We start from the raw sequence: 57,671 nt of genomic DNA, 5'->3' as shown, positions 1-57,671 counted from the left end.
TTGGTACAATAGTTTGCTTCTAATATTGGTTCTGGTGGAGTACGAACAATAACTTCAACAGTATCTGAGCCTGGACAATCAACGCTTTCATACTTGTATATGGCGGTGAATGTGGTTGCACCATTTACCTGAACATTTTTTGGATTTTGTTCGTAGGAAAATATCTCATCCGGCTTGTCTGATCGTATCCATGTTACTGTTGGTTGCTCAGTTCCTTCTCCAGTAATGCTCACATTGCCAATTGCCCAAAATCCTTCTCTTCTAGACCAGCCACTGCCATTATCATATAGAAACTGAATCTTTACATTAGGTTCATCTGTAGGAATCTCTATAAATTGTCCATTATCAGTAAGACCTGGAACCATGCTCATCCTCGAACCAATGTCACTCGTGTAAACTTCTTTTGTTTTCCAGGTATTTCCTCCATCTGTAGAAATTTGGACTTCTCCTGTATCATATTCATTGCGCCGTGAACTTCCACCATCTTTATATGCGTGAGTAAAATTTAAAACAACTTTAGAATAACCCATTGTGTTAAAGCTGGGACTAACCAAAGCAATGTCGTCAAAGTCCCCAGAATGTTCTTCACTGTTTACCACAAAAAATGGTGAATTTTCATTTGAGAAATCAAATTCTGCTTCACAAGTTGACCACCAGCCACAACCATATTCATATTTGCCATTTTCTCCTTTTCTCCATCTGTTTCCAGTGGAGGGATCTTTTGACCATTTATCACGATGTGATTGGTTACTGAAATTCCAGTTTGCAATTATTGGCGGGAGGTTTTCCTCAGTTGCTACTTCTGCATTAGAATATAAGTCCACATAACTCTCACCAGGACAGATTTCAATAATTTTAGAGTTTTTATTTTCTGAAGCACCGTGGAGGACAATAGAAGCGTCAACATCTGGTGCTCTTTTAACCAAAACCCGTACTTCATAAGGAGTTGGGTTATCACACTGGTTGGAACTCAAATAAATTTTATAAATCCCACTTATGTCTTCAGCTGTAGAGTTTAATAATTTTTCTTTTATAGTTCCCGTGCCGCTATTAGCTGAATTCTCGCCTATTGGCTCACGTTCCCATCTGAAAGAGGTATTCGGTGTATCACTTGATGGATGAAATTCAAATATATCACCACCACAAATTGTAAAACTATATTCTAGGGCCTCAGAATCTGTAGAAGGATTGCTCAGCCGGGGTACTGGATTGACCGTTGTTTTTACTGTTTGGGTATTGAGGCATCCTTCAGGTGAAGAAATGTTTACCTCATAAGTGACTTCAACTGGTTGATTTGAAGTGTTTCTCAAGGTTTCACCTATATTACCGGAGCCATTCCCTGTAGAATTACTGGAAATATCAGGGTGTGGTAAACGATTCCAGGTTATTTCAGTATCAGGATCATTTGTTTTGAGTTCATATTCAAATGCAGTATTCGAACAGGCGTCTGGTGCGTTCAGAGATACTATTAATTCCGGTGTTTGATTTACAATAATTTCTTTTTCAATTGAACAGCCAGTAGTTGAGGTAGCAATAATGTTATAGACACCCGGATCTGCTTCTTTTGGATTTTGGACTTGACTTCCGTTTTTAAAATAGGCTAAACTTAAACCTGTTGAGGAGTTAGGGGTAAATTCTAATAGTGTTAGATCTGTAGGTGAACAAAGGGAATCAGCATTAATAAATTCGAAATAAGGTGTAGGATTCACAGTAACAGTCACGCTAATAGGCGTACCAGTACATCCATTGGCTTCAGGCACAATTCGGTACTTTACAAGCTGTGGCTGGGAGCTGCTGTTGGAAAGCGTTTGAACAATCTTGTTACCAGAGCCTGCAGCAGCCCCTGTAATCTCATTGCCTGCTTCAGCAATAGTCCAGGTGAAGGAAGTGCCGCTGCCGCTTAAATTTAAAGAAGTACTCTCCCCCGAGCATATTTGCTGGCTCGCCGGACTCACGGAAACCGTTGGGGTGGGATTCACCGTTACATCATAATTCACCGGTGCTCCCGTGCACCCATTCACTACCGGTGTAATGGTGACAGTGGCCGTTCCCGTCTTAGCAGTAAAAGCAGGAATCTCGGTAACATTTGATCTGTTCGATAGCCCAATGGCCGAACCGCCTGAAATATTAAATTTTGTCCCTGCTACCGTAGAGCCAAGAGGCAGGATATCTGTTGTTTGTCCGTTACAATACGTCTGGTTCTCAGGAAAAACATTTACTTCCGGCCTGGGTTTTACCGTTATGGTAAAAGTTTCCACTTTCCCGGTACAATTATTTGCTGAAGGAGTAAGGCTAATGGTAGCAACCTGGGTCACATGAGTGCCATTAGTGGTGGCGACAAATGCAGCAATATCTCCATTTCCGGCCGGGTTAAGACCAATGTTAGAATTATCATTGGTCCAGGCTACTTCACTTCCTGTTACCGACACGTTTGAAAGATCAATCTTACTAATCGTTTCTCCTTCACATACCACAATATCATTAGGTTTTGTGACAGATGGAGTAGGATTGATCGTTATGGAAAAATTTGTTGCCTCCCCTTCGCAGGCATTCCCGAAAGGAATAACCTCAAATACGGCGGTAACAGATTCATTAGTGTTGTTTTTAGCCGTAAAAGCGGGGATATTTCCGGTTCCACTGGAAGCCAGTCCAATATCAAGACTGCTTCCGGAAGCACTTTTATAAGACCAGGAATAAGATTTGTTTGCTAAAGTGTTACCGGTAAATGTAATTGCAGGAAGAGATTCAGTATTACAAAATTCATTGCCGTCAATTGCCGGCACATCAACAGTGGGTTCAGGTATGTTGACGGTTTGATCTTTAGTGCTGAAATTTCCTTTTTCATCGGTAAAGGTCCATGTAACAAGGTACTGCCCCGGAGCATCAAATACCATTTCAGGCGTTTCTCCCTGAATTTCTCCTGAACAATTATCCTGAGCTACAGGAATAGGAATAGCCTCGCCGCAACTCCAGTCTTCCAGTGTGGTGATATTGGGAGGGGTTGGAGCTTCCTTATCTTCAACAAGAACTTTCATTGATGCTGAAGTGGTGTTGCCTGCAGCATCGGTAAGCGTGTATTTTATCGAGGTGGTTCCAATATTGAAGGTCCTGTTTCCCACCTGATTTGTTCCTGAAGCCTTAGTCGCGCCGGTCATTTCCCAGCTCAAGGTTTCCCCCGAACAGTTGTCGCTAAAACTCACATTTGGAACAGCGATAGATGCAGTACACTGCCCTGTGTCTGTATTCTCAAAAATGTCATTTCCGAGGGTAATTTTTGGAGCTTCATCATCAGTAACCGTAATGTCGACAGACCCAGAAGTTTTTAATCCTGCTGCATCGGTGACGGTGTAACTAATGGTGGTTTTTCCAATGTTGAAGGTTTTGGTACCCACCTGGCCATTTCCATTTCCTGAAGTCACACCGCTCATGGTCCAACTTAATTCTTCCCCCGGACAGTTATCGCTAAAACTCACATTCGGAATGTCGATGGAAGCAGTACACTTTCCTGTATCTGTATTCTCAAAAATGTCATTTCCGAGGGTAATTTTTGGAGCTTCATCATCAGTAACCGTTATATCGACAGATCCAGAAGTTTTTAATCCGGCTGCATCGGTGACGGTGTAGTTAATGGTGGTTTTTCCAATGTTGAAGGTTTTGGTACCCACCTGGCCGTTTCCATTTCCTGAAGTCACACCGCTCATGGTCCAACTTAATTCTTCCCCCGAACAGTTGTCGCTAAAATTCACAGTTGGAACAGCGATGGAAGCGGTACATTTCCCTGCATCTGTAGTGTCAGAAATGTCATTTCCGAGGGTAATTTTTGGTGCTTCAGCGTCTGTAACCGTTATATCGACAGATCCAGAAGTTTTTAATCCGACTGCATCGGTGACGGTGTAATTAATGGTGGTTTTTCCAATGTTGAAGGTTTTGGTGCCCACCTGTCCGTTTCCATTTCCTGAAGTCACACCGCTCATGATCCAACTTAATTCTTCCCCCGAACAGTTGTCGCTAAAATTCACAGTTGGAACAGCGATGGAAGCGGTACATTTCCCTGCATCTGTAGTGTCAGAAATGTCATTTCCGAGGGTAATTTTTGGTGCTTCAGCGTCTGTAACCGTTATATCGACAGATCCAGAAGTTTTTAATCCGACTGCATCGGTGACGGTGTAATTAATGGTGGTTTTTCCAATGTTGAAGGTTTTGGTGCCCACCTGTCCGTTTCCATTTCCTGAAGTCACACCGCTCATGATCCAGCTTAATTCTTCTCCCGAACAGTTATCGCTATAATTTACAGTTGGAACAGCGATAGTGGCAGTACACTTTCCTGTATCTGTATTCTCAAAAATGTCATTTCCGAGGGTAATTTTTGGAGCTTCAGTGTCTGTAACGGTGACAGTCATGGAGTCTTCAGCAGTAGTATTATTATCCCCATGCGCTTTAAAGACAATAGTTGTTGTTCCCTTTTGAAAGTTGTAGGTGCCTAACTGTCCCGTGCCAGATGCCGTTGTGGCTCCAGTCATAGACCATGAAAGGCTGTTTCCGGTATAAGTTACATTTGGGATACCAATGGAAGCTGAACATTTTTCCGAATTGGTATTTTTATCAATGTTTGCCGGCGCGCTAACTGTAGGGTCTTCGGAGGTATTGAAGCTTAATGCAAAAATTCCTTTGGGAGATTCGTACCAGGGAGTGCCAAAGTTTTCAGTTGGTTGAGGGTAAGTATAAGATCTGAGATTTGGGATGGACATGAAGGAGCCGGGGACAGGGGAGCCGACCAGTAAAAATAAGACCAGAATCTTTACAGGAGTAAAAAATTTCTCCATACCAAACCATTAGAAATCAGGTGGTAAAAGTAGGAAAAAAAATCAAGTCTTAAATTTTTACTTTATTTTAATAGATTAAAAGCTTCAAACATAGACCAAGTGTATGTGCTTGGGGTAAAATTAGTAAGTACATATTAAATCAGGGTTTTCAAATTCTACTCCAGAACTACTTTTTTTGTCACAATTCCGCGTTCTGTATGCAGCTTCAAAACATATACTCCCGAACTGAATCGCTCTACCGGTAATTCCTCTTTTGTTGTTAATGGTATATTATAATAAATATGTACCTGTTGTCCTGAAAGGTTGTTCAGGTAAATTCGATCCACCCTGATCAATTCGGGATTTTTGATCACAATTTTCCTGGTGCCATTTACATACAGCACTTCAAAAGGACCATCTTCTACTACAGTCACAGGATCTTCAGGTGCTGTTATTGGGGTATTGTCTTTAAAAACAAGTTTAAAACGCTCTGTAAAAACGCCTTCATCAACATCTGTGATATAAGGTTCCTCTCTAAGATTGTGTACTATTCCTTTGAGGCTGTCTTTCAGGAATATTGCTTTATCATCTGCAATATTATCCAACTCATCTATACTAATCTTTACACTGCCTTTTTCTTTAATCTTGAGTCCTAACTGAAGTTCCCTTTCCCGATCAAAATCCCTCACGCCCTGTATTACAAACTCACTGTTGTTAAAATACCAGTACATGTCTTCAGCATTATTTTCTATGAGCGGGGCATCATATCCCAAATCGAAATTGTCGCTGGCGTTAGGATCGGCGGTGGCTAAAATCTGACGGTGATATCCTTTTGGAGATTTGAACTGCAGCCAAATACGTTCTTGTTCTTCCGTTGATGAAGTTGCCTCCTCTTTTCCGAAGATATCTTTCTTTTCCTGTGAATGAAAAACTGACTTGTTGATGTCGTTTTCAGTTATAAAAAATCTCTGGCTGTTTTTAAAGGTCACCTGTCCTCCATGAATGGTGATATTTGAAGCTTCTGCAATCTTAGGGTCTAAACCGGTATTGACAAAAAATCCCTGGCCTACAGGAATGAATTGTTGAGGAATGCGACCGCCTTTATCTTCCGTAGCATTTATGCGATCATCTATAGCCACAGCAATTACCCCGCCCGAGAGATTATAAGTGGCATAACCGCCAATATATTCTTCGAGGTAATGGGTTTTATTTGCAAAATGGGACCAAAAATAAATGGTGCCGTTAAAGATATTTGAAGCGTTTCGGCCATTGGGCACGTCCCGCATGTTATCGCGTATAAATTCCCTGGTGTCTATAGCTGAGGGATAGGGGTTGCCAAGAAGGTAGTTCTCTCCTGTGCCTGTAGCACTCATGGCCTCCATTAAAATTGTGCCGTTGTTAGGAAGCCCTCTAAAAGTATAGTTTTGGGAACCGAGAATTGCTGCTGCCCCCGAAGTCCCTTTCATACTGTAGCCTTCTCCCACCTGCAAAGTTCCCGTGCTACCAATATGTTCCCATCTGAAATAATTATTTGCCGTGCCGTGGAATTTGTGCAGCCAGTAAGCACTTATTTTGCGCGGACTTGTAAAACCTGCATCGGCGTGATGATATGTATTGCCGAAATTGATATTGACAGGAGTAGGAGTGGTGCCGTCCATCATTACCGCTCCCACAGAATAATCGGCATTAAGGCTACCGGGGCTCACCGGCGAAGACCAGTAATTATAATTATAACTGCTGGCGGTGCCTTGTTGGTCCCGGTCCAGGTAACCCGTTAGCTGCCGGTCTATCCCACTGGTTTGATCTACTACACTTCCATTTGGTTGAATGAGCTGTGACTCTCCATTGAGGTCAATGATGCCGTTAAGTAGAAGGTAGTGGGAGATAAAAAGCCTGTTTCCGCTGCCGCCGCTGGTCCAGCCCGGTGGATTTACGCCTTCCATATCCAGAATATTGGCTTCTGATATTAATCCCAGCAGGGAGATATTCCTGTTGCCCGAAGTTATAGAATGAGAGGTTCTCACGATGTTCCAATCTACAGCCCCTGAATTTGGAAGCTCCCAAACATTTGGGCGTAGCCAGGTTGCCTGATTCTCCCAAACGCCGTCGCTGCCCGAAAAATATGGGAGGGGAGCTGTGTTCTCCTGGTTGGTTTCCATATTGACCAGTCGGCCGGGAGATGGAGTTACAGCCCTGTCGGGAGTGAATCCGTTAGTTGGTTTGTCTTCTTCAAGGTAGGCTACAGGGCTGTTCGCCAGGGGTTCGGGTGCGGCAGAGATCAGCCGATAGTAACCGGCAAGATCGGAATAGTCAAGGCCTCCCGGAACATCCATAGGAATCTGTTCCCCCATTTGTGCTCCGTTTGCAATGAGCCGCTGGTTCATCAGGAAACGGATCTGATCAACACTGAGCGCCTTGTTCCACAATCTCAGTTCTTCTATCCAGCCTGAAAAATGATTTGCAGGTTTTCCATTGATCAATTCGGCACCTATAAGTGTTTGGGAACCTGAACCACTGCCCAGGGATAAATCACTTTTTTCGATACCGTCTATATACAGTTTCCCGTTAGAAACAGCAAGGTGGTACCACCGGGAATTAGGGGTGACATTTGCCGGAGTGGTAACACGAAAATTTGGCCCCGATATTATTGTTCCGCCGGCTAGTTCGGGCCTTATCCAGGCTTCAATACTATTTACGCCTGCATAAGCATCTTCTATAACAATCAAGTCGTTTTCTCCATCAAAATCCAGAGCTGTACAGGGTTTAAAAATTACTTCAAGAGGTTGGGGTGCAGGAGGGCAAATTTGATTTTCTATGATATTTCCGTCAGGATCTTTTTCCCCGGGCAGCAGTTCCCAGCTTACATTAAAGGAGTTGAAATCATGGGCACTAAAAATAATATTCGGGTTGAACATGGGGTCGCTGGTATCGGCAGGTTCAATATTGGCTATTGAAAATTTGCCATTTCCTGAGATATTCCATTTACCTACATAGCCATCAGGAGTAGGATAGCTCTGGCTTTCTCCCGAGATGGCTCCAGTAGCTGTAGCCGTTAACCTAACCTGCATATTTCCGCAGCTGCCATAATCAGCTGTGACAGCGGTGGTCCACTTATCGTATACAAATACCCTTATCTCTTCAGAATGTACAGCAGTTTCACATGATCCATTGGAGTATTCAAGAGTTGTGGTGATATCTGAAACATTCCAGCCTATTTGTTTAGGGAACCAGGTTTCAGTATAATTTGTTCCTATTATTTCGGGTACCTCACCGGTATGATCCTGCCATACCATACCAACATTTGCAGGGCCGTCAGGAATACTAATACCGTCTACAGCCCATACATCGCCCTCTCTAAGGCCCCTGTAATTAAAACGTATTTGTAGATTGCTAAGCCCCATATAATCACCCAGGTCAATTTCGATCTTATTCTCGGGGCGGGAATTTTTGTCGCCACCCCCAAAATCATTGGTATGGCCGCTTTTTGCGGGTCCTGTTTTCACATAGAGCTGCTCCCATGTGTTACCACCGTCTCGTGTGATCTTTACGATAATGGCTGCGGCCTCTGTAAGATTGTATGCCTGGTCAAATCTAAGTATAGCTTCATCCATTGCTGTAATGCTAAACACCGGAGTAATTAACTGAGAGCCGGTAAAAGCACCCGAAACTACTGCAATTCCTTTATTGCCATCATTTCCAATACCGGAGTCATACCGCACCAGTGACAGGTCATTTGGCGAATTGATGTTCGCCGTCCAAAGATCTACGGGATTGGTGCGAAGCCAGTTGTTGGCCCTCCCATTGTCTGCGCTGGAATTAAAATCTCCTTCGCTGCCATTACTATTGATGATGGTCCAGCCATGGTTGGTAATAGACGAATTGTCGAAATTACCGCCTTCTCCTATTTCTGTGCCCGATTCATAACCGCTACCTGCAGTAAGCACTACCGGATCGTCAATACAAATCACCGCCTTGTCGGCAGTTACCGGAGTAGGCTCAATATCCGAAGAAATAACACTTAAAATTGCTGTTTTTGAAGCTACAGGAGAGGTCGCAGTACAGGAGCCACTGCTTATTTGAACCTGGAATACCGTAGTTTCAGTCAATCCAAGGCTTTCAATTGTGGCCCCGGGAAGGGTAGTGCCGGTAAAATTTGTTCCATCAGAATTTAATACGGTCTCACTGCTTCCCGAAAATGTTTTGTATTGCCATGCCATAATCTGACCTTCATAATTTGATAGCACGAGATCGGCAATGAGGCCGGTATTTCTTTCTGAAATTTCACAGGTGCTAAACAGTCTGCCAAAAACCTCAGTGCCTTTTACAAAAGACAGCTCTCCGCCCTCAGGTTGCACGTCTATTCGCAACTCAACGCTAGTGGAAACCTCCGGGCAGGCCCCGCTGGCCATGATGGTGTAGGTAACCGTGTGCACACTTGCAGGATCATTGGGAAGGTTTGCGGTACTTGCGGCAAGGTCTATGACTCCGGCAGAATCTATTACAAGTCCCGCAGAACCGGTGAATGTTCCGCCCGGGTCTCCACTTATTACAGGAGCAGGGGTAGTGCCTGAACTTTGACAAAATGCAAAAGCAGGATAGCTGAAACCTGCATCGGGTAACTTTTGTATAGTTACAGCAAATTCAGCACTAACAGGGTTACAGGCGTCATTAGGGTTATCAACAGTGTTAACCACCACGTATGAGCCCGGCTGGGAAGCAGCAAGATCGATCTCCCCGGTGGCAGGGTTTGCAAAAATGAGTCCGCCGTTATTGTTTTTTTCTGAAAAAGTTCCCGCCACTGCACCTGTTGGAAATTGCACAAGAGGATTAGGATCGTTGGAACAATATTGATTGCTATTGTATGAAAAATCGGGCACTGGCTTATCATCAATAGATATTTCAAAAGTAGATGTAACAGCAGCACAGCCATCTTCCATTGTTCCTGAATAATCTACAGTTCTGGTAACCATATGGGCTCCCGAAGCACTTGCATCTACATCAATTTCTCCTGTAGATGCGTCTTTAAACACCAGGCCCGTAGTGTTGCTGAAAAAGTCAGTATCGGTATACAAAAGCCCGGTTTCATTGATCTTCAGGGAAGGGTTTGCAGCCCTTGTGTCACGGCAAACAGCAGGCTGAGTATAGCTGAAATCGGCTGCCGGAAGATCTCCAATAATCAGCTCGACTGTTTCAGAAACGGCTGTACAAATACCATTTTCTGGGATTTCAAAAGTGACAAAATATCTGCCCGGTGTACTTCCGGAAGGATCTATTTCCCCGGAAGTAAGATTTAAATCGAGCACATTCCCCGTATCTCCGGAATAGGAAAAAAGCCCTTCAGAAATTGTGGCATTTGAGATATTCAGCACGGGTGCCTGTGCGGTGTTGACAGAGACGCAAAACTCTGATTGTGCATACCCGAAGGAGTTGATCACCGGAAGTTCATTTATGGTAATTAGCACCTCATCAAATGCAGAAGTACATCCGCCATTGCCCATGGCCGTAAGGGTAAGGGTGATTTCCCCGGTTTCACCGGTGCCGGGAAGGTAATTGGGGGTCATAGCATTCACATTGTCAAAGGTTCCCGTGCCGGTGGTGCTCCATTCCAGTGACGCATAATTGCTTGCAACGGCATCATTTCCAACAGCGATAGCAGTGTTGGTAGAACAGGCTTCTATAGCGCTGCCGGCATCAACAAATGGGGCAGCGTTCACGGTGACCGAAGCTATTTCTGAAAACCCCTCCTCACAGGCGTATCCATCGGCCCCGGTGATAAGCACATCATACTGCCCGGCATCAGAGGCCTGGGCATTTGGAATTACCAGGCTTGCCAAATTTGCTCCTTCCAGAGCTACGCCATCCTTTCTCCATTGGTAACCTGGCGCCCCGCCCGAAGCTGTTGCTGAAACTGAAAGATTAATTTCTGCTCCCGCACAAACTTCCTGAGGCTGAGGTTGTGTGGTCACCACAATATTTTCATCTACGGTCACCGTAACAGTTTCCGAAGAAACAGCATCACAGTGAGCAGCTCCGCTTACCATGACGTAATAGTTGCCGTGGTCTTCGTTTACCGAGGCTGTTTTAATTTCATAGATCGCTGCGTTAGCCCCGTTAACGGGATTCCCGTCTTTATACCACTGGTAAGTCAAACTGGCCCCTGAGGCCGCTACTTCAAGCTGCGTATTATTTGCGGAACAGACAGCTACAGGAAAAGGTTCGGAAGTAATAACTATTTTTTCATGTATCGTAACCGGCAGGTAAACCTCCCGGGCCGGGCAGCCGCTGGTAGCAGGAATGTTGTAGGTGAGGGTGTAGGTTCCCGCTGTGAGACCTGCCGGGTCAAAAGTGCCATTTTCAGGATCCATTCCCGGGATTCCTGAAAAAGTGCCTCCCGTATAGTTGCCGGTTCCGGTCAATTGAGGCGTTAGTGCAGTCTGGCTGCTATCGTTGCAAAATTCGGTTTGACCTCCTGCAAAAGCAAGACTGGCAGTGGGGGCGGCAGTAATTGTTACCTGCGTGGTTTCTTCACTGGAAGCACAACCCCCGGCTTCAGAAATAGTATAAATGACCGTATAAATGCCCGGATCACTGGCTGCCGGATTTATGGCCCCGGTAACAGGGTCGAGGTTCAGGATATTAGCTGCAGTATTTGCTGAATATGAAAAAGTTCCTTCGGAATAATTTCCGGAAGTATTCCCGAAAATGACATTTTTGACACCCGAGTCTGAAGTACAATAGGATCCCGAATAACTAATATCGGCATTAGGGGTTTCATTAACAACAAGCGCAATATTGTTCGAGGTAAGCTTACTACAGCTGTAGCCTGTGGCTCCTCCTATTTCTACGGAATAATTCCCCGCATCGCCGGGAGTAACTCCTGCCAGGCTATAGGTACTTTGATTTGCTCCCGAAATTGGATTTCCGGAATTGTCAAACCATTGATATACCAGGTTTTCATCATCTGAAGTAGTAGTAACCGAGAAAGTAACAGCACCGCCTTCACATATTTCATTATTAGCCGCATCGGAAACGAGGGCCAGGATTTCCATTTTTTGATCAATGATCAGTTGTACTTCATTAGATTTTACGGTGGAACAGGGGGAGGCACCGCTCACTTCCACGTAATAGTAAGCTTCATCTGCTTCCGTCGAAGACTGAATACTGTAAGTAGCCGAATTTGCACCTGAAATGGCCGTACCGCTTCCACTGCCTTTGAACCATTGATAGGTTAAGCCGTCTCCTGAAGCTTCTACTGAAAGATTAACAGCCTCCCCTTCGCAAATCCTTGTTTCCTGAGGCTGCGAAGTAATGGCAACTGACTCGAAAATGGTTATTTCGGTAGTAAGAGGTGGATATCCGCAGGATAAAGGATCATCAAAAGCATAAGTGATAATATAATTTCCGGGAGGAACGCCATTTGGGGAAAAGGAACCATTTGTGGCATTTACGGCAATGCCCGTAGCCGAAAACAGCCCCCCTTCAAAAATTCCTGCCGTATTTGAAAATTGAGGCGTATAAACCTGGGTATCAGAATTGCAGAAGGAATCCTGGTTATATGTCAGCACAGCATTGGGAATGGGGTTTACTAAGATGGTGGTGCTGCCTGTAATATTCTCGGAACACCCGGCACCATTGGTGTAGGCGATCGACATTAAAGTGTAAGTTGTGGTTTGAAGCAGATTTCCCGTTGTCACCGAAGCCTTGCCCGAGCTGTCGAGATTGGCAGTAAAACTTGAGGCGCCATTGGAGTAGGAAATTGTGGTATTTGGAGTTCCCGAGATTTCCAATGTGGTGCCTGTATTGTAACACACTTCAGAATTTGCAGAAGTGAAGCTGGCACTAGGCTTATCCCGAAAATAGACCTTTACTTCATCATTGTACTCTTCAATTGGAGAGTCACATTCTCCTTTGGGGTCTTCTGTTTTTAAGCGGATGCTAATATATTCTTTTGCAAAATCGGCTGCCACCGGGGTGTAACTAAAAGTGAAATTCTTAACTGGTCCATTGGGAGGATTGGGGAGAGCACCGGAAGCATCGGGGGAGTAAATGTTAACTACCTTAATAGATTTGTTGCTGAAGGAAACATTGGCAGTAAATGAGATGGGAGCGGAGACTTCGCAAACTGTTAGATCTGGGCCTAAATCGGCAACTACGTATTTACCCAGGGTTATCACAAATGGGTCTGAAGCTACACTACTTCCGCAAGTATTATTTGCTTTTACACTAACACTGCCGCTACTTAAAGCAACATTTGCGGAAATATCTACAGTAATGCTTTCAGTGCCTTTGCCATCAACAATATACCAGCCGCCTGGCAGATTCCAGGTATAATCTGTTGCATGATCTGTTTTATCAATAGTAAAAGTAACTCCGTTAATAGGTGGGCAAACATTAAGGCTGGATAGGCTGCTCCTTATGGGGCCAGGTTTTAAAGGAACTGAATTAAAAGATTCTATTGCGAAACTTGGTGAGGCTGAACTTTCCCCACATTCATTTATAGCCAGAACAGTTAGGCCTAATGCTCCGGATGAAGTGATAGGGAGTTCAACTGAAGGTCCCGTGGTGGTAAGGGAAGTACCGTTAGACAGTATCCACTTATAGCCGGTAGCATAATTTACACTGCCTACAGTAAAGGTGTTGGTGCTTCCCATGCAAACCTGTGCGGGGCCTGAAATACCTGCCGGTGCAGGGGGAACGAGATGCTTTACAGAAACCGGAAAGCTGTCGCTCACCTCACCACAAGCCTGTGCTGAGGATGCGGTCACCGATATATTTCCATCCTGCCCAAATGAACCTGCTGTTACGGTTACTGAGTTCTCATTGCTGGAGGTGATAATCCAGCCGGCAGGAACCGTCCAGGAGTAATTATCTGCTTTGGCATCTGCGGGTACAGAAAAGATCAGGCCTGTGGCTCCTTCACAAAAGCTGCTTTCCCCATTAGAATTGCTAATCTTTACAGCACCGGGAGCGCCGTCGTCTACTTCTATGATCATAGATGAGACTGTGCTGCTGCCGCATTCATTTTTCGCCAGGACCTCCAGGGTATGGGGGCCAACTGCTGTGGAATTAAAAAGGAAATTTGTTCCGGTATTTTCATTAATCAGCTTCCCGTCCAGGATCCATTCATAAGTGTCGGCGTATGGCACGGCACTTATTGAATAAGTGGCGTCTATACCAGTGCACACCAGGTTTGCGCCTGTAATAGCTCCGGGCATGGAAGGAACCGGATCATTAACACTCACACTAAGACTGCTGCTGGTACCGGGCGAACATTCGTTGGAGGAATAGACAGAGACAGTACCATTTTCTCCGGATTCGATCCCGCTAACGGCGATTGAATTTGAGGTGCTGGATCCAATCCATCCGGCAGGCAGGCTCCAGGTATAACTGGTTGCTTCTCTGTCGTTTGTTACCGAAAGTGTTATGTTTTCACCGGGGCAAATGATGCCGTCATTATCTTCATCTGTGATCTGAATTTCCGAAGGTGTGGCGGGTATGCCGGGACCCACTGTGACATCCAGCGTAGTCGTAGCACTTTGGCCACATTCGTTTTCGGCCTTAACAGAAATTGTCTGCATCGTAGCACCGGCCTGGCCGGTGGTGAGCGTGATAATATTTGTTGTACTGGCACCTTCCCATCCTGTGGGTAAAGTCCAGATGTAATTACTGGCGGCAGGATCACTTGTGACTGAAAAAGTAACTGAGGTTTCGGGACATATAACCGTGTCGGGTTCTGTGTCAATGGAGATGGCCGAAGGTTGGGAAGGCATTCCTGCTTTGTGCGAAATATTGATAATGTTGCTTTCAAAAGGGTCAACACAGGGAACAGAGGAGGTCATATAGAGTTTTACCTGCCCGCCATCTGGAATGGCAGCAGAGGTGAATGTAGAAGCTGTGCTTAAAATGCTGTTGTTGCTGAGCAGCCTCCATTCATAAGTCGCCCCCGAACCCCCGTGATTAAAAGGGCTTGAAGAGAAAGTGATTTGTTCGCCGGGGCAAATATGGGTTTTATCGGCACTTATGTTAACACTGCCTGTCTTGTTTTCATAAACCGTGATGGTTGCGGAAGAGTTGCTGGTTAGGGTATTTACTCCTGTAGTGCCGCCACAGTAGGTTACTTGCAACCTTATCCTGTTACTGCCAATAGCCGCTGCATAATTTGAAAGGTTGGCAGTCTCTGCGCCAAAACCGGAAATATTGGTCCATGCACCCCCGTTTACCTGTACCTGCCACTGGTATTCATAGGGGATCTGTGGATTGGATGGAGATACCGCGGCACTAAAATTTAAGGGTTCGCCTTCACAAATACTGCTCCCGGTATGGTTGGTAATGGAAAACGTAGGCACAGCGTCTGTACACTCCTGCCCCCAGCTTATAAACGGAGTAAGAATAAGAGCCCAAAAAACAGCAATTTTACCGAGTAGTTTTTTTACCATATTCACAGCACGTTTGGGGACAAGAAAATAGGAGGGGAGCGTTAACGTACTAATTTACTGTGAATTAAGTATATTTTTTAGGGGTTTTTGGCAAGAGTTAGAATTATCGGGTAAATAGTTGATATTTAACTATTATTAGATAATTTTAACTTATTCTGTGTAAGAAAAGTATGTAGAAATTTAGAGGCTGTGCAAGCTGATGCATAGCAGGAATAAAAAAAGCCGCCAAAAAAGGCATTTTTTTGGCGGCTTTTTGATGGCATATTCTTCCTATTCTCCCAGGAATGGATACCTGTAATCTGTAGGGGGAACAAATGTTTCCTTAATGGTTCTTGGCGAAATCCATCGATAAAGGTTCAGGATTGAACCGGCTTTGTCATTAGTTCCACTACCACGCGCACCTCCAAAAGGTTGTTGTCCAACCACGGCACCGGTAGGTTTGTCGTTGATATAGAAGTTTCCGGCAGCATTTTGTAAAGCTTTTGTAGCTTCGGCAGCTGCGTAACGGTCTTGAGAAAGAATAGCTCCGGTAAGGGCATATTCATTGTCATCTACCAACTTCAGGGTGTCATTCCACTTTTCATCTTCGTAGAGATACACAGTCACTACAGGTCCAAACAACTCGGTGCACATTGTGCTGTATTTAGGATCATTAGTAAGAATAACAGTAGGTTCAACAAACCATCCTTTAGATTTGTCGTAATTTCCGCCCACTACGATTTCTGCATCACTGTCATTTTTGGCGGCATCAATGAATTTGGCCAGTTTATCAAATGAAGCTTCGTGAATCACTGCTGTAATGAAGTTGCTCATATCTTCGGGAGATCCCATTTTGAAAGACTTTACATCTTCAACTACATAAGATTTCACTTCTTCCCACATGCTCTTTGGAAGATACACTCTTGAAGCAGCGCTACATTTTTGCCCCTGGAATTCGAATGCCCCACGCGAAATTGCGGTTGCAACCTGCTTTGGTTTTGCACTTGGGTGGGCGATGATGAAATCTTTACCGCCGGTTTCACCTACAATTCGAGGGTAAGATCTGTAGTTATGTATATTTTCTCCTATTTGTTTCCAAAGGTTCTTGAACACCGTGGTGCTTCCGGTAAAATGAAGTCCGGCAAAATCCCTGTTCTCAAGAATAGTGTCAGAGATCATTTTTGGATCTCCCATCACCATGTTGATTACTCCGTCCGGCAGTCCTGCTTCTTTAAAAACTTCCATGATCACCCGGGCCGAATACACCTGCGAGTCACTTGGCTTCCAAACGGCAACATTTCCCATTAAAGCAGGGGCCGAAGGCAGGTTACCGGCAATAGCCGTAAAGTTGAACGGGGTTACCGCATACACAAAACCTTCAAGCGGGCGGTATTCAAGCCGGTTCCAGGCTTCCGAAGAAGACTCTGGCTGCTCTTCGTAAATGCGGGTCATGTACTCCACGTTAAAACGCAGAAAATCTATAAGCTCACAGGCCGAATCAATTTCAGCCTGAAAAATATTTTTTGACTGCCCAATCATGGTAGCAGCATTGATCTTGTAACGGTAAGGCCCGGCAATAAGTTCGGCAGCTTTCAAAAATACGGCAGCCCTTTGTTCCCATTCAAGGTTTGCCCATTTTTCGCGGGCTTCAAGAGCAGATTTTATGGCCTTTTCCACATGCTCTTTTGAAGCTTTATGGTAGTCGCCAAGGTGATGTTGATGGTCGTGCGGCGGATTCATTGGGGCTGTATCTCCCGTCTTGATCTCTTCGCCACCAATATAAAGTGGAACCTCTACCTTGCTGTTGTACAATTCTTTATAAGCCTTTAAAACGGCATCTCTTTCGGGTGTTCCCGGGGCATATGACTTTACGGGTTCATTTACTGCCTGCGGAACCTGGAATACACCTTTTCCCATAGTGTTGTAATAATTTTTTTTGATTTCTAAAATGTGTGGTCGTAAAGGTAAAAAATTTAAAAGAACTTTGCTTCATCCATTTTTTTCTGAAATTTACTCAAGATCAGCAGCTAAAAGGTAAAGAATCTTAATTTTTTCATAATGTGCACGGTGACTATTCTGCCTCTAAAAGGCCAAAATTCGTTCGTTCTTACCTCCAACCGCGATGAAGCCCCGGGCAGGAAAACCCTGCCGCCAAAGCTGTACAATGTTAAAGGCTTAAAAATGGCATTTCCAAAAGATGTTTTGGCCGGCGGCACCTGGCTGGGTTTAAGTGAACAGAAGCGGGTAATTTGTCTGCTGAATGGTGCCTTTAAAAAGCATGAACGAAAACTGCCTTACGGCAAAAGCAGGGGAGTGGTAGTAAAAGATCTTCTGGCTGCTGAAGATTTTACTGAAGCTGTTGAAAAATACGACCTTTCTGAAGTTGAACCTTTCACCATTGTAGCAGCCGACTGGCAAAAAGAGCTCTTTTTTGCTGAATTTGTTTGGGATGGCACTAAAAAACACTATAAAAAGTTACCCCTGAAGCCTCACATCTGGTCATCTAGCCCGCTGTACACTTCAGAAATGAAAGAACTACGGGAAGAATGGTTTTTAAAACTTCAGCAGGAACAGGCACTCACTCCCAAAACGCTCCTGAATTTCCACTTTTCAGCAGGAAAAGGAGACAGTGACAAAGGGGTGATTATAGACCGGGGTTTTGTGAAGACCAAAAGTATCTCCCAAATTGCCATTTTTGAAGGGAAAGGATTTTTTTATTACAAAGACCTGGAGGCGATGGAGGAATCCAGGCTCGATTTAGAGGTTTAGTGGCAGGTTGCACAGCTCCCTGTGACGGTTGCTCGTTACGCGTTGCCGGTTTCGGCTTGCGGTTTTTTGGGTGTCAAAAAAGGTATTTTGAGAAATTTATTTTTTTGAACCTTGAACCTTAAACCTTGAACCCAAAATTAATTCAGTGCAAAAGGGGCACTTAGCTTAAAAGATGGAATGGCAACCCTGAACTTCCTGGAGGAGGTAAAGTTGATCATGCTGTAAAAGCCGCTCATGGCTCCAAAGGGGGAGGTGAGTAAGCATCCGCTTTTGTAGGTGTGGGATTCTCCCGGTTTTAAAACTGGCTTTTTCCCAATAACGCCTTCTCCTTCCACGATTTCAGTGCGGTTGAGGGCATCTTTTATCTTCCAGAACCTGGAGCTTAGTTGCACGGAATCCTTGCTTTGATTTTCTATGGTTACCTGATAGCCAAAGGCAAAGTGGACCCGGTAATTTTTATAAAAGGTCCCTTCAAAATTTGTTTCTATAGAGATTTTTATGCCTCTGGTAATTTGTTGAATCATGCTAGTAGATCGCAAATGAAGCCAGCACCGAAAATATGAATGCTAATAAGGCTAAAGTAAAGAATATAATATTTATTATAATAAACTTTATCAACGTTTTAACTCTTCCCTGCCCGTAGAATTTTCTAAAAGCTTTATAGAGGTAAAAAGCGAAGATGAGCATGGCAGCATCGGTGGCAATTTTACTGCTGAAGAGGGTATTTATTCCCACTGCTATCCCAAACAGCACAAACCAGGTGGTTTGGTTGTGGAAGGTAAAGATGAGATGTTCCATGTAGGTGAAGGGCCTTCGCAAATAAAGCAGCCAGATAAAGAGGGCAAACACCGGCAGGTAAAAGAAAATGATGAACGGCAGCTTGCTGTAAAAATAGTTCCAGAACAGGTTAGCGTCTGAACTGAAAATTTTAAAGTTCACGGTTTTCCTGTAAAACCATTGATTGAAACGGGAATTGGAGTAGTTGAGGCTGTCTAGAGCAACTTCGGAATTTCTCATCCCGGTAGCTTCGTAATGATCTGAAAATACCTGCCATTGCTTTATTCGGGCATTAAAAAAGCTCATGGTGTCCAGGTCTTTTTCCGCAATATATTCATGGGTTGAGACGCTGTCGTTGGAAGGAAGAAAGGCTTCTAAGGGCTGATTTTCTATACCCTGGGCGGTTAAAATGGAATCAACTTCCCTTTGTTCTGCAGCATTGCCATCGAGGTTGAGGTTCACGGGGGATTCAATTTCGTGGGTGACACTCCAAAGCAGGAAAAAAATGATGGATGCGCTAAGGTAGAACCGGTAAGGGTTGGCATAACGCACCCTTTTTCCCTGAATGTAATCTTTAGAAATTTTCCCGGGTTTAAAAAGCAGGGCTCCCAGCGTTCTGTAAAACCGGGAATCATAAGCAAAAATTCCGGCAAAAAATTCGTTGAAAAAATCGTTAAATGACAGCTTTTTGGTGCTGTTAAGCTGGCTGCAATTTGGACAGAACTGGTCGCTTATATCAAGAGGGTGATGGCAGTTTAGGCATTCTGTGCTGCGGTACTTCAGTTTGTGCCGCTCCTTGTAGATCTTTGGTAAATTTTGACCCTCGTTCATGAGAAACTATGCAGATGACTTAATTGCTGATGTTTAATGAGGTAGCTGAGCCCATTCCTATAACCCTGGTAAACCTTCCGCCGGGAGGCAGGTAATAGATCAGCACGGTATAATTGTTCTCTGTGCTAACAAAATTTCCGCTTATAAAACCTTCATCAAGAATGCCATCCTTCCGAAGAAATACATATTTATAATCGTAGTATCCCTGTTTGAAGAGACGTGCCGTTTCATAAGCACCGGTGTTGGGGTTGTATTCGAGCTTTGTACTTTCATCAAGCACAAAATTATTGAATTCGCCGTAAAGGTGTACCTCGCCACCTTCCAGAGGTTGGGGTGCCGCTAGGGCAAAATGGGTCCACACATAACCGGCCTCAATATCGTCTTCAAGCGCTTCAAATTTGTTTACCAGGAACTTTCCGTTAATATCCGGATTGTAAGTATAGGGTTGGAATGCCCTTATGGGATCCTGAAAAAGGTAGTGATGGTACAAATCGTTCAGCTCAATGTATCTTATCTTAACTGTGGCGGCCCTAAGATCTTTACTGTCAAAGCTAAGGTATTCGTTGCCGGCCCAGAAAGAGGTGAGGTCATCGTACTTGTAAATGAGGCTAGTGCCAATGTGGTACTGCGGGCGTATGTTATAAATGGCGGTCTTGAGATTGTTGTTTTGCAAAATAACCGCCCAAACCGATTGTTGTGGGTTGCGAATGATGAACTCGGGAGAGTCTACTTCAAAATTCACCACCTGTTTGGTCTGGATATTTCTTACTTCACCAGCCTTTCTCACTGTCACCTGTACCCTTGTTAGGGGCTCGTAAACAATGAATTTTCGGGAGAACACCAGCTCCTTATTGTCGTTAAATATCTTGATGAGATAGTTGCCGCTAACTTTGAGCGCGCGGGTGTTGTCGTTGGGAATGCGCAACTCGTAATGCGAGTAAAGCTGGAGCGTGTTGAACGAGTTCTCGTAATTGGTGATGCGCACATTGTCAAAACCTTCCAGATATTCATTTTTAAGTAATTCTGAAGGTGTCCAATCGTAGTTAAAATGCTCAATGGTGTAGTAATAATTGGCCTCATCCCCCACGAGATCGTCAAAGGTGAGCAGCAGTGGCTCGCCCAGTTGCACGATGGGAACTCCGCTGTAATCACCGGCGCCCGTGAAGATAACGGTACGTATGTAATTGGGCGGTGCGGTTTCTACGTTTTGTGCAGCAGAAAAAAATCCGAAGAGGAGAAATATAGAGAGGGGTAAAATTGACTTCATGCACCAAAAATAAATTTAAATATACTCAAAAACTGATTAGTATCATTATTTGTTCATTTTAACAAATTCTAAGGGGAATTTATTCGTTTTATATTGGGATTTGTGGGTCGGAAATGAGTAAATTTGCCCGATTTTAAATGAAATTTAACACTTCGTCCTATGTCCAACGACATTAGAATTAAAAGAGGGCTTACGCTTCGCCTTAAGGGTGAGGCCGACAAAACCCTTGTTGACGCACCCCGCTCCAAAACCTATGCTGTAAAACCACCCGATTTTCATTCGGTAATACCAAAGATGGTGGTGAAAGAGGGTGCAAAAGTAAAGGTGGGTGATGAACTTTTCTTTTCTAAATACACCGATCAAATTCGTTTCACTTCTCCTGTTAGTGGTACTGTAAAGGAGATTGTAAGAGGAGAGAAGCGCCGCATTCTTGAGGTGGTCATCGAGGCCGATGCTTCGGATGAATTCCGGGAATTTGGAACACTCGATCCGTTAAATGCTGATGCTGAAGCCGTAAAGAACCGCATCCTCGAAAGTGGGAGCTGGGCTTTTATGAATCAGCGGCCTTACGATATCCCGGCAGACCCGGCAGATACCCCAAAAGCTATCTTTGTTTCGGCAATGAACACTGCGCCGCTTTCTGCAGATGTGGAGTTTATTCTGAAAGATCGCCTAGAGGCTTTCCAGGCAGGGCTTAATGCGCTAACCAGGTTAACTCCCGGGAAGGTGCATGTTTCTGTAGATGGAAAAGGCAGTGGGGCTTTAAAGGGTCTCAAAAATGTTGAAATTCACAATGTTTTTGGTCCGCACCCGGCAGCCAATGTTGGGGTGCAAATCCATAAGATCGACCCAATCAACATGGGCGATCGCGTATGGACTGTCAAGCCTGAAGATGTTGCCAATATTGGGGATCTTTTTCTTACAGGTAAATTTACTCCCGTACGCACAGTAGCTGTTTGTGGAAGTGAGGCAAAAGACAGAAAGTATTTTAAAGCCAGAATTGGGGCTGCTGTAAAAGATTTTACAGGTTTGGTAGATGAGAAGAATGTAAGGGTGATCTCGGGAGATGTTCTTACAGGAGAGCAGGTGAATACCGGGCAGTATATCGGCTTTTTCCCAAATGAGCTCACTTTGATACCTGAGGGTAACAAATACCGCATGTTTGGATGGTTGCCGTTCACTTACAATAACATTCCTTCTAACTCCCGTACTTCCCTAAGCTGGATGTTCCCGAATAAGAAATTCGAAGTGAACACCAACCTGCACGGAGAAGAGAGGGCACTGGTAGTTACGGGTGAGATGGAAGAAGTGATGCCAATGGATATTTTCCCTATGCAGCTGTTAAAAGCCTGTATGGCGGCAGATATTGAAAAAATGGAAAATCTTGGGATCTATGAAGTGGCTCCCGAAGATTTTGCACTTGTAGATTATGTGAACACTTCAAAATTAGAGGCGCAAGAAATAATACGCTTAGGGCTGGATCTCATGATCACCGAAGTTGGATAAACTGTTTACTATGGAATGGATTAGACAAAAATTAGATAAATTTAAGGAGCCCTTTGCTAAGGGTAAAAAACTTGAAAAGTATTCTCCTGCCATTAACGCGCTGGATACTTTTCTCTTTACTCCAAATCACACTACAAGAAAAGGTGCCCATGTTAGGGATGCGGTAGATTTAAAGAGGGTGATGATCACTGTGGTGATCGCCCTGCTGCCTGTACTGCTCTTTAGTATGTGGAACGTGGGTTATCAGTACCTCAAACAAATTCAGCCTGAAGTTGACTTCTGGGATGCATTTGGTCACGGGGCACTTGAAATACTGCCAATGATTGTGGTCTCTTATGCGGTAGGGCTTGGAATTGAGTTTGCTTTTGCCATTTTTAGAGGGCACGAGGTGAACGAAGGTTACCTGGTAACGGGGCTTTTAATTCCGATGATCATGCCTGTAGGTCTTCCGCTTTGGATGCTGGCAATTTCGGTAGTTTTTGCTGTAATTATTGGAAAAGAAGCTTTTGGGGGAACCGGGATGAATATCCTTAACCCCGCCCTTACAGCACGGGCTTTTGCCTTCTTTGCGTATCCTACTTATATGTCGGGTAACCAGGTGTGGGTAATGAACGCTTCCCAGGTAGACGGGGTTTCGGGAGAAACGATTTTAGGAACCCTTGCTGCCGGTCAGCCGGTTGAGTATACCACAATGGATATGTTCTGGGGAATGATCCCTGGTTCAGTTTCTGAGACTTCAGCAGCATTGTGTCTTTTAGGAGCTCTCTTCCTCATATTCACTAAAGTGGGTAGCTGGAGGATCATGCTAAGTGCAGTGTTGGGAGCTTCAGTAATGGGCTTGATCTTTAACGCTCTTCCAGCTATGGGGCTTGAAGGGAATGCTCTTACCAACTTCCCATGGTACAATCACCTGGTAGCCGGAGGGCTGGCTTTCGGGATTGTTTATATGGCAACCGATCCTGTTTCGGCGGCACAAACCTACAAAGGGAAGTGGATCTATGGATTCCTGATCGGTTTCTTGTCGGTGATGATCAGGGTATTCAACCCTGCATATCCTGAAGGAGTGATGCTGGCAATTCTTTTAATGAACGTATTTGCTCCAACTATAGATCACTACGTGATTCAGGGTAACATCAAACGCCGTGTGAAAAGAAAAGCAGCAGGTATTAACAAACAAGTTGAAACTGTAGTATAGTTATGGAAGAGAAAACAGTAAATAAAACGAACACCAATTCGTACACGTTCATTTTTGCCATCGTTATGGTTGTGGTAGTAGGGGTTGTTCTGGCTTTTGCAGCTACTTCGTTGCAGCCAAGGCAGTATGAGAACATGCGTCAGGAAAAGATGCAGAACATCCTGGCTACAGTGGGTGTTGAAACCGACAGGGCCGGAGCCGAAGCTTTATTTGAGCAGTATATTAAAGAACAGCTTGTTCTTAATAATGAAGGCCAGGAAAAAGAAGGAGTGAATGCTTTTGATGTAGATCTTGCCAAAGAGCTTAAAAAGGTTGATACAGAGCAAAACTTCCCGCTATATATAGCCGAGGTTGACGGTGAAACTTATTACATTATTCCGCTAAGAGGAGCGGGGCTTTGGAATGCCATTTTTGGATATATTTCTTTAAAGGATGATGTAAATACCATTAAAGGTGCCGTATTTGATCACCTGGGAGAAACTCCGGGACTTGGTGCCGAGATCACCCAGGAATGGTTTAGAGAGCGCTTTACCGATGAGAAGATCTTTGATGAGAATGGAGAACTTATAGGAGTGTCTGTTGTGAAAGGTAACAGCAGTTCTTCTAAAGATGATAATAAGGTTGATGCAATTTCTGGAGCAACTATTACCGGAGACGGGGTTTCAGATATGATTTCTGAAAGGCTTCAGCATTACCTGCCCTATTTCAAGAGCAAAACAGAGTTAAACGTTGCAAGTAATTTATAGTTATGGCACAGGAGACAAAAAATAAACCTGAGCAAATTGCTGAGGTAGACAATGAAAATAAGAAAGACGCAATGATCCTTTTCCTTTCTGATTCCGAGGAAAAAGAGCATTTTTTATCAAGGGCCAACAGGAAGTTACTTACAGATCCTCTTGATGATGATAACCCTATTACCGTTCAGGTTTTGGGTATTTGTTCGGCTCTTGCGATCACCGTGCAGCTGGAACCTGCAATTGTTATGGCAATTGCGGTTATGGCGGTTATGGCTTTTAGTAACATGATCATTTCGGCACTTAGAAACCTTATTCCAAACAGGATCAGGATTATCGTTCAGCTTGTGGTAGTAGCTTCGCTGGTGGCGCTTGTAGACCAGGTGCTTAGGGCCTATGCCTACGATGTGAGTAAACAGCTGTCGGTATTTATTGGTCTTATTATTACCAACTGTATCGTGATGGGGCGGCTTGAAGCCTTTGCCCTTGGTAACGGGGTGTATAAATCTTTTCTTGATGGAATAGGAAATGCTGCCGGATATGGTTTGATCCTTATCATTGTAGCTTTCTTCCGCGAGCTTCTTGGAGCAGGTAAGCTTTTTGGCTATGAGATCCTTGGGCACAAAGGAGCTACCCTGGCAGAATCTACTGGGTTTTATGCTCTTGGATATGAAAACAACGGTTTAATGCTCCTTTCTCCTATGGCACTTATAGTGGTGGGGATCATCATCTGGGTACAACGCTCAAGAAACCGTAAACTAATAGAAGCCTAATCTATAACCTCAAAAAATTCGACTATGGATTATATAAATTTATTCGTACGAAGCATCTTCATTGAGAACATGATCTTTGCATACTTCCTTGGGATGTGTTCGTACCTCGCAGTTTCCAAGACCGTAAAAACAGGGGTTGGATTAGGTGCAGCGGTAATTTTCGTTTTGACCATGACCGTGCCTATTAACTTTTTACTCGATAAATATCTTCTAAGACCCGGTGCACTTTCCTGGTTGAACGAAGAATATGCAACCATCGACCTGAGTTTCCTTAGTTTCATAATGTTCATCGCCGTTATTGCCGCTATGGTTCAGCTCGTAGAAATGGTGGTTGAGAAGTTTGCTCCCGCGCTTTATGGTGCCCTGGGGATCTTCCTTCCGCTTATCGCGGTAAACTGTGCCATCCTGGGAGGGGCACTGTTCATGCAGCAAAAAGATTTTTCAGGTCTTGGGGAAGCTGTAACTTATGGTTTTGGAAGTGGAATTGGCTGGTTCCTCGCCATTCTGGGTATTGCAGCCATTCGTGAAAAAATCGCTTATTCAAACGTTCCTGCGCCGCTCAAAGGTTTGGGGATCACTTTTATAATCACCGGACTTATGGCTCTTGGATTCATGAGTTTCATGGGAATCAAAATATAGAGAGAAAGCAATGGAAGTAATTATAGCAAGTGTTATTGTATTCTTAGTCCTTATCTTAATCCTGGTTGCTGTTCTATTGGGAGCAAAAGCCAAGTTAATACCATCGGGACCTGTAAAGATCAATATTAACAACGAAAAAGATATTGAAGTAGGATCTGGAGGTACGCTTCTGTCTACTTTGGGTGAAAACAAACTTTTCCTCCCTTCTGCCTGTGGTGGAGGTGGTACCTGTATTCAGTGTAAATGTATTGTTGCTGAAGGTGGCGGAACTATCCTGCCTACTGAAGAACCTCACTTTACACGTAAAGAGATTGCCGATGGATGGCGTCTTGGGTGCCAGGTAAAGGTAAAGCAGGATATGAAGATCACCATTCCCGAAGAAGTATTCGGAATTAAGAAATGGGAGGCTACCGTAGTGAGCAACTACAACGTGGCATCGTTCATTAAGGAATTTGTTGTGGAAATTCCTGAAGATATGGATTACAAGGCTGGAGGATATATCCAGATCGAAATCCCAAAATGCGAGGTCAAGTATGAAGATATGGATATTACCGCGCATCCTGAAGAACACCCAGGAGAACCTGATAAATTTAAACTTGAGTGGGATAAATTCAATCTTTGGCCACTTGTAATGAAGAACCCCGAAGTAGTTGAAAGAGCCTATTCCATGGCTTCTTACCCTGCCGAAGGAAGAAGGATCATGCTTAACGTTCGTGTTGCCACCCCGCCATGGGATCGTGCCAAGAACGACTGGATGACCGTAAACCCTGGTATAGCTTCTTCTTACATCTTCAATCAGAAAAAAGGAGATAAAGTCACTATTTCAGGACCTTATGGAGAATTCTTTATCAACCACAGCGACGCAGAAATGCTTTACGTTGGTGGGGGAGCAGGAATGGCGCCAATGCGTTCGCATTTGTACCACCTTTTCAGAACCCTTAAGACCGGAAGAAAAGTAACTTACTGGTACGGTGGGCGTTCTAAAAGGGAGTTGTTCTATACTGAACATTTTAGGGCTCTTGAAAGAGACTTCCCTAACTTCAAATTCTACATCGCACTTTCTGAACCTCTTGAAGAAGACAACTGGAAAGTAAAAGATGGAATTGAGGGAGAAGGAGACGGTTTTGTAGGATTTATTCACCAGGTGGTTATTGATAACTACCTTAGCCTGCACGATGAACCGGAAGAAATTGAATTCTATTTCTGTGGACCTCCGCTAATGAACAAGGCTGTAGAGAAAATGGCCGAAGATTTTGGAGTGCCACCAGAAAACGTGAGATTTGATGACTTTGGAGGATAATCTGAAGAAGTTAAAATGATAAAAAACAGCTGCCTATTGGTGGCTGTTTTTGATTTGGACACATTATATTAAGCTGAATTAACTAATTTTGAATCATGTCACAATTAACCGATCAGGAACTGCATAACCTTGCAATGAACATTGTGGGTAAAGATCTGGAAGAACAGGGATATGAATTTCTGGGTGTCAATAGTGATTTTAAAAAGGACCCTCAGTTCGTGGCTTTAAGGAATAAAAAGTTGCATTTCGTTGTAGTGCGGGCAATAGAATATCCACACGATCCGCGAGATATTGATATGATCTTTTTGGAAACTGTAAAAGAGCAGGCTTTAAAATTTAATGCCCGCACTTTTTATGCCGGCGTGGGGCTCGCAAATTCCAAAGACTATGAATTGCCCGTTATGAGGTCAGAAGATTATGTAGTTAATTACCCCGGATTAAAAGAAATCTAAAAATGACATTTTTAAGACCTGCTATCAGATTGCTGTTGTTGTGTTCCCTGGTTGTTTCATGTTCACAAGCAGATGAAGAAAGGAATGCGTATGGAGAAGCCCTGGGCACTACCTATTCAATAAGCTATTATTCTGAAGATGAAATACCGCTTGAGAAAGCTCTCGATTCCATTTTTGAACGGGTGAACCAGTCCATGAGCACCTACAGGGAATCTTCAGATATTTCGAGGATAAACAGGGGAGACAGCCTGGTAGAGGTAGACACTCTTTTTCAGAATGTATTTAAACTCTCAAAAGAGGTGTGGCGCCAAAGTAACGGGTACTTTGATCCTACCGTGGGCGACCTTGTGAATCAATATGGATTTGGCCCCGAAAATGGCCCTAAAGAAATAGACTCGGTCACCATAGATTCCCTTATGCAATTTGTGGGTTTTGAAAAGCTGGAATTGAACGACAACCTGCTTATCAAAGATACTCCCAACATATACCTCGATTTTAACGCTATTGCCAAAGGTTACGCCATTGATCTTGTGGGATATTACCTCGATTCAAAGAATGTGGATAACTACCTTATTGAGCTGGGGGGAGAACTTCTTGCTAAAGGAATGAACGTACAAAAAGGGGCGTACTGGACCGTGGGGATTGATGACCCTATGCAGGAAGTAGGGCAAAGGGAACTTACGGCAACCATTGAGCTGAGAAACCGCGCTATGGCGACTTCGGGAAACTACCGAAAACACCGTACAGATCCCGAAACAGGGGCTCATTACGTTCATACTATTAATCCGCTCACCGGCTTTGCCCAAAAAAGTGACCTGCTTAGCGTAACTGTTCTTGCTGAAAATTGTGCGTTGGCCGATGCCTATGCCACTGCTTTTATGGCTATGGGGTTTGACCTCTCAAAAATGGTACTTTCGCAGGAAAATAATTTAGATGCTTTCCTCATTTATTCTACTCTTGGAGGTGAAATGAAGGAATATGCCACCCCGGGTTTTGACGAGCTTATGAAAGATTTATAATTAAGCAATGAATGACTATTGAGTGGTTAGTATCAAAAAGAATAGGCAGGGTATCTTCCTAAGTTGTTCTCCAGGTAATTTCGAACAAATTTTTTTCCTATTCACTTAAAGCCTTAGGAAGGTCTTAAAGTTGGACTATGCAGAATAATTTTCATTCAATTTTTCTGAAATAATTATTCCTGATCCCCCATTAACCAATAACTGCTCACTTCTTTGCCACCGGAATGATCTCTCCCTTCGCCAGACGGTATTTATCTACCAGTTGTGGCTCCATTTGTGAAGTAAGATCTACCTCTTCTACCCTGAAGCCCACTTCTCTTAATTTGTTGAAGTAATCTCTTCCGTAAACCCTTACATGATCGTATTGCCCAAAGATCTTTGCTCGCAGGGCAGGGTCGGTAATTGAGTTGTCTTCAAATGTTTTTTCGCGATTTAGATCCTGCGGTATTTGCAGAATGGCAGTTCCGCCGGGGCTTAAAACCCTGAAAATTTCCTGCATGGCCTTTGTATCATCGGGGATGTGTTCCAGTACGTGATTGCACAAGATGAAATCAAAGCTGTTATCTTCAAAAGGGAGATTGCAAATATCGGCTTTTACGTCGGCCAGGGGAGAATTGAGGTCGGTTGTGGTGTACTTAATGTTTCCTAATTTCCTGAAACGCTTGTAAAATGCCTGTTCAGGAGCAAAATGCAGCACTTTATGCGGGGCGGTAAAGAAGGTGGTGTGCTCTTTCAGGTAAAGCCATAATAGCCGGTGCCGCTCCAGGGAAAGGGTAGAGGGTGAAAGCACATTCTCGCGTTGCTGCCCGTAGCCATAGGGCAAAAACTTTGAAAAACTTCGGCCGTCTATAGGGTCTGTGTATTTTCTTCCGCGAAGGCTAAGTACAAAAAGGGGTTTTACCGCATAACTAAGTCGGATAAGTACAGGCCGGGGAACCCTGTTCAGAAAAAACTTAAAAGCCTTTCCAATCATACCTTGATATCTCCCCAGTTTTCTCCCGATTTAATGCGGTAGAGCTGCATTTCTGAAACTCCGAATTGCTTTGCCAGCACCCTGATGCGGGTCTTTCGGTTGGGGTCGAGCAGTTTCTTCTTGAGCACGGTGGCCTGGGCATAACTTAGCTTAGAATAGCATTTAATGGTGCCCAGCTTTCGCTTCAGCTTATTTTCCTTTACCTGCGGGTTGTTCTGTTGATGCGCAACCCATTCTTTTTTTGTCACCCAGGCAAGGTTGCTAACCTTATTTTCTGTCTTATTGTAGTTCTTGTGGATTACATATTCGTCTCCTTCTTTCTTCGGAAGAAAGAGTTCGGCAACCACCCGGTGAATATAACAGGCTTGTTTTTTGCCATTTTTGAGGGTTGCCACAAAGGTGAGGAAGCCTTGGGACTTGCCACCTTTTAAAAGATCTCCGTCAGGATTTTTAACATAGCTCACCACCCTCCCGTAATTGGAAACAGCGTACTTAAAGCGCTCTTGCCATTTCTCTCTGGAATAGGGGAGCCATTTTTCCTGCCGAAAATTCTTAATCATGGAAATTGATTGTTTGTGCCCTGAATTCTTCTTCTTCGTTGCTTTCTATACCCAAGGCTTCATAAATGTAATGAAAAGTTGAGAGAAGTTCTGGTTTTCCGTCAATTAAAGCTACATCGTGTTCAAAATGTGCACTGGGCTTATTGTCGGCAGTGAGAATGGTCCAGCCGTCACGCAGTTGTTTAATGCGGTGGGTACCGGCGTTGATCATGGGTTCTATGGCCACTACCATGCCTTCAATGAATTTTTTTCCGCGGCCGCGTTTTCCGTAGTTTGGCATTTCGGGATCCTCGTGCATTTTAGACCCCAGCCCATGGCCCACCAATTCTCTTACCACTCCAAAACCGTTCTTTTCGGCATGTTGCTGAATGGCGTAACCTACATCCCCACGCGGTTGCCCAGTTTAAATTCCCTGATCCCTATATAGAGGGATTCTTTGGTCACATCCAGAAGTTTTTGGGTTTCCGGGTCTATTTCCCCCACGCCAAAGGTGTAAGCGTGATCGCCGTAAAAGCCATTTTTGTAAGCCCCGCAGTCAATAGAAATCACATCTCCTTCCTTTAGGGGCTCATTGTTGGGAATGCCGTGCACCACCTGTGCATTGGGGCTCATACATAAAGAATTCGGGAAGTCGTACATTCCAAGAAAACCCGGTTCTGCACCGTGGTCACGAATAAATTCTTCGGCCATTTTATCGAGCTGCAGGGTAGTGACGCCCGGTTTGACTTCAGAAGCCAGCATGCCCAGCGTTTTCGACACGATTAATGCGCTGTGGCGAATAAGTTCGATTTCCTCTCTGGTTCTTGGTATGATCATTATAGTTTTTTAAAAATTCTTAGCAATTTATTTTCTTTCTTCGGAAGCCCGGCTTCAACTTCAGAATTTTCTGAAAGCTGGTGATAGATCTCCCCCCATGGGGGGAGACCATTTATGTTGCGGTCGTCTATAAAGAGATCGGCCAAAATTTTGCGGCTCATGTGCCCTTCTTCAAATTCCTCTTCAGGATAACTCCTGTTCACTGCATAAAACCTGATGCCCTTGCTCTTGCAAAAATCTACGGCTTCCTGCAATTTCACCCCGCTCCTATAGGTCCAGAGTATAATTTGATGTCCTTCCTGCTGCAGTTTTTGTAGCGTTTCAAAAGCAAACAAAATGGGTTTGCCTATTTCAGGATAGCGGTTTTCCACCAATGTTCCATCAAAATCTACAGCTATGGTCAACATTTTGGGCATACGCAAAAATAATAATTTAATGGCTGTGAATACTACTCGTAAGAGTGGCTGTATTCCTGCCCCGAAACTATTTTTGCAATGTCATCTTCCAGTTCTTCCTGTGGGTATTCCACAAACCTCCCTGCTTCTTCGCCATCTTTTAAAAAGATTATCGTGGGTACGTAGGTAACATCATATTCCTCTTCCATTTTGTTGGGAAGGGTTTTGTCTTCCCTTACCGCCATCACCTGCAGCCTGTCTAAATCGTAATCGCTAAGCTCAAGCAGCTTGTAGAATTTTGGCACTTCCCGCTGGCTATCTGCACACCAGGTTCCCATGAACATTATGATGTCATACTCATTGATATTTTCCTTAATAGTGCTGAGTGCTTCCTCTCCCGGTTTATAGGATTGGTACATGGGATCAAACCAGGCAGAGAAAGGGGCTTGCTGTAAATCTTCCCGATTGATTTCTCCAATCAGGTTCCCTGTCTCTTCCTCCTGGGAAATTGGTGCTGTCGTCTCCTGTCCATTTTCGGCATTATTCGAATTTCCGCAATTGGCTGCTGTGATCAACAGCAATAAATAAAGGAATATCTTCATCTTTAAAAAAGTGGTTTTTGTGTCATTAATTCTGGTTGTTCAACGCTCATCAGCTTTAAGATCGTAGGAGCAATGTCTCCTAAAATGCCATCTTTAACTGCCTTTATATCTTTGTCTACAAGTACAAAAGGTACCGGGTTGGTGGTGTGTGCCGTATTTGGGCTGCCATCTTCATTGATCATGAATTCACTGTTCCCGTGGTCGGCAATCACCAGCACCGAATAATCGTTGGCTACTGCAGCATCCACTACTTTTTTGGCACATTCATCAACTGCTTCGCAGGCTTTCACTGCGGCTTCAAATACTCCGGTATGGCCTACCATATCTGGATTGGCAAAGTTAAGGCAAATGAAATCGGCCGACTTCTGGTTGATTTCAGGCACAATAGCATCGGTCAATTCATACGCGCTCATTTCAGGTTGCAGGTCGTAAGTTGCCACCTTGGGAGAATTGATCATAATGCGGCGCTCTTTGTGGAAAGGGTTTTCCCTTCCGCCAGAAAAGAAGAAGGTCACGTGTGGGTATTTTTCTGTTTCCGCAATCCTTATTTGTGATTTTCCGGCACGCTCAAGCACTTCGCCAAGCGTAGCTTTAATATCTTCTTTGCTGAAAACAACATGAACATTTCTAAATGTCTCATCGTAGCGGGTAATGGTCACAAAATACAGGGGTAAGGCTTTCATTTCCTGTTCCGGGAAATCCTGTTGTGTGAGTGCTGCTGTGAGTTGTCTTCCGCGGTCGGTTCTAAAGTTGAAGAAGATTACCACATCTTCTTCGGAAACTGTAGCCACAGGATTACCCTGGGCATCGGTCATGACAATTGGTTTAATGAATTCGTCGGTCACGCCTTCATTATAGCTTTGCTGAATAGCTTCCACAGCGTTTTGACAGGGTTCTCCTTTGCCATTCACTATGAGGGCATAGGCCAGTTTTGTGCGTTCCCAGCGTTTATCGCGGTCCATCGCATAATATCTTCCTATAACCGAAGCCAGTTTGCCGTTGGTTTTATGTAAATGATCTTCCAGCTCCTCGATAAAGCCTTTTCCCGAGTTGGGATCCACATCGCGGCCATCGGTAAAGGCATGCACATACTTTTTGGAAATGCCAAATTCCTCGGCAGCGGTAAGCAGGCCTTTGAGGTGGTTAATGTGTGAATGTACTCCGCCATCGCTCACAAGGCCCATAAAATGAATGGCTTTGTTATGGGTTTTTGCGTAGTTAAAAGCCTGTTCCAAAACCGGCTCTTTCCCAAGCGAATTATTCTGTACCGCCAGGTTGATCTTTGCCAGGTCCTGGTAAACTATTCGTCCGGCACCAAGGTTCATATGGCCAACCTCGCTGTTGCCCATTTGTCCTTCAGGTAAGCCAACGTTCATTCCGTCGGTGCGTAACTTGCTGTGAGGGTATTTATTATAAAGGGAATCAATAAAAGGTGTATTTGCCTTATCAACGGCCGAAGTGTTGGGGTCATTGCTGATCCCCCAGCCGTCCAGGATCATCAATATTACTTTTTTATTCATCGAATTAGGGAATTTTCACAAAGATACGAAATATGCATAGTAAGGAAAGCTTGTAAGGCTGTTATAATTAGCCCGAAAAGTAGAAAAACCCTGAAAAGCTTTTTTTAACACTTATAGGTTTTAATTACACAATATTATTAAGATTTTGCAGTTCTTATAAAAGGAGGAGGTGAATGTTAAAATGCTCATTATTACTGAATTAATTGATCATCTTCCCTTTTTGGTATGACCTTTGAAACATTATAGGTAACTAACTATTTAACAAAAAGATATGATAAACAAAACAACTGTATTTGCTCTTCTTCTTACCATAAGTGCCTCCTTCGCCTTTACCACCAATTCCTTAAATTCCGAAAAAGTTTTTGCTGAAAAAACTTCTGAAAAAGAAGTGGCTACCGTAAAAACCGAATTATCTGCCGAAGAAAAAATTGATCTTCTTTATGAGGAATTCGCCGCTGTTAATGCACAAATGCCTTCAAAAGTTTCTTTTGCCTATGCAATTACCGGGTATAACAAACTTGAAAACGAAGAAAAGATCGAAAACAGATTGTTGAGTATCGTAGATTTCAGCCTTCCTTCAACTGAAAAAAGGCTTTGGATCCTTGATATGGAAAACAATGAGATCCTTTACCACACTTACGTTTCGCACGGCAAGAATACCGGTGGGAATATGGCAACCAAATTTTCTAACACCCCTAATTCCCTGCAAAGTTCCCTCGGATTTTATGTTACCGCGGAAACTTACTACGGAAAAAACGGCCTTTCGCTTTTCATCGATGGGATGGAAGAAGACTTCAACTCAAATGCCCGTGAGCGCTATGTGGTGATTCACGGAGCAGATTACGCCAAAGAAGAAGCTATCAAAAGACTTGGCAGATTAGGCCGCAGCTACGGATGCCCGGCCGTGCCTACCGAAGTTTCCAAAGAGATCATCAATAAGATCAAAGGAGGGTCGGCCCTGTTCATTTACCACACGAATAAGGACTATATCTCTAACTCCACATATTTGAATTCCCGGTCTGTTTAAAAAGCTAGTCAGTTAATTTCGTGTAGATCTGTTCATCGAGATCGTACACGTCATTCAAGATAACAGTTTCATTTCCGGCCCGCCAGGCAGTCCAGTAAAAATGATGGACCTGGATGGGCCGGTTCACTTTTACAGTAGTGGTTTCCCCGGTTGCTATAATCTCCTGAATCTTTTCCTTTTGCCAGTCATCCTGGTTCTCTACCACGTAAGCAGCCAGATCAACAGCATTTTCAACCCTCACGCAACCCGAACTCTCTGCGCGCTGGGTTTGACTAAACAGGCTTTTGGCAGGAGTGTCGTGCAAATAGATAAGGTATTGGTTAGGGTACATGATTTTTACCCGCCCCAGCGGGTTGGCAGGGCCGGCACGTTGCGTTATATTGTAATTTAAGGCCTCATCGCTGCTCCAGTCAATTTTTGAAGGATCTACACGTTCCCCGCTGCGGTTGGTGATGATCATGTTGTTATCACTTAAATAAGAGCGGTTTGCTGCCATTTTTGGAAGTACATCCTGAGATTTGATCGTTGGCGGAACCGTCCAGGTAGGGTTGATCACCAGGTGGTCTATGGTGTCAGAAAAAATTGGAGTGGGGCGTTCTTTGGCTCCGGCAATTATATTGTGTTGCCTCACCGTGTCGCCATCCTTGATTACTGCAAGCTTAAAATTAGGGATATTGATAAGGATGTAATGCTCCCCCAGGTCTCGCGGGTACCAGCGCCACCTTTCGAGGTTTGCCAGTATTTGATGGTAAATTTCTTCGGGGCCTTTGTTCAGCTCATCAATGGTGGCATTACCTATAATCCCGTCGGTTTGTATACTTTTCTTTTGCTGAAATTTTCTCACTGCATCTGTCAAATCTTCAGAATAAGTTTGTCCTATTTCTGAAGTATCTGCTTTAAAGATCTCAAGCTCCTGAAGCCTTTGTGCTATGGCAGGAATTCGGGGATCTGTCTGCCCCGGCTCAATGAGCTCTCCGCGAGAGATCTTATTGATCTTTTTTTCCTGAGATTTCAGCTCCTTATAATCGGCCAGGCTTTTCTTCAGGCCTTCATATACGTGGTGATTGGGCTTCAGGCCTTCGAGAATTGAGCTTACTTCCTTCTGCTCAACAGCATCTTTCAAAAGTTTTTTGAAGTCTTTTTCTTTCCGGCTAATTCCCCAGAACTCGTGCAGCTTCTCCGGATCTAATTTTCCGAAGTATAAATGCCGCGCATAGGTGATAAACGCATCTGAAAGTAGCAGGTCGAGGCGGGCCGCCTGTTGCGAATTAAGATCGGGAATGGAGAGCAGGGAGTCAATCTCCTTTCCGTGATAATCTTTAAAATTAAGGCCTTCTTCATTGGCTTCCTGCAGGCTGTTATAGAGGGAATGGACGCTTTCGCCATCACGCCAAAGAGATTTATAAGCTCTTTCGCTGTATACCTCTTCCAAAAGTCCCCCCTCAAAAATGTCATTTTTGGAAGATATTTCTGTCTTAATGCCATCGGGTGAGGCTTCTGCAATTTTTTCCGAGGCCTTGTCAGACGAAGCCCTGTCTGCCGGGTTGTTTTTGTCGCCGGTACAGGCGCCAAGGCTTAAAAATAATATGGTTAAGGGTAGTAAAAAGCTCTTTTTCATAACTTAGTAGGTGTTTTGTACATCACAACATGCATGCACACGTTTGGGATCATAAAAGCAGGGCCGGTAGTTGTATATCCGTACTTTTTGTAGAAGGCAACGGCAGTTTCCCGGGCGTTGAACCACAATAAAATATCAGGATTTTTGCTCTTTAGGAGTTCTTCCCCTTTAAGCAGCAGTTTTTCACCCAGTTTTTTGTCCTGGTGGGAAGGCAAAACCGCCATTCCTCTAAGCTGGTACTGTATTGGGGTTTCAAAAATGGCATTTTTACGGGCTACAAAAGTGGCAACAGCTACTGGTTGTTCTTCCACAAAATATCCCAGGTGAATGCTGTCTTCTTCGAGATCGCCCTCAAAAAAGCACTCTTTTAAAGGTCGGCCGGGGCGTAGTACTTCCTGGCGGACCTTATAAGTCTCTTCGGCTAATATTTTCCGGATCATTTATCCTTCAGTAGCCTGTACCTCCCGGTACTCCTCATGCCTTTCAAACTGCTTGGCGGCATAGGCGCAAAGCGGATCAATTTTTAAATCCTTTTCTTTGGCGTAGTCTACGCTGTGCTTTACAAGGCTGCTGGCCAGGCCTTCTCCCGTGTATTTGGGATCGGTTTCGGTATGGTCAAGGGTCATTACATTGTTGTCCTGAAGCGTGTAGGTGAGTTCAGCAACTATATCCCCATCATCCTCAATGTAGAACATGCCTTTTCCATCTGTTTCTTTATGCTGAATATCTTTGTTCATATTTATCTTTTTTGAAGTATTTCGTCTACGATTCCGTAGTCAACAGATTCTGATGCATCCATCCAGTAGTCACGGTTGAAGTCTTTATAGATGCGTTCGTAGGACTGGCCGCAATTTTCGGCAAGAATCCTGGCGCTTTGCTCCTTGATCTTTAATATTTCGGCGGCCTGGATTTCGATATTGGAAGCCTGGCCCTGTGCTCCACCGCTTGGCTGGTGTATCATCACCTTGGCGTGCGGCTGAACAAACCTGCGTCCTTTGGCACCCGCCGAAAGTAAAATGGAAGCCATTGAGGCAGCGAGCCCTGTGCAAATTGTCGATACGGGGCTGTTTAGGCTTAGCATGGTGTCGTAGATTGCAAAGCCCGATGTTACATAACCCCCGGGACTGCTTATGTAGAATTGTATTTCATCTTCTCCGGTAGCATCCAGGTACATCATCCTTTCAATGACATGTTTTGCGGTCTTTTCATTAACTGTGCCCCACAAAAATATTTTTCTGTCGTTAAGCAGGGACTGTTCGATGCGGTCCTGAATTTTTCCGGGTTTATCTGTGTCTTTCATTGGAATTTTTAAATGATTGGTAGCTAAAAATATGACTATTTTTGCAGAAAAGAAGGGGATGAACCTTGCATTTAACAAGATTTTAAAGGAAGAAATTCCGCAGATACTGCCTATGATACAGGAGTTAATGGGGCAGCAGTTTTCAGACGAGATCCTTAGCCAGAGGTTTTCTGAAATGTTTGATCAAAATTACGAATGTTTTAAGATAAGCAGTGAAGGGCAAACGCTGGGAGTATTCGGGCTGTGGTTTATGACGCGGCATTATGCAGGCCGCTCGTGTGAACCCGATCATATTTTTATCAGGGAGGAATTCAGGGGCAAAGGTGTGGGAAAAAAACTGTTCGAATTTATCTATAAGTATGCAGCCGAAAAAGGTTGTGAGACTTCAGAATTAAACAGTTACGTGCATAATTTTCGCAGTCACAAATTTTACCTCAATGAAGGTTATGAAATAAGGGGCTATCACTTTTTAAAAAAGCTGTAAATTTTTCTTGAGCAATAAAAAGTTTCGATATATATTTGCAGAGCAATATCAACGCGGGAGTAGCTCAGTTGGTAGAGCGTCAGCCTTCCAAGCTGAATGTCGCCGGTTCGAACCCGGTCTCCCGCTCAAAGCCTCGACGATAGTCGGGGCTTTTTTTTTGCGGGAGATTGGGTGAGAAGCCTGTCCCGAGAGGAGTCGAGGGGAACCCGGTCTCCCTCATCTAAAAGGTTTAATCTAATTCTTCAACAGACTTCCCTTTTTACGAATCCCGAAACTAATAAATCGAATCCATAGAAAAATTCATTTAATTTGGTCCTTTCTAAAGAGATTCATGAAAATTAAGAACCTGGCCAGCCTGGCCTTAGAAGAAGTAATGTCCTGCTTCTTGTTGGCTTTTGAAGGCTATTTTGTAAAGCTTCCCGAAGAACTCCATTACTGGAAAGGGCGCTTTGCTGCCACAAGGGTGAACTGGGAGCTGTCTTTTGGCATGTTTGACGATGAGCGGCTGGTGGGTTTTGTAATTCACGGCATAGACTTCCACCAAGGGCAGTTAACCGCATATAATACCGGTACCGGCGTACTTGCGGGTTATCGCGGCCTTGCGGTAGTAGACAAATTGTACGCACATGCCATTCCTGTCTTAAAAGCAGAAGGAATTGAAAAATGCCTGCTCGAGGTGATCTGCGAAAATGAAAGGGCCATAAAAGTGTATAAGCGCATAGGTTTTCAAACAACACGGAAACTTAGCAGTTTCACCGGATCCCTTCCTGAAATTCCTTCGGAAAAAAGGCTTCAAAAATGCCATTTTTCGGAGGTAATGGGAAGCGGACTTTACAACGAAGGGCTTTATGCCTGGGAAAATTCGGCAAGCACGGTAAAGTTAATGGAAGAGCGGGTTCAAACCTGGTGCCTGGGAGATCGGGCTTCTCCTGAAGCTTACCTGGTCATCGATATTTCAGGGAATATCCTTCAGTTGTTCTCAAAAAGCGAAAATTACCTGGAACTTTTAACTGCTGCAGGCCGGGTTGTAAAAGAAGTTAAGCTGAAAAACCTGAATGCCGCGAGAAAAGAGCTGATAGACACACTTCAGAAATGCCATTTTTCGAACCCCGTGAACCAGTTTGAGATGGAGATGAATATTTCTTCCCGCTGAAGGAACTATTGGGTGCCGCCTGAAAATTTTAGTAACTTCATTTCAGAAAGATCACAAACCTTCATTTTTCAGCAATGAAAAAAGCTTATCCTCCAAATATTTTGCCGCGTGACGGTGAGAGTTATTACTTCGGAAGAATACTAACCCACCTTGAAGCGCAGCGTTTTTTCAATAATTTGCTTGAAGAAGTGGCCTGGCAGCATGATGAAGTAATGATCTTTGGGAAAAAAATTGTCACTGCCCGAAAAACCGCCTGGTATGGAGATATGGAGTTTGAATACACTTATTCAAAAATGACAAAAAAGGCAAAGCTCTGGATTCCGGTGTTGTTAGCCCTGCGGGAAAAAGTGCAGGAAGCAACAGGCCTGGAGTTTAATTCCTGCCTGCTCAATCTCTACCACAGCGGGGAAGAGGGAATGTCATGGCACAGTGATGCAGAAGCGGAACTTGGAAAACAGCCGGCCATTGCCTCTTTGAGCCTGGGCGTGGAGCGCAGGTTTGTGTTTAAGCACAAGACTTCAGCAGAAAAAATAGAACTTCAGCTTGAGCCGGGAAGTTTACTGCTTATGGCGGGGGATACTCAGAAAAACTGGCTGCACAGCCTTCCGAAGTCAAAGAAAATAAAGCATATGCGTATCAACCTCACCTTCAGAAATATTAAAAGATCGAAAACCCGGTGAGGGTAGTGAGCCGTTCGAGCGATGCCATTCCCAGTGCCGAATTTCCTTTTGGGTTGAGCGGCGGGCTCCACACGGCCACCGCAAACCTGTCGGGGTGAACGGCAACTATGCCCCCGCCAACGCCACTTTTTCCGGGTAAACCCACTTCAAAACTAAATTCGCCGGCCTCGTCGTAAAATCCGCAGGTTTGCATGAGCGCATTTACCCTTTTCACCTGGCGGCCGGTGAGAAATTCACGTTCAGATTCTATGGTGGTGCCGTTATTGGCAAATATGATAAAGGCATTGGCCAGTTCTTTGCACGACATGGAAATGGAGCACTGGTGAAAGTAGAAATCGAGCACGTCTTCTACATCGTTCTCAATATTTCCAAAAGATTTAAGGTAGTTCACAATGGCGTAATTGCGGTAACCTTTAGATTGTTCGGAGGCTGCCACCACAGGGTCGAACGCAATTTCCTGATTTCCGGTAATTTCATGAAGAAAGGTGAGCAGTGCAGCCTTGGGGTTGCTAAAAGACGAGACCAGCACATCGGCAACTACAAGTGCCCCGGCATTAATAAACGGATTCCTGGGAATTCCCGAATCGTTTTCGAGCTGCGAGAGGGAATTAAAGGGATCGCCCGAAGGTTCAACGCCCACGCGGTTCCACAACTTATCTCCCATTACTTTCATGGCGAGCGAGAGCGTGAACACTTTTGAGATAGACTGTATTGAAAAGCGTTCTTTGCTGTCGCCAAAGCAGTAGTTGTTGCCATCGAGATCGTAAAGGTGCATGCCGTATTTGCTTGACGGTACTTTGGCAAGTTCGGGGATGTAAGATGCCACTTTGCCCGACCTTGGCTGGTCTATGAACTCCTGGTTGATCTGGTTGAGGATCTTTTGATAATCTACGCTAGTTGAGGTCATTCAGCAGGGTTTCCGGTTCTACTTCAAAAGCTTCCTTCCCGGCTTCAAAAATCCTGGCGGTAAGGTCGCCTTTCAGTTTAATATTTTTTCCTTTTACCTCGAGCCAGCTTCCTTCGCGAAGCCCTACCACGGGTTGCGGATTATGGCTGTGAAATTCCCTGATACGGGTTTCCCGGGTCTCTCCTTTATGGGTTGAAGCAGGATCGGGATCAAGGTAATGCGGGTTGATGTTGAAGGGTACAATGCCCAGGGTATTGAAGGAAGGCGGGTAAACTATAGGCATATCGTTAGTGGTCTTCATGCTTAGGCCGGCAATGTTGGTTCCGGCGCTCGTACCTAAATAGGCCACCCCTTTATTTATGGCCTCTTTAAGCGCAGGAAGCAGGTCGTTCCTGTAAAGTTGCTGGACAAGCAGAAAAGTATTTCCGCCACCGGTAAAGAAGCCGTCAGCTTGTTTCACAGCTTCATGAGGAGAATCAAATTCGTGGATTCCGTGAACCTGGAGTCCGGCTTTTTCAAAGGCTTTTCCGGCTGTTGCAGTATAATCTTCATGGGAGATCCCGCCGGGGCGGGCATAGGGGATAAACAAAATTTTACTGCAGTCCCTAAAATGGCTTTTTATGAGGGGCAGCAAATATTCAAGATATTCCTGGCCGTGCAGGGTAGAAGTACTGGCAAGAACGAGATTTTTCATGCGGGCTTTTTAGTAGTTGATGTAAAATTAAAAAATATGGCACAGGGAGATTCTAAAATTTGGCCAATTCTGTAGGGAAAGTCGAATAAAATCGAGAAGAAAAGGCTGGAGAGAGGCATTTTGAGCAGTAACAGCGATTCTCTCTGCGGAAGAGATATTTAACGAAAGTTTAGTCGCGAATTAAATTTTTATAAAGATTAGATTTTGTTCCTTTAAGAAAACCAGCACTATGAAATCATTATTATCCTGTCTTATTTTCTTTATTTCGTGCACAGTGCTGTCCCAGGACAGAGTGCAAATTAACGGAAGTGTTACGCCGCCTGTTGGGGAGAGCCCAAAAGGTATTACCGTAGTGAACCGAACTGCCAAAAGTGCCACCGTGGTCAATGACAATGGCAATTTCACTATTCGGGTAACAGCCGGGGATACTTTGCAGTTTTCGGCCCTGCAATTTCAGGATTTCTCGGTAGTGGTAGACAAAGGGGTGGTTCAAAACCGGCAGCTCAACGTTTTTCTTTCAGAAGCTGTTACCGAACTACCCGAAGTTGTGGTGAGCCCTTATGACCTTTCGGGAAATGTAGAGGTAGATGTAAAGATCATTCCTGTGACCCCAACCGATCTTCCTACAAAATCGGCCGCAGAAATTAATCCGTATAATCACACTTTTCGACCCGATTCGCTGGTTTCTCCCCCCAATGCAGCCATGCGCAGCGGAATGATTTACAGCGGGATGGACTTTGCCAATATCTTCCGGAACATTTTTACCTCCCGTGATGTGACCACAACCCTGGGCGGTGACGATGATCTTGATGAACAGATTCTAAGGCTGCATGATGATGAATTTTTCAAGGAACAGCTGAATATTTCCGAAGAAAAGATAGAAGAGTTCATATATTTTGCTGCAGATAACGGCCTTACCGACCAAATGCTGCAACCTGAGAACGAGATGATGTTAATTGAGTTCCTTGTGGCGCAAAGCCAGAAATTTAAACAGCGGCAGGCGGGTTCTCCTGCGGAAGATTAAGAGCCAGTAATAAAAATACTTACCGAATTTGACATTTTTGAGACCTGACTTGTAATACCTTTTTTTGAGTTACTGCAATTTTGATGTAATTATGGCAGATTTGTGTCGTTATTAATAATATGAAGCATATTTACATTTTTGTTTTGCTTTTCACAACATTTACGGCTGCTGCTCAATCTATAGGGGAAGTCGAAATTAAGGGGAGCATAAAAGTACCTGCGGAAGCCGACGCCCAGGGTATTAGTATTTATAATAAAAACACCGGGAAAGGTAGTGTTTCCAACAGGAATGGAGATTTTATTATTAGTGCGAGCTTGAAAGATTCTCTTTACATTTCGGCTGTACAATACAGGGATCTCCTGGTGGTAGTTGATGAGCATGTGATGAGCACGGGAATCTTGCAGGTAGAAATCACCGAAGATATCAATGAACTGGCAGAAGTGGTGATTAAGCCCCACAACCTCACCGGAAACCTTGCAGCCGACCTTAAAAATATTCCCGTTCTCGAACTTGACCTGCCCACATGGTCTGCCGCTGAAGTCATGGGTATGGATTATAGCTTTTCACCCGATAGCCAGACAGGTATTGCAAATCCGGGAATGCCGGCAAATATGGAATATGGTTTTCAGCCCATAAAGATCATTGGCGGTCTTGTAGACCTTGTAGCTCCGGCCCCAAAAGACAGGTCTCAGGAAATACTAAGGGCAAGAGCAGGTTATGACCGGCTTGAGCGGGAGTTGCTGAGGCGGTATGACCGTGAATTTTTCCAGGAAGTTCTAAAAATAGACAAAGAAGAAATTCTCGCCTTTATCGCATATCTGCATAAAAAAGGCGTATCACACGCCCTGTTAGAAAAAGAGAACGAACTACAGCTCCTGGACCTAATGGTGCTGCAAAGCACGGAATTTATGAAGAGGTAAGAAGGTTTTTATAAATAATAACTCTAAGCATCAGCGGGATTAATTTTCGCTGATGCTTTTTTTGTACCTGTAATATGCATTTTCTTACTACAGGTAATCTATTGCATTTTTATTTTATTTCTTATTTTCTTTGTTGGGTCTTAAATGTAATTTGCTGTTTTAAAGCTGGGTAACAAAGTAAGCTTCAGGTATAAGTTTTTAAAAGCACCAGATGGCACTTTACAATATGGAGCTGGTTAGTGTTATTATTGGGATGTAGACTCATTTCAGGCGCTCCTTTCTTTTCTTCGGCATGAGAATTTTAGCAAACTTTTATGTAACTTGTTCGGGGAATAAATGCCAAGAGGAGAACTACCCCGTAACATGATCTTTTAGGGTAGACAGTAGCGAATATCAGTTACCATAATGCAAAAGAATATTTTGAATTTTAAAACAGCTTAGCCTGCATCTGCAAGGGCTACAGCTGGAATATGTATTATATTTAATCAACACAGATTTATGAAAAAAGTAGTGACTTTTGGAGAAATAATGTTACGTCTTGCCCCTCAGGAGCACTTGCGGTTTTCGCAGGCAACAAGTTTTGATGTGGTGTATGGCGGAGGTGAGTCTAACGTGGCAGTATCTCTTGCCAATTACGGGGTGCCGGTAGATTTTGTTACCCGCCTTCCTAAAAATGACATTGGTGAGTGCGCTTTGATGGAAATGCGCAAAAGAAATGTAGGTACCGGGAAGATCATTTTTGGAGGAGAACGCCTGGGAATTTATTTTTTAGAGACCGGTGCGGTTAGCCGCGGGAGTAAAGTGGTTTATGACCGTGCCCACTCTGCCATGTCTCAAATTGAAAAGGGAATGGTAGACTGGGATGAGGTGTTTGAGGATGCAGGCTGGTTCCATTGGACGGGTATTACCCCGGCAATTTCACAGGGAGCAGCCGATGCCTGCCTTGAAGCAGTAAAGGCTGCCAGTGCTAAAGGAATAACTATTTCAACCGATCTTAATTATCGTGCGAAGCTATGGAAATATGGGGTTGAACCTGAAAAGATCATGACCGAACTCACATCCTATTGCGATATTATTTTAGGGAACGAAGAAGATGCAGAGAAGCATTTCGGAATTAAACCTGAAGGTTTGGATATTACCACCCAGGGAGAGCACGTAAAGGCTGAAGCTTTTCTTTCTGTTTGTGAGCAAATGATGGAAAAATTCCCCAACGCCAAAAAAGTGATCACTACCTTAAGAGGTTCACTTTCAGCTTCCCACAATACCTGGGCCGGTGTTCTTTATGATGGTAAGACCATGTTCAAATCTCCTGAATATAATATTACTCACATAGTAGACCGTGTTGGAGGAGGAGATTCCTTTATGGCAGGTTTGATCTACGGATTACTGAAATACCCTGAAGATGATCAAAATGCCCTGAATTTTGCCGTAGCAGCATCAGCCTTAAAACATACTATTAAAGGTGACGCTAACCTGGTAACTGTAGATGAAGTGAAAAAACTAATGGGCGGTGACGCCTCCGGCCGTGTTGCCCGATAAAATGTAAATGTTATGGCTCAATACTCAAAAATAGAAGTAGCATCAATCATGAAAGATCAGGGGATGGTTCCTCTATTTTTTCACCAGGATGTTGAAGTGGCTAAAAAAATACTGAAAGCCTGTTACGATGGGGGTGCCCGTCTTATGGAATTCACCAGCCGTGGTGATTTTGCTTTCGAAGTGTTTGGGGAGTTAAGTAAATACGCAATAAAAGAACTTCCGGGAATGGTTATGGGAGTGGGTTCTGTGACCGATGCTGCCGCAGCTTCTCTATACATGCAACTGGGGGCGAACTTTATCGTTACCCCGGTCTTAAGAGAAGATATTGCCATAGTGTGTAACCGCCGAAAGGTGCTATGGTCTCCCGGCTGTGGCTCACTTTCAGAAATAGCTCGTGCCGAGGAACTGGGATGCGAGATCGTGAAACTTTTCCCTGGAGGAACTTATGGCCCCGCTTTCGTAAAAGGAATTAAAGGACCACAACCCTGGACCAGCATTATGCCTACCGGCGGCGTTTCTCCCACCGAAGAAAATTTAAAAGGCTGGTTTGATGCCGGGGTAACCTGTGTAGGGATGGGATCTAAATTAATTTCAAAAGAGGTCATCGCCAATAAAGATTATGCAGGTCTTGAAAAAATGGTAAGCGAGACTCTGGATCTAATCAAAAAGCTAAAAAAATAAGACAATAAAGCAGGGGCTGCCTTGAAATTTGCGATCATAAATAGGAAAGACTTCTCCGGGTACTGGTACTTCAGGATGAAAAACACCTTCAGTTATACTTCGATCTTAAAAAGATGTAAGCCTTAATTTTAAGTCAGCCTCTTTTATAATACACATGCAGGAAAAAGCTTCAGAAACAAAAAAGATCATCACCTTTGGTGAGGTTTTGATGCGCTTATCACCATCAGATAACAGGAAGCTTTTGCAGGCGACCCAAATGGATTTCTTTTTTGGGGGAACAGAGATGAATGTAGGTGCTTCGCTCGCTAATATGGGGGTAGAAGTTCAACACGTGACCAATATCTCAAACGATATAGTAGGTGATGCCGCCCTGGCCACGCTGCGAAAGTATGGGATTGGCGTTTCGGCAGTCAAAAAGGTCAATTTTCCTTTGGGGCTTTATTTTCTGGAAGTAGGTTCTTCTCTGCGTTCAAGTCAGGTTTCTTATAACCGTCTTCACAGTTCTTTTGCAAATATTTCTCCTGAACAGGTAGACTGGCAAAAAGTGCTTTTTGATGCTGAATTTTTGCACTGGAGCGGTATTTCCCCGGGAGTGTCTGAAGGAGCTTACCAAACCTTAAAAGCCGGTCTTGAACTGGCGCAAAAAAGAGGAATAACTGTTACGGTAGATCTGGCTTACAGGAGTAATCTCTGGAATTACGGAAGAAGCAGCCGGGAGGTGCTTGAAGACCTGGTTTCCCTTTCCACGATATTTATAGGAGGCGTGAATGAGATCAATGAACTGCTTGATGCCAATTTTTCTTCAGATAAAGAAGGGTTTATTGCAGGTAGCAGGGCGTTGATGGAGAAATTTCCGAAGATAAAAAAGGTTTTCGACAAAGTGCGTACCAGTGTGAATGCTTCGTGGCAAAAGATCTATGGCCAATGCTGGAATGGTGAAAAATATTTGAAAACCACAGAGCTTGAAATCACCAATGTGATAGACCGTATAGGAACAGGTGACGCTTTTGCGGCAGGAGTTATCTATGGATTAAAGCATTTTAGTGATGAAGAGGCGCTCAATTTTGCCAATGCTGCCTGTGCTTTAAAACATACCCACATGGGAGATGTTAACCTGGTGGGGGTAGAGGAGGTGCTTGAAGTGGCAAAAGGAAAAACTGATGGAAGAATTAAGAGATAAAATTTGATCAACCGGCAGAGAAATCACCAAATTCCGGGAACTAATTAACATCAAAAGAATGAATATCCTTAAACTGAAAAAAATATATCACTCTGGTTTAATTCTTTTCCTGCTTCTAATTTTAGCAGGATGTGATGACCAAAGTGATGTAAGGAAAATAAAACTTGGACACGGCCTTGATACTTCTCATCCTGTTCATAAAGCCATGGTGTATATGTCAGAGCGTTTGTACGAAAAATCGGGGGGCAGTATGACCATAGACATTTATCCAAACCAGCAGCTGGGTTCAGAAAGAGAGTGTCTCGAACTCCTGCAAATAGGAAGCCTTGGAATGACCAAAGTATCTACAGGTGTTCTGGAGAATTTTGTTCCGAGCCTGCAGCTTTTCGGGCTTCCGTTTCTATTCCGCGACCGAGAACATAGATTTGAAGTGCTGGAAGGTGAGATTGGGGAAAGTTTTCTGAATAAAAGTGTAGATAAACGCTTAAAAGGTCTCACTTTTTACGATGCCGGGAGTAGAAGTTTTTATGCCAAGGTGCCGGTAGAACAGCCAGAAGCTCTTAAAGGATTAAAGCTGCGGGTAATGGAAAGCACTACGGCTATCAACATGGTAAAACACCTGGGAGGTTCGCCTACGCCCATTGCCTGGGGAGAGCTTTACACTGCCTTACAGCAGGGGATTGTAGATGGAGCTGAAAATAATTTACCCAGTTTTTACCTTTCCCGCCACTATGAGGTATGCAAATATTTTGTAATGAATGAACATACTGCCCTTCCCGATGAACTGCTGATAAGCACTTTGATTTGGAATGATTTGAGTTCACAGGAACAAAAATGGTTGAAAGAGGCAGCTATGGAATCTTCAGAATACCAAAAAGAGATATGGCGCAAAGCAGAACTGGAAGCTTTAGATGAAATTCAGAAAGCAGGAGTTACGGTGCTGTACCCCGATAAAGAACTCTTTAGGCAGAAAGTACAGCCTATGTACGAAGAGTTTTCAGAAGATCCAGAAATGAAAGAACTAATTAAGGCTATTCAGGAAATCAAATAGTTATGAGAAGTAAAGTAAATAAAATCCTGGGCAGTTTTTTGGTGGTACTTCTTGTGCTCATGGTGCTGTCGGTTTTGTGGCAAATATTTTCAAGGTACCTTATGAATTCCCCCAGTTCATTTACCGAAGAGCTGGCAAGGTACCTCTTTATATGGATTGGGATATTGGGAGCAGCTTATGCATCGGGGCAACAAACACATTTGGCGATAGATATTCTACCTCCAAAACTCAACCCCGAAAATAGAGTAAAGCTTCGCATCTTTATTAATATCCTCATCATTCTCTTTAGTCTGACGGTTCTCGTAATTGGAGGAGGAAACCTGGTTTATGTAAATGACCTCTTAGGGCAGTCTTCGGCAGCACTGGGGGTGCCACTATCCTGGGTTTACAGTGTAGTGCCGCTTAGCGGAGTGCTGGTTATTTACTATAAAATGCACGAGATCTTTAATTCCAAAAAGTATTTAGTATGATGTCTGAAGTATTGATATTGGTACTCTCCTTTATTATCCTTTTATCTATTGGAGTACCTGTTGCCTGGTCAATTGGGATTTCGTGTATACTTACTATCCTGGCGTCTATAGATAGTCTGGCTGCATTTACTACCGTTGCACAGCGTATGGCCACCGGTCTCGATAGTTTTTCACTCTTGGCCATTCCCCTGTTTATACTGGCAGGTCAAATAATGAATCAGGGAGGGATTGCCAACCGGCTCATTGCTTTTGCAAAAGCCCTCATGGGGGCTTTACCGGGAGGTTTGATCTATGTTAATGTAGTTGCCGCCATGTTGTTTGGAGCCATAGCAGGATCGGCAGTGGCCGCGACCTCGGCCATGGGTGGCATCCTAGGGCCTGCCATGGAAAAAGAAGGTTATTCCAAACAATTTGGGGCTGCTGTGAATATTACGGCTTCAACCACCGGACTTGTTATTCCACCTTCCAACGTACTTATTGTATATTCCCTGGCGAGCGGCGGAGTGTCTATTGCATCGTTGTTTTTGGCAGGATATCTCCCAGGAATCCTCATGGGGCTGGCTCTCATGCTTGTAGCCGCAGTTTGGATCAAAAAGAAGAAATACCCGGCAGGGGCACCGGCGAATCTAAAAAATATACTGGTCACTTTCCTTCAGGCCCTGCCAAGCCTGTTATTGCTGGTAGTGGTAATTGGAGGAATAGTTTCAGGAATATTCACAGCGACCGAAGCATCGGGAATTGCAGTGCTGTACTGCCTTATCCTTTCTTTCATCAATAAAGAATTGAAGATAAGTGACCTGCACAGCGTGTTCTTGAGTTCGGTAGGGACAACGGCTATAGTAATGCTGCTCATTGCTACCTCGATGAGCATGAGCTGGGTGATGTCTTATGAGAATATTCCGCAGGCAGTGAGCGATGCGCTGTTAAGCCTGAGTGACAATATTTTTGTGATTCTCCTCATCATAAACCTGCTGTTGTTGTTTGTTGGAACATTTATGGATATGACCCCGGCCGTTTTAATCTTCACGCCCATTTTTCTTCCTGTGGTAACCGAACTTGGGGTTGACCCGGTTCACTTCGGAATTATGATGGTAATGAATTTGTGTGTGGGCCTGTGTAGCCCGCCCGTAGGCTCGGTATTGTTCATTGGGGTAAGTGTGGCAAAAACCAGTATTCAGAAAGTAATAAAACCTCTCCTGCCCTTGTATGTAGCTATGTTTATTGTACTAATGCTGGTGACTTTTATACCTGAAATTAGTTTGTGGTTACCCAGATTATTTGAATAGATTAAATATGAAAAACATATTATGGAGGAGTACCTCTGGAACACATGCTCCGTTAGTTGGAAAATAACCTTCTTTAGATGAATAATTAAATACAATGACACAAATTTTTGAACAAAGCTGGAGGTGGTATGGGCCTCACGACCCGGTAAGCCTTAAAGATATAAAACAGGCAGGTGCCAGGGGTGTGGTCACTGCTTTACATCATATTCCGGTAGGGGAGGTGTGGAGCCTTGAAGAAATTCAGAAGCGAAAAGACCTGTTGGAGGAAAGTAACAGGAAGAATAAGTTTCCACTACATTGGAATGTGGTGGAAAGCCTTCCGGTACATGAGCATATTAAACAGGGAAGGGCCGATAAAGCAAAATACATCGAAAATTATAAGCAGAGCCTGAGAAACCTTGGCAAAAGTGGTATTTTCCGCGTGTGCTATAATTTTATGCCTGTGCTGGATTGGCTGCGTACCAATGTTCAATACCAGTTGGAAGATGGAAGCACGGCATTGCTGCACGACCTCGAAGATCTTGTTGTTTTTGACCTTTTTATTCTGAAAAGGAAAAATGCAGAAGAAGATTATCAACCCGAAATGGTAGAGCGAGCCAGGAAGCGGTTTCCTCAAATGAAGAAGGAAGAAATCGAACGGCTCAGTAAGAGCCTGTTAATGGCATTGCCCGGCGATCAGCAGGGTTTTACACTGGAAAAACTCAGACAGGGACTGGAGAGTTATGACGGAGTTTCAGCAGAACAACTTCGGGACAATCTGGTAGATTTTTTAAAGGAAGTGATCCCCGTAGCAGAAGATGCCGGCGTAAGCATGGCAATTCATCCAGATGATCCGCCATGGCCGGTCTTGGGGCTGCCCCGAATTATGAGCAACATAGAGGATCTTGAATATATATTTAGTCGGGTGCCGCAAATGACCAACGGACTCACCTTTTGCAGCGGAAGTTTTGGAGCTTCAGAAAAAAATGATCTGCCAACCATCATTAAAACCTATTTTAACCGAATTTATTTTGTGCATTTGAGATCGGTGCAGCGCGAGGCCCATTCCAGGTTCTATGAAGCCAACCATCTTGAAGGCAGTGCAGAAATGTACAAGCTTGTTCGCACTTTCTATGAGTGTCAAAAAGGGCAAAAAAGAGCCCCCATCCCCATGAGGCCAGATCATGGGCATCAAATGTTAGACGATCTTGTAAAAACCACTTATCCCGGATATTCGGCTATTGGAAGGTTAAGAGGTTTAGCCGAATTGAGAGGATTGGAAATGGGAATTGTAAAATCTTTTGAAAACGAATAATTGTAGTAAAAATGAATAATTTAAAAGATAAAGTTGCTGTTATTACCGGTGGTAACGGAGTATTGGGGGGAGCGATTGCCCTAGGGCTGGCTGCTGAAGGAGTGAAGGTAGGCATACTGGGGCGTACCCCAGAAACTGCGCAGGCCAGGGTCGACGAGATCGTGAACAACGGCGGTAAAGCCATAGCACTTGTGGCAGATGTTCTTGACAGGGAGAGTTTAAGATCTGCAAAAGAGGAGATTGAAAAGCAATATGGAAATGTAAATATCCTTGTCAATGCTGCCGGAGGCAATCAAAAAGGGGCTACCATAGGCCCCGATCAGAGTTTTTTTGATCTTGATCTCGATGCGCTCGACAAGGTTAGCGGCTTGAATTTTAAGGGAACCGTACTTCCTACCCTGGTATTTGCCAGCGGAATGGTGGAGCAAAAAAGTGGGAGTATTATAAATATTTCCTCACTTTCTGCTCAAAGGGCGCTTACACGAGTGCTGGGTTATTCCGCAGCAAAAGCAAGTGTAGACAATTTCACCAAATGGCTGGCTGTAGAAATGGCCCAAAAATATGGAGACGGAATAAGGGTAAATGCCATCGCCCCCGGATTTTTTATAGGGGAGCAGAATCGAAGTTTATTGTTAAATGAAAATGGCAGTTTAACCGCGCGTGGCGAGACTATTGTAAACCAAACGCCAATGAAGAGATTTGGGAAGCCTGAAGAGTTGCAGGGCGCAGCCAACTGGCTTGCAGGAGAAGGATCTTCTTTTGTGACGGGAACGGTAATACCTGTAGATGGTGGTTTTGGAGCTTTTAGCGGGGTGTAAATTGAGAGACATGTGAGCATAAAGAAAAATATTCTTTTGGGGTGGGCGACAGGTTTGCTAAAAGCAGCCGGGGCACAGCTTAGGGCTGTGTTGAAAATTCGGCGGGCGGGAGTAGCAGCTAGCCTGGTGTAAATAGAACCTGAAACACGAAACCGTGGGGAACTGATTAAAGTAGGTTACCTGCTTCCACCGGATTTTCTTTGGGAAAAGAAATTGCGGCAGCCTTGCGTCATGAGAGGCTTTTACGAAATACAAGACCTGTTATAGTTTAGCGAACAAAATAGCTGCTGAAAAAGGAGGCAGGTTTTTCCACTTTTAGACAGGTATAGAGAAAGAATAGATAATCTTCTTAGAAAATACCTTCAGCCTCTTTTTCTGTCTTGGGAAGAGAAATTTTAATATCTGAATTCCCTTCAGGTCTTTGAAACTTCTAAACAAGCAGAAGAGATTTCAGCATTAAAAAGATCCTTTTTCAGCAAATTTCTTCTGCTGTAAAATGAAATTTTCCGAAGAAGATAATCAGGTGAATTCCAGTTCTCTGGCTCTAAACCTGGGGCTTTTCTTTTTGAACTTGCGTCCGTACCATAGCAGGAAGCCTGTAACCGGAAGGCTGGCGCAGATGAGGCTGGCAAAGAAAGCAATAATCTTTCCGGGCAGGCCGGCAATGGCACCCACGTGAATGTCATAATTCATCCTGAGTACTTTTTCTGAAAAACCTGCGTCTTCATAAACTCCGTAAACGCTGGGGGTTTCAATTTCCTCCAGGGTATTTTGATCGTAAAACCGATAATCGGCACTGTAGTAAACACCATCCTGGTAAGCTACTTCTACATAAATACTCGAAGTATCTGTGTAAGGATAATGTATCTCCAGGTCTAAAGCTTCGGGATATTCCTTTTTAAGATCTTCGATGAGGGATTCTATAGGCGGATTTTCAGTAGCAATAAAAGCACCGGAAGTGTTTTCAGGAATAGTAAAAACCACTTCTTTTTCTCCTCCCATACTTTTGTAGACGCCTTCGGCAAACCACTCAAAGACCATGACGAGACCTGTGAAAACGATAACTACTGCTAAAAAACTCACATAAAATCCCATTACGGAATGCAGGTCGAAGTTCTTTCGTTTCCATTTCGTGGTTTTCTTCCAGTCAAAAGAAAACCGCTGTTTGTTCATTTTCTTATTCTTAGGCCACCATAGAATTATCCCCGTAACCAGCATGAGGAAAAAAATGAAGGTGCTCCAGCCTACTACCTGACTTCCAATTTCATGGGGGAGCCACAGGTACATGTGGCCGTCGAGTATAAAATGGAAAAAGCCTGTCATGTGGTCTTCAACTTTCAGCACCTCGCCTGTATAGGGGTGCAGGAACACAGATTGATAGAATTCGGGTTCCATTTCATAAAAGATCACCTCTACAGGTTCGTTCTCTTCTCCGTAAAGCGTGCCATGTACATATCTGCCAGGTAAAACCTCTTCAGCAAGAGCTTTGGCTTTTAAAGGGGTAAGTACAGCAGTGTTCCTTACTTCAATCTCGGGAAGGTCATTGGTAAGCGCTTTTATCTCTTCCTGAAAAACCCAAAGGCAGCCTGTAATGGCAACAACAAACACCACTGCGCCGGTAAGCAGCCCCAGGTAAAGGTGGATTTGTCTTATCCATTTTTTAAAATTCGATTTACTTTTCTTATCCTTCTTTTTCATGAGAAAATAAAAAAGGTCCCTAATGCCAGTAGCACTTTTGGGGGCCGGTTTAATTATAGTTTTATAAAAGCTTTGTTCTTTCTCTTCTTAACTGTGGCACTTTGCCATACAGCTAAATCTAGGCTGCGAAATATCATTGCATCCAAAAAGGGTGTCTGGCAAAGCAGAAAGCGACAGTGCTGTAAGTTCATTTTACTTTAGATTAAGTCTAAATAAAAGTGGCGGCTAAGTTACTTAGCGCAGCTAACTTCTCCAATTGTTATTTAGACTTTTTTTAAATTGGGAGGAGGAGGGAGGATAGGTTGCTAGTGATGTTCGTGAATATAATCTTAATCAAATTATTTTTGAAGAAGTGTTTTTAATTAAATACCGGAAGGACAACAATCAGAGACCTGCTTAAACTTTAATGAAGTCTATTTTTTTAAAATTATAATTATTGTAGTCCAGTGAAAGAATCAGGATCGCATCGCTGTTAGAACCAGAATTCTATATTTTTACAACAGCAGATTCACAGTGAAATTTAATTCTATTTAATAAGTAAAGTTCACTATTCATTCAAACTAAATGGCTTTATTGTTAGTTATTCATGACCTTAGCTCCTGTTTAATTATTTAATAGGACAACACTATACTACAATAAAAAATTTGTCCCCTGGTTTTCTTTAAGAGAACCAGGGGACAATAATATAGTATTACTTTTAAGGTTAAAATTTAGCTCCTGTTCCGGCTTCTTTAGTCCAACCCGGGTTTTGATAAATTACAGATTCAGATGCTCCTCCGGTCGTCGTAATAAGAAAATGCTCTGTGGCAATTGGGTTTAAGTAATGAGCATACGCCCAAGAATATCCGTCACTTACAAGGTTCCCAGAACCAACGTTTATCCTGTATGGCATCAGGTAATCACTTTCATCACTGCTAGAAACATTAGGAACACCACTTTCCCCAGGTTCTATTAAGATAGAATTTCCATCTTCGTCTTCATACCATTCGCTCATAGGCCCCCAAAGTTTAAAGCCTTTGATAATATGAGGGGCGCTTTTTAGCTGGTCTAATGCTCTCCAACGTTTTAAATCAAAAAGGCGCATTCCTTCAGCCATTAGTTCACTTCGTCTCTCTCTTCTTATGTTGTATAACACGGGATCACTAAGAAGTATACCACCAGAATAAGCGGCAAAATCATTTTCAGCCTCTTTTGAAATATCTGTTGCTGCAATTGTCACTGTAAAATCTGGATTTACTCCAGCTCTTTCTCTAATTGCTTGCCAGTATTCAGTAGCTTTTCCATTCACTGTTCCCTCTTTTAAGTATGAAGCTTCAATATAATTAAGATATGCTTCTGCAGCTCTAAAAACAATACTACCTGTAGAGCCATTATTTCCTTCAGTGTTACTTTGAAGGTAGGAGAAACCTTTTTTAATGGAGTATCCGGTTACATCTTTTGTTTCCTGTAAACCTGTTATTTCAGGTATTCCAATAAGAATTGGACTGCCGCCGGGTTCTGTGGCGTCAATTAATCTGAGCTCACCCGGTGCTTTCATAAAAAGCTGAAGCCTGTGATCGCGGTCCACTTTAACATCTTCAATAAAATCATCTCCTGCGTAACCAGATCCAGGGGCATATATGGGGAGTCCGTTTGTCATTAGAAAGTTATCTACAAAACTTCTGGTGTATCCAGAATTTCCACCATTCTGGTTTATGTAATGGTTTACGTTATGACTTACACCCAAAGTTGGGTCGTAATCTCTCCACAATAAAACCTCTTCATAAGACTCTAGATTATCTGAACCAAACATGGTGAAATATGGATTGCTGGAGGAGTTGTAACCAATATCATCATTAGGAATATTAGGTACTAATGAGATAGCATCTGCAACTGTTGAAGATGCATCCATCGCCTCAGTGAGAAAATAATCAATTTCAGCATCTATACTAATTTCAAAATCATTGACTAAACCTGTTCCGGGCCAATTAGGGCCACCTGGTACAAATGGAGTGCCTTTATGGTAGGTTAACCAGCTGCCTTCATGCAGTGCTACTCGCGATTTTAATAAAAGTGCTGCATATTTTGAAATCCTGTTCTTGCCATTAGGCGGTGTCTCCTGTAAAAGTTCAATTGCAATATCAAGATCGGAAAGGATAAAACGTGCTACTTCATTTCTTGGTCTCCTCTTAGACTCTGCAATTAGTTCTTCTAAATCATCTTTAAGGGTTTTAGTTACAATAGGGAAATCACCTACTGCTTCAACTTTTTGAAAATATTCATAAGCTCTAAGGAAATAAGCTTCTCCTATGTAATGTTCAACATTTTGAGGTGTTCCCTCAATTTCTCCGGCTTCCCATCTTGGAACCACTGTTTCAAGGAAATAATTAAGCTGCCGTATATTTCCAAAATTCCATATACCGCCTGACTGAGGTACCCGCCATTCTCCGGGAGCCCAGATATTACTGTAGCCGGTAGTTGCTTGATTATCGGTATGGTTATCCTGTGCAAAAGTACCAATTCCCCATCCCCCATGTGTGGGGAAGTTGTATCGGGCAATGGTATAAGCGGCAAGATCGGCTTCTCGGTTTAAGTAAGCATCGGGCGTGACGTCAGACAGAGGTTCCCTGTCAAGAAAGTCATCAACTTCACAGCTCATAACAAGCAGGGTGGTAAGGATGACAAATATATATCTAATAAATTTCATAATTGCTTATTTTAAATTTTAGTAAGTGATATTAAGACCAACTGAATATACCTGTGAGTAAGGGTATGTTTTACCGTCATTCCAGCCTCCCAAACCAATAGATTCAGGATCAAACATATCTATCATATCTGTAAAGGTCAACAAATTTTCCCCGGAAACATAGACTCTAAAACGCGCCTTTTCAAAGGCTCCAAAGGAGTATCCAAGCTGAACATTTTTTACTCTTAGGTATGAAGCATCTTGTAAATACCTGGTTTGTGTCTGTTGATTTTTGCCACTTCCGAACATTGGACGGGGAAAGTAAGCATTGGGGTTGACCTCTGCCAGCCCTGCCTGCACCATGGGTGAATTTTCATCTCTAAAGAAGTTCATGTGTTCTTCAAACCCGGCAGATTGCCACATTCCTCCATTAGCTCCCCAAAAATAGGGGCCATTTGGCATATAGTCTCTTTTCCCGAAACCCTGTAAGAATACACGGAAATCAAACCCTTTGTAGTCACCGCTCATGTCAATTCCAAAGGTGTAGCGAGGAGTAGAGTTACCTATTATAGTTAAGTCTCCCGGATTTTCAAGGGTGCCATCTCCTGAATTAATCTCACCATCTCCATTTAGATCGGCATACATAATATCACCGGCTTCCCAGTTACTTCCTAATTGGCTTTGACTGGTGTTTGCCAGATGGTTCTGCATTTCTTCATCTGTTTTGGCAATTCCAATAGTTTTGTATCCCCAAATTTCACCCATTGCCCTACCGTCATACCAGTCTGAAATATTATTTGTAGGGTTCGGATAGCTGAGCACCTTTTGTTTGGAATCAGAAATGGTTCCTCTAATACTGTAATTGAAATCTCCAATATAATCTCTCCAGTTTATTTCAAGTTCAACTCCGGTTGACTCCATATCGGCATTATTAATTCGTGGCACTGCAGTTCCAAGTATGGCAGGTAATTGGGGTGCAGGCCCTACCATATCAAGAGTTTTTCTGTTAAAGTATTCTACACTTAAATTCAATCTGTTTCTCAAAAGTGCCATATCTAAGCCCACGTTCCAGCTGGTCACTCTTTCCCATGTAAGCAGGGAACTTACAAGACCGGGTGCACTTGCTGTATTTGGTTTTTCACCATTGAGTAACCAGCTACCATTAGCCGTACCTACGGGCATAGACTGGTAAAAGGGGTACCAGTTGCTTGTATTCTGGTTACCAAGTTCTCCATAAGAACCTCTTAGTTTTAGCAATTGAATGGTTTTGTCTAAATGCCAGAATCTTTCGTTGGCAATGTTCCAGCCTGCCGATACTGAAGGGAACAGGTTCCAGCGTTTATCATTGATAAAGCGGGAAGAACCATCATAGCGGGCGTTAACCTCCAGTAAATACCTTTCTTTGTAATTGTAATTTAATCTGCCAAAGAATCCTGCTACAGACCAGTGTTGGTATTGGCCTTCTGTTGCCCTACTTTCATCTGTGGCAGTATCAATAGTGGGAAGATCGGGTGTGATTAATCCACTTCTTGAAGCACCTATTGTTCGATACTTTGTCAATTCCGAATTATAGCCGGCCATGACTTTGAAATTGTGAACCTCATTGAAGTCAAAGGTGTAATCAGAGTAAATGTTAGTGCTGAAATAATCTTCTTTGCGATTGTACTCGTAGACTGAACTATAACCAGGAGAATTCCATCCTACAGCAACAGGGTAAGGGTCTCCAGCCACATCATATGCATAAGCCGGAAGAACTTCCGAATGGTTGTTTACATTGGTGATCTTGTAATTACCAATGGCGTATATATTCCATCCCTCAAGAGGTGTAATTGTCAAC

43 protein-coding genes, 1 tRNA gene and 1 pseudogene (2 of these 45 running past the window's edge) are annotated in these 57,671 nt (G+C 43.7%); 24 read left to right on the top strand and 21 right to left on the bottom strand.

What is annotated here, in order from left to right:
- From JRG66_RS03285 to pruA, 3 genes are all read right to left on the bottom strand, one after another.
- On the bottom strand, positions 1–4,823 hold the start of the coding sequence (locus JRG66_RS03285; protein WP_265164321.1) for a DUF8693 domain-containing protein. It extends 4,963 nt beyond the left edge of the window; 4,823 of the gene's 9,786 nt are visible here — the first part of the coding sequence; the start codon lies at positions 4,821–4,823; its stop codon lies off the left edge, out of view.
- Positions 4,824–4,978: 155 nt separating this feature from the next.
- Positions 4,979–15,238: a PKD-like domain-containing protein gene (locus JRG66_RS03280; RefSeq protein ID WP_265164320.1), complete on the bottom strand. Its 10,260-nt coding sequence runs from the start codon at positions 15,236–15,238 to the stop codon at positions 4,979–4,981.
- A gap of 270 nt (positions 15,239–15,508) precedes the next feature.
- Complete coding sequence (pruA, locus tag JRG66_RS03275; protein WP_265164319.1) at positions 15,509–17,134, bottom strand: L-glutamate gamma-semialdehyde dehydrogenase; 1,626 nt, start codon at positions 17,132–17,134, stop codon at positions 15,509–15,511.
- Positions 17,135–17,275: 141 nt separating this feature from the next.
- Between pruA and JRG66_RS03270 the strand changes: the two genes are divergently transcribed.
- Positions 17,276–17,986 (top strand): NRDE family protein, encoded by a 711-nt coding sequence (locus tag JRG66_RS03270; RefSeq protein ID WP_265164318.1) that lies wholly within the window; start codon positions 17,276–17,278, stop codon positions 17,984–17,986.
- A gap of 137 nt (positions 17,987–18,123) precedes the next feature.
- Here JRG66_RS03270 and apaG read toward each other — a convergent pair whose 3' ends face one another.
- From apaG to JRG66_RS03255, 3 genes are read right to left on the bottom strand one after another with little or no spacing between them, the layout of a single operon-like run.
- Complete coding sequence (gene apaG, locus JRG66_RS03265; protein ID WP_265164317.1) at positions 18,124–18,510, bottom strand: Co2+/Mg2+ efflux facilitator ApaG/CorD; 387 nt, start codon at positions 18,508–18,510, stop codon at positions 18,124–18,126.
- A gap of 1 nt (position 18,511) precedes the next feature.
- Positions 18,512–19,594 (bottom strand): DUF3667 domain-containing protein, encoded by a 1,083-nt coding sequence (locus JRG66_RS03260; protein WP_265164316.1) that lies wholly within the window; start codon positions 19,592–19,594, stop codon positions 18,512–18,514.
- 19 nt (positions 19,595–19,613) lie between these two features.
- Entirely contained in the window at positions 19,614–20,861 is a 1,248-nt protein-coding gene (locus JRG66_RS03255) for a type IX secretion system plug protein (protein ID WP_265164315.1), read from the bottom strand.
- 159 nt (positions 20,862–21,020) lie between these two features.
- On the opposite strand from JRG66_RS03255, the gene JRG66_RS03250 reads away from it, so the two are divergent.
- The 8 genes from JRG66_RS03250 (at position 21,021) to JRG66_RS03215 (ending at position 28,479) form a co-directional block, all read left to right on the top strand.
- Positions 21,021–22,367 (top strand): Na(+)-translocating NADH-quinone reductase subunit A, encoded by a 1,347-nt coding sequence (locus tag JRG66_RS03250; protein WP_265164314.1) that lies wholly within the window; start codon positions 21,021–21,023, stop codon positions 22,365–22,367.
- A 10-nt stretch (positions 22,368–22,377) separates the two neighbouring features.
- Positions 22,378–23,562 (top strand): NADH:ubiquinone reductase (Na(+)-transporting) subunit B, encoded by a 1,185-nt coding sequence (locus JRG66_RS03245; RefSeq protein WP_265164313.1) that lies wholly within the window; start codon positions 22,378–22,380, stop codon positions 23,560–23,562.
- A 2-nt stretch (positions 23,563–23,564) separates the two neighbouring features.
- Positions 23,565–24,308 (top strand): Na(+)-translocating NADH-quinone reductase subunit C, encoded by a 744-nt coding sequence (locus tag JRG66_RS03240; protein ID WP_265164312.1) that lies wholly within the window; start codon positions 23,565–23,567, stop codon positions 24,306–24,308.
- A 2-nt stretch (positions 24,309–24,310) separates the two neighbouring features.
- The gene (locus tag JRG66_RS03235) at positions 24,311–25,069 is read left to right on the top strand and encodes an NADH:ubiquinone reductase (Na(+)-transporting) subunit D (RefSeq protein WP_265164311.1); all 759 of its coding nucleotides are present in this window, start codon (positions 24,311–24,313) and stop codon (positions 25,067–25,069) included.
- 24 nt (positions 25,070–25,093) lie between these two features.
- A complete protein-coding gene (gene nqrE, locus JRG66_RS03230) occupies positions 25,094–25,708 on the top strand; it encodes an NADH:ubiquinone reductase (Na(+)-transporting) subunit E (RefSeq protein WP_265164310.1) in 615 nt (204 codons plus the stop codon).
- A 10-nt stretch (positions 25,709–25,718) separates the two neighbouring features.
- Entirely contained in the window at positions 25,719–27,008 is a 1,290-nt protein-coding gene (gene nqrF, locus JRG66_RS03225; RefSeq protein ID WP_265164309.1) for an NADH:ubiquinone reductase (Na(+)-transporting) subunit F, read from the top strand.
- 95 nt (positions 27,009–27,103) lie between these two features.
- The gene (locus JRG66_RS03220; protein WP_371875325.1) at positions 27,104–27,460 is read left to right on the top strand and encodes a DUF8840 domain-containing protein; all 357 of its coding nucleotides are present in this window, start codon (positions 27,104–27,106) and stop codon (positions 27,458–27,460) included.
- Positions 27,461–27,462: 2 nt separating this feature from the next.
- A complete protein-coding gene (locus JRG66_RS03215; RefSeq protein ID WP_265164308.1) occupies positions 27,463–28,479 on the top strand; it encodes an FAD:protein FMN transferase in 1,017 nt (338 codons plus the stop codon).
- Between the two features lie 205 nt (positions 28,480–28,684).
- On the opposite strand, the gene JRG66_RS03210 is transcribed toward JRG66_RS03215, so the two are convergent.
- From JRG66_RS03210 to gpmI, 6 genes and pseudogenes are all read right to left on the bottom strand, one after another.
- On the bottom strand, positions 28,685–29,452 hold the full coding sequence (locus JRG66_RS03210) for a class I SAM-dependent methyltransferase (protein ID WP_265164307.1): 768 nt from the start codon (positions 29,450–29,452) through the stop codon (positions 28,685–28,687).
- Positions 29,449–30,012 carry an HNH endonuclease signature motif containing protein gene (locus JRG66_RS03205; RefSeq protein ID WP_265164306.1) on the bottom strand — a complete coding sequence of 188 codons (564 nt, stop codon included), beginning with the start codon at positions 30,010–30,012 and terminating at the stop codon, positions 29,449–29,451. Before JRG66_RS03205 ends, JRG66_RS03210 begins: the two co-directional genes overlap by 4 nt.
- Positions 30,005–30,828 (bottom strand): annotated as a pseudogene (gene map / locus JRG66_RS03200) (type I methionyl aminopeptidase). The gene JRG66_RS03205 and the pseudogene map overlap by 8 nt, the downstream one beginning before the upstream one ends.
- Entirely contained in the window at positions 30,828–31,244 is a 417-nt protein-coding gene (locus JRG66_RS03195) for a BT0820 family HAD-type phosphatase (RefSeq protein WP_265164305.1), read from the bottom strand. The pseudogene map and the gene JRG66_RS03195 overlap by 1 nt, the downstream one beginning before the upstream one ends.
- 32 nt (positions 31,245–31,276) lie before the next feature.
- Entirely contained in the window at positions 31,277–31,825 is a 549-nt protein-coding gene (locus JRG66_RS03190) for a TlpA family protein disulfide reductase (RefSeq protein WP_265164304.1), read from the bottom strand.
- Between the two features lie 2 nt (positions 31,826–31,827).
- A complete protein-coding gene (gene gpmI, locus JRG66_RS03185) occupies positions 31,828–33,345 on the bottom strand; it encodes a 2,3-bisphosphoglycerate-independent phosphoglycerate mutase (protein WP_265164303.1) in 1,518 nt (505 codons plus the stop codon).
- Between the two features lie 271 nt (positions 33,346–33,616).
- On the opposite strand from gpmI, the gene JRG66_RS03180 reads away from it, so the two are divergent.
- Complete coding sequence (locus tag JRG66_RS03180) at positions 33,617–34,372, top strand: murein L,D-transpeptidase catalytic domain family protein (RefSeq protein WP_265164302.1); 756 nt, start codon at positions 33,617–33,619, stop codon at positions 34,370–34,372.
- 4 nt (positions 34,373–34,376) lie between these two features.
- On the opposite strand, the gene JRG66_RS03175 is transcribed toward JRG66_RS03180, so the two are convergent.
- Genes JRG66_RS03175 through JRG66_RS03160 form a run of 4 tightly spaced genes read right to left on the bottom strand, consistent with a single transcriptional unit; the run spans position 34,377 to position 37,290 of the window.
- A complete protein-coding gene (locus tag JRG66_RS03175) occupies positions 34,377–35,990 on the bottom strand; it encodes a L,D-transpeptidase family protein (RefSeq protein WP_265164301.1) in 1,614 nt (537 codons plus the stop codon).
- Positions 35,987–36,430: a GNAT family N-acetyltransferase gene (locus tag JRG66_RS03170; RefSeq protein WP_265164300.1), complete on the bottom strand. Its 444-nt coding sequence runs from the start codon at positions 36,428–36,430 to the stop codon at positions 35,987–35,989. Before JRG66_RS03170 ends, JRG66_RS03175 begins: the two co-directional genes overlap by 4 nt.
- Positions 36,431–36,727: a GNAT family N-acetyltransferase gene (locus tag JRG66_RS03165; protein WP_265164299.1), complete on the bottom strand. Its 297-nt coding sequence runs from the start codon at positions 36,725–36,727 to the stop codon at positions 36,431–36,433.
- A gap of 2 nt (positions 36,728–36,729) precedes the next feature.
- Entirely contained in the window at positions 36,730–37,290 is a 561-nt protein-coding gene (locus JRG66_RS03160; RefSeq protein WP_265164298.1) for a ClpP family protease, read from the bottom strand.
- 31 nt (positions 37,291–37,321) lie between these two features.
- On the opposite strand from JRG66_RS03160, the gene JRG66_RS03155 reads away from it, so the two are divergent.
- The 4 genes from JRG66_RS03155 to JRG66_RS03140 all read left to right on the top strand — a co-directional run bounded on the left by JRG66_RS03155 (position 37,322) and on the right by JRG66_RS03140 (position 39,607).
- A complete protein-coding gene (locus JRG66_RS03155) occupies positions 37,322–37,774 on the top strand; it encodes a GNAT family N-acetyltransferase (protein WP_265164297.1) in 453 nt (150 codons plus the stop codon).
- 53 nt (positions 37,775–37,827) lie between these two features.
- Positions 37,828–37,900 (top strand) — tRNA-Gly (locus JRG66_RS03150).
- A gap of 205 nt (positions 37,901–38,105) precedes the next feature.
- Entirely contained in the window at positions 38,106–38,927 is an 822-nt protein-coding gene (locus tag JRG66_RS03145) for a GNAT family N-acetyltransferase (RefSeq protein ID WP_265164296.1), read from the top strand.
- A gap of 74 nt (positions 38,928–39,001) precedes the next feature.
- On the top strand, positions 39,002–39,607 hold the full coding sequence (locus JRG66_RS03140) for an alpha-ketoglutarate-dependent dioxygenase AlkB family protein (RefSeq protein ID WP_265164295.1): 606 nt from the start codon (positions 39,002–39,004) through the stop codon (positions 39,605–39,607).
- Here the strand turns inward: JRG66_RS03140 and JRG66_RS03135 are convergent.
- Entirely contained in the window at positions 39,585–40,514 is a 930-nt protein-coding gene (locus JRG66_RS03135) for a glutaminase (RefSeq protein ID WP_265164294.1), read from the bottom strand. The genes JRG66_RS03140 and JRG66_RS03135 overlap by 23 nt on opposite strands.
- A complete protein-coding gene (gene pepE / locus JRG66_RS03130) occupies positions 40,501–41,208 on the bottom strand; it encodes a dipeptidase PepE (RefSeq protein ID WP_265164293.1) in 708 nt (235 codons plus the stop codon). Before pepE ends, JRG66_RS03135 begins: the two co-directional genes overlap by 14 nt.
- Positions 41,209–41,437: 229 nt before the next feature.
- Between pepE and JRG66_RS03125 the strand changes: the two genes are divergently transcribed.
- From JRG66_RS03125 to JRG66_RS03080, 10 genes are all read left to right on the top strand, one after another.
- Positions 41,438–42,232: a BamP family beta-assembly machinery protein gene (locus JRG66_RS03125; protein ID WP_265164292.1), complete on the top strand. Its 795-nt coding sequence runs from the start codon at positions 41,438–41,440 to the stop codon at positions 42,230–42,232.
- A gap of 119 nt (positions 42,233–42,351) precedes the next feature.
- Positions 42,352–43,152 carry a BamP family beta-assembly machinery protein gene (locus tag JRG66_RS03120; RefSeq protein WP_265164290.1) on the top strand — a complete coding sequence of 267 codons (801 nt, stop codon included), beginning with the start codon at positions 42,352–42,354 and terminating at the stop codon, positions 43,150–43,152.
- A 498-nt stretch (positions 43,153–43,650) separates the two neighbouring features.
- The gene (locus JRG66_RS03115) at positions 43,651–44,691 is read left to right on the top strand and encodes a sugar kinase (RefSeq protein WP_265164288.1); all 1,041 of its coding nucleotides are present in this window, start codon (positions 43,651–43,653) and stop codon (positions 44,689–44,691) included.
- Positions 44,692–44,703: 12 nt separating this feature from the next.
- On the top strand, positions 44,704–45,372 hold the full coding sequence (locus tag JRG66_RS03110) for a bifunctional 4-hydroxy-2-oxoglutarate aldolase/2-dehydro-3-deoxy-phosphogluconate aldolase (RefSeq protein WP_265164287.1): 669 nt from the start codon (positions 44,704–44,706) through the stop codon (positions 45,370–45,372).
- A 154-nt stretch (positions 45,373–45,526) separates the two neighbouring features.
- Entirely contained in the window at positions 45,527–46,552 is a 1,026-nt protein-coding gene (locus JRG66_RS03105; RefSeq protein ID WP_265164285.1) for a sugar kinase, read from the top strand.
- 58 nt (positions 46,553–46,610) lie between these two features.
- Complete coding sequence (locus tag JRG66_RS03100; protein WP_265164284.1) at positions 46,611–47,603, top strand: TRAP transporter substrate-binding protein; 993 nt, start codon at positions 46,611–46,613, stop codon at positions 47,601–47,603.
- A 2-nt stretch (positions 47,604–47,605) separates the two neighbouring features.
- Positions 47,606–48,073, top strand: coding sequence for a TRAP transporter small permease (locus JRG66_RS03095; protein WP_265164283.1), 468 nt, complete (start codon positions 47,606–47,608; stop codon positions 48,071–48,073).
- Entirely contained in the window at positions 48,070–49,359 is a 1,290-nt protein-coding gene (locus JRG66_RS03090; RefSeq protein WP_371875324.1) for a TRAP transporter large permease, read from the top strand. The genes JRG66_RS03095 and JRG66_RS03090 overlap by 4 nt, the downstream gene beginning before the upstream one ends.
- Positions 49,360–49,453: 94 nt before the next feature.
- Positions 49,454–50,653, top strand: a complete 1,200-nt coding sequence (uxuA, locus tag JRG66_RS03085; protein ID WP_265164281.1) for a mannonate dehydratase — start codon at positions 49,454–49,456, stop codon at positions 50,651–50,653.
- 11 nt (positions 50,654–50,664) lie between these two features.
- Positions 50,665–51,471, top strand: a complete 807-nt coding sequence (locus JRG66_RS03080) for an SDR family oxidoreductase (protein WP_265164280.1) — start codon at positions 50,665–50,667, stop codon at positions 51,469–51,471.
- 519 nt (positions 51,472–51,990) lie between these two features.
- On the opposite strand, the gene JRG66_RS03075 is transcribed toward JRG66_RS03080, so the two are convergent.
- The 3 genes from JRG66_RS03075 to JRG66_RS03065 all read right to left on the bottom strand — a co-directional run.
- A complete protein-coding gene (locus JRG66_RS03075) occupies positions 51,991–53,169 on the bottom strand; it encodes a PepSY-associated TM helix domain-containing protein (protein ID WP_265164279.1) in 1,179 nt (392 codons plus the stop codon).
- 703 nt (positions 53,170–53,872) lie between these two features.
- Positions 53,873–55,855, bottom strand: coding sequence for a RagB/SusD family nutrient uptake outer membrane protein (locus JRG66_RS03070; protein WP_265164278.1), 1,983 nt, complete (start codon positions 55,853–55,855; stop codon positions 53,873–53,875).
- Between the two features lie 18 nt (positions 55,856–55,873).
- Positions 55,874–57,671, bottom strand: the 3' portion of a protein-coding gene (locus JRG66_RS03065) for a SusC/RagA family TonB-linked outer membrane protein (protein ID WP_265164276.1). Its footprint extends 1,367 nt past the window's final position; the window shows 1,798 of its 3,165 coding nt (coding positions 1,368–3,165); its start codon lies beyond the right edge, outside the window — the gene reads right to left on this strand; its stop codon occupies positions 55,874–55,876.

The sequence above is a fragment of the Salinimicrobium tongyeongense genome, assembly GCF_026109735.1.
Lineage (GTDB): Bacteria > Bacteroidota > Bacteroidia > Flavobacteriales > Flavobacteriaceae > Salinimicrobium > Salinimicrobium tongyeongense.
The sequence above is the reverse complement of the archived record's forward strand: the minus strand, read 5'-3'. Positions and strand labels throughout refer to the sequence as shown.

Excerpts from the sequence above, each read along its gene's own strand:
- JRG66_RS03280 (WP_265164320.1), bottom strand. The coding sequence starts at position 15,238 with ATGGTAAAAAAACTACTCGGTAAAATTGCTGTTTTTTGGGCTCTTATT.
- pruA (WP_265164319.1), bottom strand. The coding sequence starts at position 17,134 with ATGGGAAAAGGTGTATTCCAGGTTCCGCAGGCAGTAAATGAACCCGTA.
- JRG66_RS03270 (WP_265164318.1), top strand. The coding sequence starts at position 17,276 with ATGTGCACGGTGACTATTCTGCCTCTAAAAGGCCAAAATTCGTTCGTT.
- apaG (WP_265164317.1), bottom strand. The coding sequence starts at position 18,510 with ATGATTCAACAAATTACCAGAGGCATAAAAATCTCTATAGAAACAAAT.
- JRG66_RS03260 (WP_265164316.1), bottom strand. The coding sequence starts at position 19,594 with ATGAACGAGGGTCAAAATTTACCAAAGATCTACAAGGAGCGGCACAAA.
- JRG66_RS03255 (WP_265164315.1), bottom strand. The coding sequence starts at position 20,861 with ATGAAGTCAATTTTACCCCTCTCTATATTTCTCCTCTTCGGATTTTTT.
- JRG66_RS03250 (WP_265164314.1), top strand. The coding sequence starts at position 21,021 with ATGTCCAACGACATTAGAATTAAAAGAGGGCTTACGCTTCGCCTTAAG.
- JRG66_RS03245 (WP_265164313.1), top strand. The coding sequence starts at position 22,378 with ATGGAATGGATTAGACAAAAATTAGATAAATTTAAGGAGCCCTTTGCT.
- JRG66_RS03240 (WP_265164312.1), top strand. The coding sequence starts at position 23,565 with ATGGAAGAGAAAACAGTAAATAAAACGAACACCAATTCGTACACGTTC.
- JRG66_RS03235 (WP_265164311.1), top strand. The coding sequence starts at position 24,311 with ATGGCACAGGAGACAAAAAATAAACCTGAGCAAATTGCTGAGGTAGAC.
- nqrE (WP_265164310.1), top strand. The coding sequence starts at position 25,094 with ATGGATTATATAAATTTATTCGTACGAAGCATCTTCATTGAGAACATG.
- nqrF (WP_265164309.1), top strand. The coding sequence starts at position 25,719 with ATGGAAGTAATTATAGCAAGTGTTATTGTATTCTTAGTCCTTATCTTA.
- JRG66_RS03220 (WP_371875325.1), top strand. The coding sequence starts at position 27,104 with ATGTCACAATTAACCGATCAGGAACTGCATAACCTTGCAATGAACATT.
- JRG66_RS03215 (WP_265164308.1), top strand. The coding sequence starts at position 27,463 with ATGACATTTTTAAGACCTGCTATCAGATTGCTGTTGTTGTGTTCCCTG.
- JRG66_RS03210 (WP_265164307.1), bottom strand. The coding sequence starts at position 29,452 with ATGATTGGAAAGGCTTTTAAGTTTTTTCTGAACAGGGTTCCCCGGCCT.
- JRG66_RS03205 (WP_265164306.1), bottom strand. The coding sequence starts at position 30,012 with ATGATTAAGAATTTTCGGCAGGAAAAATGGCTCCCCTATTCCAGAGAG.
- JRG66_RS03195 (WP_265164305.1), bottom strand. The coding sequence starts at position 31,244 with ATGCCCAAAATGTTGACCATAGCTGTAGATTTTGATGGAACATTGGTG.
- JRG66_RS03190 (WP_265164304.1), bottom strand. The coding sequence starts at position 31,825 with ATGAAGATATTCCTTTATTTATTGCTGTTGATCACAGCAGCCAATTGC.
- gpmI (WP_265164303.1), bottom strand. The coding sequence starts at position 33,345 with ATGAATAAAAAAGTAATATTGATGATCCTGGACGGCTGGGGGATCAGC.
- JRG66_RS03180 (WP_265164302.1), top strand. The coding sequence starts at position 33,617 with ATGATAAACAAAACAACTGTATTTGCTCTTCTTCTTACCATAAGTGCC.
- JRG66_RS03175 (WP_265164301.1), bottom strand. The coding sequence starts at position 35,990 with ATGAAAAAGAGCTTTTTACTACCCTTAACCATATTATTTTTAAGCCTT.
- JRG66_RS03170 (WP_265164300.1), bottom strand. The coding sequence starts at position 36,430 with ATGATCCGGAAAATATTAGCCGAAGAGACTTATAAGGTCCGCCAGGAA.
- JRG66_RS03165 (WP_265164299.1), bottom strand. The coding sequence starts at position 36,727 with ATGAACAAAGATATTCAGCATAAAGAAACAGATGGAAAAGGCATGTTC.
- JRG66_RS03160 (WP_265164298.1), bottom strand. The coding sequence starts at position 37,290 with ATGAAAGACACAGATAAACCCGGAAAAATTCAGGACCGCATCGAACAG.
- JRG66_RS03155 (WP_265164297.1), top strand. The coding sequence starts at position 37,322 with ATGACTATTTTTGCAGAAAAGAAGGGGATGAACCTTGCATTTAACAAG.
- JRG66_RS03145 (WP_265164296.1), top strand. The coding sequence starts at position 38,106 with ATGAAAATTAAGAACCTGGCCAGCCTGGCCTTAGAAGAAGTAATGTCC.
- JRG66_RS03140 (WP_265164295.1), top strand. The coding sequence starts at position 39,002 with ATGAAAAAAGCTTATCCTCCAAATATTTTGCCGCGTGACGGTGAGAGT.
- JRG66_RS03135 (WP_265164294.1), bottom strand. The coding sequence starts at position 40,514 with ATGACCTCAACTAGCGTAGATTATCAAAAGATCCTCAACCAGATCAAC.
- pepE (WP_265164293.1), bottom strand. The coding sequence starts at position 41,208 with ATGAAAAATCTCGTTCTTGCCAGTACTTCTACCCTGCACGGCCAGGAA.
- JRG66_RS03125 (WP_265164292.1), top strand. The coding sequence starts at position 41,438 with ATGAAATCATTATTATCCTGTCTTATTTTCTTTATTTCGTGCACAGTG.
- JRG66_RS03120 (WP_265164290.1), top strand. The coding sequence starts at position 42,352 with ATGAAGCATATTTACATTTTTGTTTTGCTTTTCACAACATTTACGGCT.
- JRG66_RS03115 (WP_265164288.1), top strand. The coding sequence starts at position 43,651 with ATGAAAAAAGTAGTGACTTTTGGAGAAATAATGTTACGTCTTGCCCCT.
- JRG66_RS03110 (WP_265164287.1), top strand. The coding sequence starts at position 44,704 with ATGGCTCAATACTCAAAAATAGAAGTAGCATCAATCATGAAAGATCAG.
- JRG66_RS03105 (WP_265164285.1), top strand. The coding sequence starts at position 45,527 with ATGCAGGAAAAAGCTTCAGAAACAAAAAAGATCATCACCTTTGGTGAG.
- JRG66_RS03100 (WP_265164284.1), top strand. The coding sequence starts at position 46,611 with ATGAATATCCTTAAACTGAAAAAAATATATCACTCTGGTTTAATTCTT.
- JRG66_RS03095 (WP_265164283.1), top strand. The coding sequence starts at position 47,606 with ATGAGAAGTAAAGTAAATAAAATCCTGGGCAGTTTTTTGGTGGTACTT.
- JRG66_RS03090 (WP_371875324.1), top strand. The coding sequence starts at position 48,070 with ATGATGTCTGAAGTATTGATATTGGTACTCTCCTTTATTATCCTTTTA.
- uxuA (WP_265164281.1), top strand. The coding sequence starts at position 49,454 with ATGACACAAATTTTTGAACAAAGCTGGAGGTGGTATGGGCCTCACGAC.
- JRG66_RS03080 (WP_265164280.1), top strand. The coding sequence starts at position 50,665 with ATGAATAATTTAAAAGATAAAGTTGCTGTTATTACCGGTGGTAACGGA.
- JRG66_RS03075 (WP_265164279.1), bottom strand. The coding sequence starts at position 53,169 with ATGAAAAAGAAGGATAAGAAAAGTAAATCGAATTTTAAAAAATGGATA.
- JRG66_RS03070 (WP_265164278.1), bottom strand. The coding sequence starts at position 55,855 with ATGAAATTTATTAGATATATATTTGTCATCCTTACCACCCTGCTTGTT.